This is a genomic window from Protofrankia sp. Cas3 (assembly GCF_963555955.1).
Taxonomy (GTDB): domain Bacteria; phylum Actinomycetota; class Actinomycetes; order Frankiales; family Frankiaceae; genus Protofrankia.
Window position 1 is genome coordinate 1 of the sequence record NZ_CAUVXP010000001.1, and the last position, 57,671, is coordinate 57,671.

Below are 57,671 nucleotides of genomic sequence, written 5' to 3' on the forward strand. Positions count from 1 at the left end.
ACATTCGCCCATGCGGACCTCAAAGCCAGGCGATATGAGGTCCGCACGGAGATCCGACGAGCCTCCGACCACGAACAGGGGAGTCGTCTCCTTCGCGTCGCCGGAGAACCTATGATCTCAAGGAGACAACAGGTGAGTCTCTCCACGCTCGAACGCATTGACCCGCGTGCCCCGTCGACTCGACTGACCCAGTTCTTCGATCCTGATTCATTTGAACCCTTCGCCGCGGCGGACAGCTCCGGGGTGCTGGCTGGAAAGGGCACCGTCGACGATAATCCGGTCGTCGCATTTGCTACGGACGCAACCATTCAGGGCGGGGCGATGGGCCGTGACGGCTGCGCTCGGATCGTCCACGCCATTGAGGCCGCAGTGCGCCTTGACATCCCGGTGGTGGGAATCTGGCATTCCGGCGGTGCTCGGCTCCGGGAGGGCGTTGCCTCCCTCGACGGTGTCGGACGCGTCTTCGCGGCCACCGTCCGGGCATCCGGACGGATTCCGCAGCTGTCCCTGGTGCTGGGTGCCGCCGCAGGTGGCGCGGCATACGGCCCGGCGCTGACCGACATCGTCATCATGGGCCCGGATGCCAAGATCTTTGTTACCGGTCCGGACGTCGTCCGCACGGTGACCGGCGAGGACTGCACCGCCGACAGTCTGGGTGGACCCGATGTGCACGCACGCCGCAGTGGAGTGGTAGCGATCAGTTGCGACTCTGACGAGGCTGCCGTCGACCACACCCGGCGGCTGTGCGCGCTGCTTTGCGACCAGGGCGAAATCGGGCCAGTTCAGGATCGTGACCTCGGCAGCCTCCTGCCGGAGTCGGCCCGTCGCGCCTACGACGTACACCCGCTGGTGGCCGGCGTCCTCGACGACGACGTGCTTGAGCTCCATCCCAAGTGGGCACCGAACATCGTCACCGCGCTCGGTCGCCTCGGCGGCCGTACGGTCGGCGTGGTCGCCAACAACCCGCTGCGTCGCGGCGGCTGCCTCGACGCGACGTCCGCCGAAAAAGCGTCACGTTTCGTGCGCATGTGCGACTCGTTCGGAGTGCCGCTGATCGTCCTCGTCGATGTTCCGGGGTACCTGCCGGGTGTCGGCCAGGAATGGGAAGGCGTGGTCCGGCGCGGCGCGAAGCTGCTCTATGCGTTCTCCGAATGCACCGTGCCCCGCGTCACCGTGGTCACCCGAAAGGCCTACGGCGGCGCCTACATCGCGATGAACGCCCGCTGTCTGGGCGCGAGCGCCGTGTACGCATGGCCTACCGCCGAGGTCGCGGTCATGGGCGCCGAGGCCGCCGTGGGAATCCTGCACCGGCGCACATTGGCGGAGGTTCCGGTTCAGCGTCGTCCGACCGTGCTTGCCGAGCTCACCGCTGAGCACGCACGCGCGGTCGGCGGGATCGACCGGGCCGTGGAGCTGGGAGTGGTGGACGCCGTGGTGGAGCCCGCCGCCACCCGCTCGGTCCTCGCCGAAACCCTCGCCGGGGCCCCGGCCGGCCGTGGCGCCCACGGCAACATCCCCCTGTAGGGAACATCCCCCAGATCGATCGCGCGCCGTCGTCCAGACCTGCCAGCCGGGACGACGGCGCGGAGACCACCGGCTCACCCGACGAGATAGTTAGCTGAGGTGAAATAACTAAACAGGCACAACGGTTGTCCCAGGTGAAGCCCTCACTCGTGACGACCGGAAGGAACGATGACCGCGCTGCCCGACGCCACGACCGTCAACCCGCCCCGACCAGGACCACGACCACGGCCAGAACCGCGGCCAGAACCGCGGCGAGGCGGCGCACTGCTCGCGCTGTCCGTGCCGAACTACCGCCGCTACCTGAGCGGACAGGTCGTGTCGCTGGTCGGGACCTGGATGCAGATGGTCGCGCAGGGTTGGCTGGCGCTTTCGCTCGGGGCGTCCGGGACGGTGCTCGGGCTCGTCACGGCCGCGCAGTTCCTGCCGGTCCTGCTGTTCGGCGCCTACGGCGGGCTGCTGGCCGACCGGGCCGACAAGCGGCGTCTGTTGATCTATACCCAGGTCGCGTCCGGGCTGTTGGCCGCCAGCCTCGCTGTTGCCGACATCACCGGTGTCGTCCAGTTGTGGATGGTGGCACTCATCGCGGCCGGCCTCGGCACCGTGAACGCGGTGGACAACCCGACCCGGCAGAGTTTCGTCCACGAGATGGTCGGCCCGGACGTGGTGGCCAACGCCGTATCCCTTCAGTCGGTGGCGGTGAACGCGGCCAGGGCGGTGGGGCCGGGGATCGCCGGCGTGCTCATCGCCGTCGCCGGCACCGGCGTCTGTTTCATGGTCAACGCCGCGTCCTACCTGGCCGCCATCGTCGCTCTGATCCGGATCGACCCGCGTGCGCTTCGCCGGCGCGACCCGCTTCCCCGGGCCCGCGGCCAGATCCGCGAGGGCCTGGCATACGCGTTACGAACCCCGGCGCTGCGGGTTCCGCTGGTCATGATGGCGGTCATCGGCACCCTCGCCTACGAGTTCGCCGTCGTGCTTCCGCTGTTGGGCCGCGAGGTGTTCCACGGCGGCGCCGGCACCTACGGGCTGCTCACCGCGGCGATGGGCGTCGGCGCGGTGGCGGGCGGCCTGATCGTCGCCAGACGAGGCCGGGCGACGCCACGCGCCCTGGTCGGCGCTGCCGCCGGTTTCGGCATCGTCATCCTGGCGGCCTCGGTCGCGCCGGATGTCCATCTCGCCGCCGTGGCCATGATGCTGGTGGGAGCCGGCAGCGTGGCGTTCCTGTCCATCGGGAACGCCACCTTGCAACTCGCCTCCGCGCCCCACATGCGTGGCCGGATCATGGCCTTGTGGGCCGTGGCCTTCCTGGGCAGCACCCCTGTCGGGGGTCCCACCATCGGATGGATCAGCGAAGAGCTCGGTGCCCGGGCGGGCCTGGCGACCGGCGGGCTGGCCGCCCTCCTCGCGGCCGGGTACGGCGCGCGCCAGCTACTCGGTCCCGCCGGTCAGTCCGGTCAGCCCGGTCAGTCCGGTCAGCCCGGCCCCGCCGAGGACGCCGCCCTGCCGAGATCGGGTAGCCGCAGCTGCTCGCCGGGGTGACCCCGGTGCGCCTGGACGGCACTGAGGTGGTAATCCTCCGCCAGGTCGAGGAAGTCGGGCTCATGGTAGCGGCGGCCGTCCAGGGTGGGGCCGAGCGTGCCCTCCATGATTGCTTCGACGTCCTCGCCGGTGATGGTCTTGTTCGTCTCCAGTGCGTGGGTCACCGCGAGAACCTCCCGGCGGTTGTCCGACAGGATGACCTCGGTCCGCTGATAAAGCTCCTGGAGCTTGGCCTCGACCTCGTCGACGAACCCGCCACCGAGGTACCCCGGGCCGCCGCCGGGGTACGCCGGACTGGCGTCAAGAGCAGCGGCCAGCGCCGGCCGGGACGTCAGGGTGCTGCCCATCGCGTGTCGGCCGATGCTGCGGGCAACCAGCTCGGTGGCGGCGTGCAGGTCTGCGCCCACGCCCTGGGTGTGGTCACCGTCGAAGAACATCCGTTCGCCCACGATGGAGGCCAGGAAGGTCATCACATCGATCTCGACCTCGGACCGCCAGTCGACGAACCTGTCCTCCAACGGCACCGGGGCCACGAACCCGCCGGTGTCCCCACGGCGCTCGATGCTCGCCATGTCGATGACCATGTGCTTCTGCAGTCGGTACATGACCACCGCATGGCACGCCTCGTGCAGGGCGATGCTGTGGCGCTCCCGCTCCACGTACTCGTGGTCGTCGGGCAGGCCGTGTTCCTTGATTGACTTGGCGCGCAGCAGATCCGGCCAGGTGACCACCTCACGACCAGCCTTGATCGCCTGGATGAGCGCCTCGTTGACCATGTCCTTGATGCTCGCCCCGGTGGCGTACGGGCTCATCACGGCGAGCCGTTCGACCTGATCGGCGCTCACCTCGTGGCGGACCCTGTCCAGGTAGCCGTTGAAGGTCCGTACCCGGCCCTGCCTGCTCGGGTAGCCCACCTTGTAGATGCGGTCGATCCGACCGGGACGCAGCAGCGCCTCGTCCAGCGACTGCGGCATGTTCGTCGCCATCATGACCATGATCCGGTACTTCGGCGGCGACTTCGGGCGCATGCCCAGGGCACGCCGCACGACCCGGTTGAAGAAGCCACGCGGCTTCTTCAGACCCGATATCTCGGCGAGCAGTGCCTGCAGCGTTCCGTCGATGCTGGACGGGCCACCACCACCGCCGGGAACCACGAAACGTGCCTGCGCCAGTGCGCGGCGTGCCGAGGTGCTCGCATACGTCATCCCGTTACAGGGGTCACCAGGGTCGATCAGACCGATCCGGTTGCCGGCGGGCTGACCACGGTTACCCAGGGTGTCGGCCTCGTCAAAGAAAACGATCACGCCGCCGTACCGCAGGGAGAGCGTGCGCAGCTTGCGGAACAGAGCCTTGACCTTCATCACGCCGACGCCGAAGAACATGGCCCGAAACGCGCCCGGGTCGACGAAGACATAGGGCTTCCCGGTCTCACCGGCGACCGCCTCCGCGATCAGGGTCTTGCCGGTACCGGGTGGACCCCACAGCAGGATGCCGCCGGGTACGTAGCCGCCCCGATTTTCGATCTCGTGCGGCTTCTCCAGATAGAAGACCGTCTCCCTGACCCTGGACAGGACGTGATCCTGGCCCCAGACGTCGGTGAACCGGGTCTTGATGTCCTCGGGGAAGTACACCTCCACGCCGCCGCGGGACAGGAACCAGAACAGCAGCGCGAACTGCCCGATCGTAATAAACATGATCAATAGAACCTGCACCGCGAACGGGGCTGCGTGCCAGCTGTCGCCGGGGAGCCCGATGATCGCGTGAAAGACGGAGTCGTGCTTGATCCGGGCGTAACCGAACGCGAAGATCGCGACGACTGCCGTCCACGTCAGCGCGCGGCTGATGCGGTAGCGGTTCCAGTCGTCGAGCTGGAGCAGGCCGCGCTCGAGCCGGCCGAAGACCCTGTCGGTCCAGAAGACGTGGTAGTGCGCCGACCGCTCGCCGATCAACATATGGACCTGGCGAACCATCTCGATCCCGATCAGCGCCAACAGCCACCAGCTCGCCGCCGCCTGCTCACGCACGGCGTCGGTCCAGCTCATGATCGGGTTATCCGCCATGGCAGCGGCTACCACGAACACGAACAGTGCACCGAGCAGGACCAGAAACTTCACCCTGTCCCAGCGCGCCAGCGGTTTGCGCACCGGCGGGGATGGCTGCGCCGGCTGGGCCTGATTCATGATCCTTACCTCAGGTGATCGGCTTGATCGTGAACGATGTCTGAACCTTCTGGATCTCGGCGCGATGCCGGTCGTAGCACCAGGACGAACAGGCGAACACAAGCTGGTAGAGCCTGGTCTGATCACGGTCCAGCAGGCTTGTCTGGTCGACGGTCACCAGACCCGTGCCCAGGTGGAGCTGGTACACCAGATGGACGCCGTGGACGCCCCCGCCCTGGTGGACGGGATCGTCCACCAGCAGGAGGAACTCCGGGGCAAGCCGGGCCCGCTGCGGGTCCTGGCGAACCGCCACCTCCTGCGCCTGGATCTCCTGGTCGATGGAGACAAGCTGGTTGCGCAGGTCATTGGTGGACAACGTGGCCGCCTCCTCCGGCAGAAGCTGGCGGACCTGCACGAATCCCTTGGGTTGCGCCGCGTCCGGAAGCAGGAGGTTCTTGTCGTCGAATCTCGACGCGGCATCAATCCCCACGACCCACTCACGACTGGCCAGCGTCCGAGCGGCCTCCGGACTGATGTTGCGGGCGTCGATACCGACGAAGGCCGGTCCGGGCATCGGCTGATGCTGCCACGAACTCGGGATCTTGAGAAAGGTTCCGACGTCCTTGTTGGTCACATACTGGTAACGAGCTGAACCGCAACCGAGGAGAAGAACGAGGGCCGTCAGAAGCGCCGACACCGCCAACGCGACGCATCCCCGCAGCGTACCGGCGGCCGACGAGTGCACGATCATGGGGCTTTTCGCGCGCTCGGAGGCCCCAGACAACCTGGTTCTCCCGGTCACGGCCAACCTCCAGAATCTGGTGAGGCTCTGCTCATGGTGCAGCACAGCCCCCTGGATGGCACCTTCTCCGAGAAAACCAAGCGCATGAACCAGACTCGACGGCCTCGACCGACCGAGATCCAGTAGATCACCCGAAGACGCTCACCGGGCAGGCCCTATGCCGCAAGATCCGCAGGTGGGACGGGATACCCGAGAAAGAAGCCCTGTCCCTCGTCACAGCCGAGGTCACGAAGTAGGCTGCAGACCTCGTCCGACTCGATGCCCTCGGCAACCACCCTGAGATCGAGATTGTGCGCGAGATCAATGATGGACCGCACGATCGAGAAATCCCTGGGGCGACGCGCCACGTTCAGCACGAACGATTTGTCGATCTTGAGATCGTGCACCGGAAGATCGCGCAGGTAGGCGAGCGACGAGTACCCGGTCCCGAAATCATCCACGGAGATCCGGATTCCCGCGCGGCGCAACTGGGTGATGACATTCATCGCGTTGCGGGTGTTCACCATCACGGCACTCTCGGTGAGCTCAAGTTCGAGCGCCTGTGGCGGCATGCCGGTCCTGTCCAGCTCCGCCTGTACCGTCGAGATCAATTCTGCGTCGTGCAACATCCGGGCCGAGACGTTCACCGCCACGGGCAGCAACCGACCCGCGTCCCACCATGATCGCGCCTGGTCCAGGGCGAGCATGAGGACCCGGCGGGTCAACGGCCTGACCAGGTTGCTCTGTTCGGCGAACGGAACGAAACGCCCCGGCTCGACCAGGCCGTGCGACGGGTGCTGCCAGCGGACCAGCGCCTCGACCGCGGTGGTCCGCCCGGTACGCAGGTCGACCTTGGGCTGGTAGTGCAGGACCAGCTCCCCGCCCGCGATCGCCGAGCGAAGGCCGCCGAGCAGTTCAAGGCGCTCGCGGCGGTTCTGGTCGGCATCGGGGGCGTACACCGCGACCCCGACGCAGAGCTGCTTGGCCCGGTACATGGCCACGTCGGCACACCGCACCAGGGTTCCCGGATCGCTCCCGTCACCAGGCCCGATCGCGATCCCGATACTTCCCTCGACGCTCAGCGGAAGCGTGCCGACATCGATACGCTCGGCCAGGGCGGCTCGCACACGGCTCGCGACGGCAAGGGCGTCAGCGACTCCCCGCGGCGCCGACGGCAGCAGGATCGCGAACTCGTCCCCACCGAGGCGGGCGACTGTCGCGGCCGAACCGGTGGCGCGTCGTAACCGTACCGCCACCTCGCGGAGCACATCGTCACCGGCTCCGTGACCCAACGTGTCGTTGATCTCCTTGAACCGGTCGAGGTCCATCAACAGCAGGGCCAGCGCACCGCCGTCGGCCTCGACCGTGCGCAGCGCTCGCGAGATCCGGTCGTGCAGCAGGACCCGGTTCGCCAGCCCGGTCAGCGGGTCGTGCCGGGCCTGGTGGCGGACCTCCCGCTCGGCGGTATCCCGTTCGAGCGCGGCTGCCAGCACGTTGGCGACGGACTGGACGAACGCCGCCTCATCCGGGGCGAACTCCCGCCGGTACGGCGCGTACGCGACCAATACGGCGTGGCTGCGGCCAGCCGCGCCGATACGGGCCGCAACACCGTGGAAAGCAGCCCCGCGGTCGATGATCGTGGGGCCATCCGAGGCCAACGCGACCGGAATGATCGCCGCGATCGGGTGTGCCGGATCGGCCGGGTTGTCCCGGCCGGTCGCCGCCAGCACCTCGCAGCCAGGCAGACCCAGGGTGACGCGGACCACCTGGGCGGCCTCGGCGAGCAGGTCCGGGACGGTCAGCCCACCCAGAGCACGCTGACCGAGCTGGGCAACGGCCGACTGCAGCCGTTCCGCCCGCCGCAGATCGGTGACATCCTGCAGCACAACGGCAACCAGCTCCCGGCGGCCGTCCACCTGCGGGATCACCGAGATCCGTAACGCCCGCGCCGGACCGGGCCCGGCTCGACCGCGCACATCGGGGTCGGGGTCGGGGTCGGCGCCGGCGCGGCCGAGGAGATTGACGTCGCCGTGCTGGGGCCGGCCGGTCCGCGCCGCCGTGGCGGCCAGTCCCCACTCGCCGTCCAGCGCCACGCCCTCGCCACCGGGCCGCAGCATGATCCCCAGCCGGTCCAAGGGATCGCCGACCCGTAACCGCTCACCGAGCAGGCGATCGACAACCTGCGACGTCCGGCGCAGACCGAGCGCGCGGTCGTAGACCAGGACACCGACGGGAAGCTCGGCGCCCGGCACGCCCCCGGAAACGAGCTCCAACAGGGCTGTGTGTTCACCGACCGCCTCAGCGTCATGCTGGTCACGGCTCACATCGACAATCGTCCCCGAGTTGCCCGAGACGGCACCGTCCGGCGCCCGCAGCACGTTGGCACGGATCTCGACGCGCCGGTAGGCACCGTCGCGGGTCCGGTAGCGGGTCACATGCCGGCAATGATCAGAACCACCGGCCACCACCGCCATGAACAGCGCGATCGTGTGGTCGTACTCATCCGGGTGGACGTAGTCGAGGAAGTGACTCCCCAGCGACGCGACGACGTCGAAGCCCGTCACCGTCGTCCAGGCGCGGTTGAGGTACGTCCAGCGTCCCTCGGCGTCGGTCTGGAAGACGACCTCCGTGAGGGTGTCCAGGATGCCCCGACCGGGACCTTCCGGATTGTGACCTTGAAGGGACATAGCGCAGCATTATCACGACTCTCCGCCCGGCTGTAAATGCTTTGAGTAACAGTTGAACTACCATGCAGCCCCATGGGATGGCTACGCATCGCAGTCACCACGCTCCTGACGGCTAGCTCACTGCTGGCCGGGATGCCCGGCCAGGCCACCGCAGAGCCTGCAGGACATCAATTTCCCCCACCGTGCACAACCGGGTCGCCGACATGTGTGCGGGAAACGTTGACGACGATGCGTGACCAACTTCGACCACTGGAGGACCACTGCGACCATCGGGTGATCTTTTCCTTCGCCTATCTGCGCACGACCGAGGCATTCGGCGATGCGGCCGCGGTCGCGGGTTCCTTCGCCGATCCCGGGTGGGTCAACGCCGAGGACGCGCTGTTCGCCCGGTACTACTTCCGGGCCTTCGACCAGTGGGCGGCGGGCCGCCCGACCGACGTGCCGCCAGCCTGGCGGGTGGCGTTCACCGCGGCCGCCACCACAACGCTCTCAGCCGCCGGTGACCTGCTGCTCGGCATGAACGCCCATGTCACCCGCGATCTGCCGTTCGTTCTCGCCGAGCTCGGCCTGGCCGGTCCCGACGGCCACAGTCACAAGGGCGATCACGACCGTGTCAACGCGATCCTGGCGCGGGTGATGGATCCGTTGCTGGCGCAGGAGGCAGCCCGCTTCGACCCGCACCTGGATGACGGGACGCTGCGCTACGGTCTCGGCCGCGACGACCTGATCGAGATGTTGACGGCATGGCGGGAGGACGCCTGGCACGACGCAGAACGCCTGGTCGCAGCCAGGGGCACCGACGAGTACGCCGTCGTCGTGCACACGATCGAGACCAGCGCCGATGTCCGCGCACGGTTGCTGCGGGTACTGCTCGCCGACGAACAGCCGTCGACGACGGCTGTCCCCCGGGACGCCTGGTGCGCGCGCCACCACGCATCCGACGCGGTACCGTGGGCCGCGCCGACGGGTCGAGGGCAGCGGGCGGACGAGATATAGGGCACACTCGATCGGGTGGGATATTACCGACACGGCCGAAAGGTTCCGGCGTTGCCGCCCGCGCAGCGCAACGCGCTCGGAGCGGTCACCATTTTGATCGTCTTCACCATGGTCGCCCTGACCACGTGGCGGCCCGCGCAGTTCGTCGTGCCGGCGCTGGTAGTGATCGCCGGGCTCGCCGGCCTGGACCAGTCGATCGTCACATCCTCCGGTCGCACCCGACCCGGGACACCGGTCGATCCCGCCGCCGGCAGACCGGTAGGCGGCGTCCGTGGCAGGGACGCCACCGATGCCGCGACGAGCACCCTTGCCCTCCCTCGCCTACGGTCGGTCGATCCCCGCGCCGCGGTACCCAGCCGTCACCAGGCGCCGGCCGGAGAGGACGTGTTGTCCTGGTCGACCCTGGACAACGCCGGGCTGGACGACCCGCTCGCGGTCCACACGATGGCGATCGACATGCGGGCCCTGCTGGAGGACGGACCGGCGTGGGTGCGCTGACCGCCTGTTTCAGAACGCGCCGGGGGCGACGACCACCCAGTCATCACGAGCGCTCACGGGCCCATCCTGGCCCAGCCTCGCGCCCGTTCCAGGTCCGCCGGTGCGTCGCAGTCCAGGGTGGTGCGTCCGTCGGCGGGTAGCACCAGTACCCGCGGGCCCGCCAACACCGACCGCATCGACGCTCCGGCCGGCACCGCCGGGAGACGCGCACGCAGCGCGGACGTCCGCCACACCCCGGTCAGGTACTGGTGCCGGCCGGCTGGATCAACCAGGAGCGCACCCCACGGAGGATCATCGTCGGTCGGGCCGGCTCCCGTTGCGTCCCGGCCGCCACCGGCACCGGCACCGCCACCGCCCACGGCCCGCACGAGCGCGGCGACCGTCGCCGCGGTGAGAAACGGAAGATCGGCCGCGAGCACGGCGACCAAGGGTGCGCACACCAGCTCCAGACCGGCGGCGAGCGCGGCGACCGGTCCCCCGCCCGGCGGTCGCTCGCGGGTCCACACCACCGGGCGGGTCACCGCGACCCGGCGCGCCGGTCCGACCACGATCACTTCGCGCGCGCCGTCCACCGCCGCGAGAACACGATCCAGCAGGGTCTGGCCGCCGACAGTCAACGCGGGTTTGTCCACGCCGCCGAGGCGGCGGGCCGCTCCGCCGGCAAGCACCAGCGCGTCCCAGCTCATCCGCCGATCGCCGACATCGGTCGCGCGGGCTGCGCAAAGGCGGGGTCGTCAATACCGTGCCCGGCGCGCTTGCCGCGGACCGCGGCCGCCCACAGCTGCGCAAGGTGCGCGTCGTCGGCCCCGGCCCGCATGGGCGTGCGCAGGTCGGTCTCCTCGCGGGCGAACAGGCACGAGCGAACCTGCCCGTCGGCGGTAAGACGAACCCGGTCGCAGGCGGCGCAGAACGGTGCGGTCACCGAGCCGATCACGCCGACCGTGTCAGGTCCGCCGTCCACGGCGAACAACTCGGCCGGCGCGCTGCCGCGACCGGGCAGTGCCGTCAGGGTGAACTCCGACCGCAGCCGGGCGAGGATCTCCGCGCCGGTGACCATCACCCCGCGATCCCAGCTGTGCTGAGGGTCCAGCGGCATCTGCTCGATGAAGCGCAGGGCGTAGCCCCGCTCCAGGCACCATCGCAGCAGGGCGGCAGCCTCGTCGTCGTTGACGTCCCGCAGCAGCACCGCGTTGACCTTCACCGGTGCCAGCCCGGCCGCGGCCGCGGCCGCCAGACCCGCACACGCGTCCGCGAGCCGGTCCCGATGGGTAATCGCCAGGTAGCGGTCGGCCCGCAGTGTGTCCAGAGAGACGTTCACCCGCTCCAGGCCGGCGGCGCGCAGCGCACCGGCAAGGCGGGCCAGCGATGTGCCGTTGGTGGTCATGGACACCTGGGGACGCGGACGCAACGCCACCAACCGGGCGACAAGGCCGACCAGACCGGGCCGGACCGTAGGCTCACCGCCGGTCAGTCTGACCTCGGTCACTCCAAGGCGGGTGACCGCTATCCGGACGAGACGGAGTACCTCCTCGTCGGTCAGGGTCTCCTCCCCCGGCAACCACGCCAGGCCTTCGACGGGCATGCAGTAGGTGCACCGCAGATTGCAGCGGTCCGTCAACGAAACCCGCAGGTCGGTGGCGACTCGACCGAAGGAATCCCACAATGCCACCAGCTCAGCTTAGAGCGCCGGCGGATCGATCGGCGATCGGCGTCCGCGGCGTGCCACGGGGAGATCGGGCCCGGATACCGGTGTCACACTCAGATGGGCCGGCGAGGCATGCGGATCTATGGTGGAGTGGGCGCGGGTTGACCGGACAGTCCCACGGTGCCGCACGCCGCGGTGGACACTGTGTCCAGGTACGCCCGGTATAGGTCGACGGCAACGGGAGGGCACAGGCGAAATGCAGGTCTTCGGTGTCGACATCGGTGGTACCGGCATCAAGGGTGCGCCCGTCGACATCGACGAAGGGACACTGGCCGCGCCCCGCATCCGGATTCCGACGCCGCAGCCGTCGCTACCGGGCGCCATCGCCAAGACCGTTGCGGACGTGGTGGACCACTTCGGCTGGACGGGTCCGGTCGGAGCCACCTTTCCCGCCGTGCTCAAGGACGGGATCGCCAAGACCGCGGCGAACGTCGACCCGAGCTGGGTGGACACCGACCTGGCGGCCACCCTCGGCGCGGTCCTGCCAGGCGGGGTAACGGTGATCAACGACGCCGACGCCGCCGGAATCGCCGAGATGACCTTCGGTGCCGGTCGCGACGTCGGCGGTGTCGTCCTCATGACGACCTTCGGAACCGGTATCGGCACAGCGCTGTTCCTTCATGGCCAGCTCCTTGCGAACACCGAGTTCGGCCATCTTGAGATCGGTGGAAGCGTGGCGGAGACCTCGGCCTCCGAGGCGGCCCGCGAACGCGAAGATCTTTCCTGGGAGAAGTGGGCGAAGCGGGTCAGCCGCTATCTGAGCGCGCTGGAAGCGCTGCTGTGGCCCGATCTCATCATCATCGGCGGCGGCGCGAGCCGAAAGGCGGATCGATTTCTCGATCGTCTCGAAATCCGCACGAAGGTGGTCCCCGCCCAGTTGCAGAACAACGCCGGAATTGTCGGGGCCGCGCTGTTCGCCGCGGGCGACCAGACCCGTCCCAAGGCGCCGGCACGGGCACCGCGCCGGCGGCCACCGGCCACCCGGCCCCCCGGCGGCCGCCGTCCCTGACCACCCAGGATGGGCGCAGCGTGGTGTCGGCGGGAGGCCGACAGAGCGTGTCGACTCCCGGGGTGAGACACCGCCGGTATGTCGATGGCAAGGTGTGGTGGTAAGCATGAGCGGCCGGTTCGACAATCCGGACACTCACCGTTACCAAATGTGCCACGACGGATTCGGACGACGCCGATGAGGAGGCGCCATGCGTGAGCTGCGAGCGGTCGCGCTCAGCGAGGACGGCGGCTACCTCGTGCTCGCCGATACCGCGGGCGGACCCGACGCGGAAAAATTCCGGGTACCGGTTGACGACCGGCTTCGATCGGCGCTGCGCGGGGCGCGACGCAGCGAGGTACGCCAGGAAAGCGCCCTGACCCCACGGGAAATCCAGGCGCGCCTGCGAGCTGGCGAGACAACTGCCGAGGTTGCGCGGGTAGCGGGCATTCCAGTCGAGCGGGTGGAGCGCTACGAGGGCCCGGTGCTGGCCGAGCGAGCCCGGGTGGTACAGGAGGCGCGGGCGGCGCTGCTACCCAAGGACCCTGGTGGCGCCCCGGGCCGGCCGCTGGGCGAGGTTGTGGACGCCCGGCTGATGGCTGCCCAGGACGATCCCGACGGCGCGCAGTGGGATGCCTGGCGTCGGGTGGACGGAATCTGGCTGGTACAGCTGACCTCGGAGAGCCGGTGCGCGCGCTGGACCTGGGATCCGGTGGTGCGCCGGGTGCGCCCACACGATGATGCCGCCAGGGCGCTGGTGACTCCTGAGGTACCGGTCGAACCCGCCGCACCGCCGCTGCCCACGCCGCTGCCCACGCAGACCGGCACCACCCGGCCGCCCGGTCCCGCGCTGACCCTTGTGCAGGAGCCGGTCCCTGCGCAGGTTGCGCCGGTTGTGCACCCGCCGGTCACGGTGCCGCCGCCCACGCCGGTCCAGCCGGCGGCGGCACGGGGGCGGACCCACGGCGTGTCCCGGCCCGCCGCCCGGGGCGAGGCGCCCGCACGCACCCCAATTCCCCCGGCAACCCCGGCCCCGCCGGCCGCGCTGATTCGATCAGTGCAGCCGCAGCGGCCGGAACCCGCTGCGCCCGTGGCGGAGGTGCCCGAGGCCCGGCCGGTGCCGGTCACCCCGAGCGTGCCGGTTATCCCGGCGACCACGCCTGCCCCCGCAGCCGGTCTGATCGTGACCGATCCCGTCGGACCGCAGCCACGCTCCACCCCGGAGGCGGCAGCGGCGGAGGCAGCTGCCGACATCGACGACGACGCCGGACAGCCATCGCCCGGGACCCGCGGGCGTCAGGGTGCTCCCGGTCGCCCGGCTGACCGAGGCGCCGGCGGTCGCCGCGGCCGCAAGTCCGTGCCGGCATGGGACGACATCGTCTTCGGCGCCCGGCGCCCGTAGCGACGTGTCCCGTCACCACCTGCGGCTTTGTGGGGTGCTGGGAGCAGCCAGGACCGTAACCGCCGACGTCGGTCATTCGCCAAGACGTCCGTGAGGGAACCGTCACACCGACAGCGTGGAACCAAATCCCGACGAAGACTGTTGAAGATGGTGTGACTGGAACCACTACCAAACCGACGCTGACCAACCTCGACCGGTGCGACCGGTGCGGCGCGCAGGCGTATGTGCGGGTCGTGCTTCCCGGTGGCGGCGAGCTGCTGTTCTGCCGACACCACGCCAAGTCCCACGACTCCAAGCTGCGGGCCGTGGCTGCTGAATACCATGACGAAACCGACAAACTGACCATTTCCCCCTGAATCATCGTCTCCCACTGTGCGTCAGCGGCCGGACCTGCCAGATCGGCTTTCACCGATCCGGCAGGAACCCCGATATGGCGCCCCTCGCCAGCAGGTAAAAAGGACCACCTTCCGCCGAGCTTGAGCGTGTCCCCCATTACGGAGTCGTACCGTGGGTCGCGTGCCGACGGCGAACAGAGCGCTACCCGCGGGGCCACCGGTCCAGCCGCCGAAGGCGTTGGCCACCTCACGCGGACCGGTGTCCATGCGTGTTGTCACTCTCGCCCGTCAGACCGTCGCGGGGGCATGGCGCGACCGCGTTCTCGGCCTCGCGGCCGAGGCGGGCTTCTGGCAGTTGCTGTCCCTTCCCCCCCTGCTGTTGGCGGTCCTCGGCACGATCGGGTACATCGGGGACGCACTCGGTGCCGATGCCGTCGACAGTGTTCGCCAGAGCCTGCTAACCACGGCGAACGACCTGCTGACGCCCGTGGTCGTCGACGACGTGGTTCGCCCGACCATCAACGAGATCCTCACGCACGGACGCCCGGACGTGATTTCGATCGGTTTCCTGCTGTCGCTGTGGACCGGATCGTCGGCGATGGCGACCTACGTCAACACGATCACGATCGCCTCCGGACAGCGTGAGCTGCGCTCAGCGGTACGCAGCCGGCTGCTGGCACTGCAGCTCTACCTCGCCCAGGTGGCCAGTGGGGTGATCCTGCTGCCGGCGCTCGTCCTCGGGCCGGGTCTGATCTCCCGGATACTCGACGCGGAACACCACCACGTCGTGGGCTGGCTGCTGAGGATCCTGTTCTGGCCGGTCGTCGCCGTATTCTCACTGGCGATACTCGCATCCCTCTACCACCTGGCTCTGCCGTCCAGGCGACCGTGGCGGCGCGCGCTGCCCGGGGCGCTGCTGGCCATGGTGGTCTGGAATGTCGGCAGCTACCTGCTACGGCTCTACCTGGAGACCGTGTTCGGCCACGAGCTGATCTACGGCTCGGTGGCGGCGCCGGTCGCGGCGCTTCTCTTCTTCTATATCACCGCGCTCGCGGTCCTGCTCGGCGCCGAACTCAACGCCGCCATCGACGGGATGACCAAGATCGTGGTGGCGCCCGGCGAATCCCCGCCGCCGTCGGCAGGGCTCGGCGTCCCCACTGCACGCTCCCACTCCCGGTGGCGGTCCCGGCGCCGGAGCCACGTCCAGCAGGCACCCGACGGTCAGTAGGTACACGAACCGGCCGATGGCGCCACCGCGGGCGTGGCGGGGGCAGGGACCGCCGCAGCCACCAGAACGACGGCGGACGCGGCGGACGGCGGTGGACCGCTCAGACCGGCCACGAACGACGCGAGTTTGCCGGGATCGGTGACAAGCACCGACTGGCCGCCGATCTGGCCGGGCGACGTCGGAACGGTCGTCATCCGCACACCGCCGGTCCCCACACCGCGAAGCCGGACCGCGAGCGGCGCCAGGTCCGCCAGCGACGTGGCGTCGTCAACGCTGACGGCCGAGGTGACCGCGTCCATCAGCGAGCCGAGCCGGACCGGATTGGTCAACGTGCCGGTCGACGTCGCCGCCCGAAAGATCACGCCGATGAACTGCTGCTGGCGGCGGATCCGGTCGAGGTCCGCTTCGGGCAGACCGTAACGCTGCCGGACGAAGGCCAGCGCCTGCTCGCCGTTGAGGGAGTTGTCGCCTACGTGGCCATGCCAACCCGACATCTTGTCGTCGAGGTTGCTCCTGCTCCCGTTGGGCAGCGGCTTCACACACACGGTCACCCCACCCAACGCGTCGGTCATCCGCTGGAAACCGATGAAGTCGATCTGGAGGTAGTGATCGATGCGTATCTTCGTCAGTCCCTCGATGGTGCGTATCAGCAGGGACGGGCCGCCCAGGGCGAAGGCTGCGTTGAGCTTCGACCTCCCCCCGGTGTGGTTGTGTCCCGAGGCATCGGTGTAGGCGGGGATCGTCACCCACAGGTCCCGCGGAAACGAGGCGAGCGTGGTGGAACCGTTCGCGTCCAGGTGCGCCAGGATCGTCGTGTCCGACCGCTGGCCCTCGACCTCGCCGAACTCACCGCCCGTCCCGGCGCGACTGTCCGAACCGACCAGGAGGATGTTCTGGGTGTCCCCACCCGGGTCGGCCGGCCGCCGGTCCGCGGCGGGGAAGCGCAGCGGGACGCGGGTGACCTTACCGTCGTAGTAGCGCAGGGCCAGCCACCCGCCGGCGGAGACGACCAGCAGCAGGAGCGAGACAAGCCCCGCCACGACGGTGACCAGCCGACGCCCGGTGGACATCGCATCGCGGCCGTCAGGCCGCCATCCCATGGTGGCACGTTGGCCCTGGCCGTCCGGAGGCCACGTCATGGTCATGTTCCCCCGCTCACCGCACCATCGTGCCACCTACGCCAATCCTGTGGACGTTCCGCGGCCGAGGAGAAGTTCCCCGGCGCAGCTGTCGCGCCCGCGACAGCTGCGATCATCGGTTACCGTTGAATTCCGCCCGGATGGCCGGGCCGTCCGCGTCGAGTTCGGGAGCAGGCGGCCGTGTCGAGGGATCCGCCCGGCCGGGCATCTTCACCGGATTGCCAGGCAACGGCAGGCCACCGGCTTCCACCACCATGTGCCGAAAACCGGCCTGGTCCGAGGACACCGCTTCGGCGACGTCGTTGATGAGGCCGCATGGTACGCCCGCTTCGTGCAGAATCGCGAGCCATTGCGCGGCTGGCCGGGTACGTAGCGTGCCTTCTACTTCGCATTTGAACGAGTCCCGGCCGGACAGCCGGGCGTCGTTCGTGGCGAAGCGGGGGTCTGCGCCAAGATCTGCACGATCCAGCGCCTGACACAGCCGGACGAAGAGGCCGTCGTTCGCGGCACAGATCACAATACTCCGGTCCGCGCACGCGAACGTGTCGAACGGCGCGATCGAGTAATGTGCGTTACCTATGCGTGGCGGGGTTGTGCCGGTGGCGAGATAGGACAACGCAGCACCTTCGAGCAGCGACAGTGTGGCATCGAACATGGCGATGTCAATATAGGTCCCACGTCCGGTCGTGTTCCGTCCGTGCAACGCGGCTCCGATGGCACCGAAGGCGTACAGCCCGGCAGCGAGGTCCGCGATCGGCACTCCCGGCTTGACAGGTTCGCCGTCGGGCGAACCTGTGATCGACATAATGCCGGCGGCAGCCTGCACGACAGCGTCGTAGGCGGGTCGGTTTCGCCACGGTCCGGTCTGCCCAAAGCCCGAGATGCTCACGTATACCAACCGGGGATTGAGCGCTGACATCGCGGTCCAGCCCAGACCAAGCCGGTCCATCACGCCGGGCCGGAAGTTCTCGACGAGCACATCAGCCCGATCGATGATGGAAAGTAACGTCGCGTGATCGGTCGGATCCCTCAGATCGAGCGCAACCGACTGTTTGCCGCGGTTCACCCGGGCGAAGTACAGCGACCGATCGTTCATGAACGGACCGTAGGATCGGGAGTCATCTCCGTGGTCAGGCCGTTCCACCTTGATGACCCGGGCGCCGAGATCGGCCAGCATCAACGTGGAGAACGGCCCGGCCAATACCCGAGTGAGATCGACGACAAGAAGACCATCCATGGGACCCGGCGGCACAGGCACTCCTGCGACGCTACCCGTATCGGGCGCCGCGGCCTACCGTTGGAACTATGAGTGCGCACTCGGACGGAACCCCGCCTGCCCCCGACAGATCCACCGTGCTTATCGTCGCAGATAGTCCAATCCCGGTCCCGGGCAGTACGGTCGCGGCTGGCAGCACGTCAACCGTCACGTCATCCCCGGCCATGGCCGAAGGAGAAGCCGGCACGGAGGGGCAGGCCAGTCACGATCACCAGCCACCGGCCGCCTTCCGTCGATTCATGGCCGGCGGATGGGCCCCGTTGCCCACGATGACGCCGTCGCGTGATGACGTCGCGCCATACACGGCCAAACGACGTGCCCTGTTGGGCTCGCGTTTCCCGGCCGAAACACTGGTGATACCCAGCGGCGGGCTCCGGGTACGCGCAAACGACACAGATTACCCGTTCCGACCGGGAAGCGACTTTTTCTGGCTGACCGGCTGTCATGAGCCCGACGCAGTGGTGATTCTCCACCCGAGCTCGGCCGGCGACCACGAAGCCGTGCTGTATGTCGCGGACCGGTCGGACCGCTCGTCCTCGGCCTTCTACACCGACCGGCGTTACGGCGAACTATGGGTCGGTCCGCGCCCAGGGGTCCGGGAGAGATCAGCGGCCTTCGAAATCGAGTGCCGGCCGCTGCACGATCTGACCGACGCGCTGGGGCGACTGTCCCCGGCGACGACTCGGGTTGTGCGGGGCCTGGACACCGCAGTGGACCGCCAGATCCTGTGTTACTCCCCCGGCAGGTCAGGCAGGTCAGGCAGGTCCGCGGCGGGCGCGGCCGACCCCGCCGACCGGGATCTGGAACTGGCGCAGGCCCTCTCCGAGCTGCGGCTGGTCAAGGACGACTACGAGACCGCGATGCTGGAGAACGCGGTCGCGGCAACCGTGCTCGGCTTTTCCGAATGTGTACGTGAGTTGGACCACGCTATGACCCTGCCCAACGGCGAACGGTGGCTGGAAGGCACGTTCTGGCGCCGGGCGAGGGTCGACGGCAACGATGTCGGGTACGGATCGATCGTGGCCTGCGGCCACCACGCAACCGTCCTGCACTGGGTCCGTGACGACGGGCCGGTGCAGCGTGGGGACCTCGCGCTGCTGGACATGGGCGTGGAGTCCCGCTCGCTTTACACCGCCGACATCACACGCACCCTTCCCGTGGACGGACATTTCAGCAACGTGCAGCGCCAGGTGTACGACGTGGTCCATGCGGCCCAGCAGGCGGGAATCGCCGCGGTGCGACCGGACGCAAAGTTCGGCGACCCGCACCGGGCGGCAATGCGGGTGATAGCGCAGGCGCTACACGACTGGGGGCTGCTTCCGGTGAGCGTTGACGAGTCGCTGGCAGAAGACCCACAAGCCCCGAACGCCGGCATGCATCGCAGGTATACCCTGCACTCAACGTCACATATGTTGGGACTCGACGTCCACGACTGCGCGCAGGCCCGTGACGAGACCTACCGCGACGGCCCACTCGTGGCCGGGATGGTGCTGACCGTCGAGCCGGGCCTGTACTTCCAGCCCGATGACATTACGGTGCCCCCCGAGCTGCGCGGGATCGGCATCCGGATTGAGGACGACATTTTCGTCACGAACGACGGCCGCCGCAACCTGTCCGAGGCTCTTCCTCGCGCCGCTGCGGCCGTAGAAACGTGGATGGTCGGGCATCGGACCTGAGCCACACATGACCTGGGCGACAGGATGTCGACTTCTCAGCCTGTCGCCCAGGAAACAGCGGTTGCCACATACCCCCATATGGGACGCAAGTGGTACCAACCAGAGGTCCGACCTCCGTAGCCGGCACCACCGCGGCAGAACCCCACCGCTCCATGGGCCGCTGCTCGGTCGCACCGCGTCCCTTGTGGCCTGCGGTCACGCGAAATAGAGCTATGATCGCGCGGCCTTTGGCCAGCTGGACGAATGCGACCGAGAGCCACTCAGTGAGCCTTGTCGTACGCCTCGACGATGTTGGATGCGATACGACCGCGGTCACTGACCGTGTAACCGTTGGAGCGCGCCCACTCGCGAATGTCGGCAGTACGGTCTGTACCCCCGGTACGGCGAGAAGCGCCACGCGGGCCACGCCGGGCGGCAGTTGCCCGACCACCGGACCGACGCGCCGCTCCAACGAACGGAGCCAACGACTCACGCAGCTTGGTGGCGTTCTTCTCGGACAGATCGATCTCGTACGAAGCGCCGTCCAGTCCGAACCGAACAGTCTCATCAGCCTCGTGTCCATCGAGATCGTCAATCAACGACACGATGGTCTTCTGCGCCATGCCACTCTCCTTCAGGTCAGCGAACCGAGGAACTCTCGGGACTAGTATTACCACGTCATCAGGAAGAACTGTAACGGCTGGTTCGGACACGCGCGACTGGCATCGCCCACGGACATGCTCTGCACGGCGTCATGGACGCCACACAAGAGTCCTCGGGTTGACGTGAGTCACGTCAACCCAAAGGGGTGGAGGCCACCGTCGGGATAAATTTTGATCATGTGTTGTCACCGAATCGCGACTTCCGATCCGAAACGCCGGTGGTCGGCACAGACAAGGATGTCACGGTCCGGAAGGCAGAGTGAGCGCCACGCAACGCCATCAAGGATCCGCTCCGGCGAATGTCTTACACCACGAACGGGCCGCGGCCGGGGTCATCCGATTCACGGTCTGGTAGAGCGTGGAGAGCGGGGCGCACGATGGATGAGCGGACATGGATCGTCGATGCCGCAAATGTGATAGGAGCACGCCCGGACGGATGGTGGCGCGACCGCGCGGGTGCCGCGTTACGCCTGCACCAAAGGCTGTCTGAACTCTGGCTGCCCGAGCACCGGCGCTCCGAGCTCCACCCACGCGCGTCCGAGTCCGACCCGGATACGAGCCACCAGGGGGCGCATCACCGGGCTCCAGCCGCCCAGCTGGTCGTGGTACTCGAAGGCGTGGCCCGAGCCGGGGTTCCCGCGGGGCCGGATCCCACCATCGCCCGGCTTGTGGTTGTCCACGCGGTCGGCTCGGGCGACGATGCCGTGGTCGACCAGATCCACCGACAGGTCGGTCCGGTTCTCGTCGTCACCGCCGACCGCGAGCTTCGCCGTAGGGTCGCTGCCACGGGCGCGGCCAGCGTCGGGCCAGGGTGGCTGTGGGCCCTGCTGGACGACGCCCGTTCCCGATAAGATTCAGGGGGACCGCGGCCTCCGGGCCGGGCGGATCAGACTCGGGCGCCCCGCGCCCGGGCCGGAGCCGAACTGCGGGCCGGGCCGGCGATGGCGGGCGCCAGCCGGGCGGTAAACCGACCATCGCCGGCCACGACCTCGAGGGGAATACCAAAGCAGGCCGAGAGCCCCGGCCCGGTCAGGACCGCCTCGACGTCCCCGGCCGCCACCACCTTGCCGGCACGCAGCAGCAGTGCGTGCGTGATGCCCGGCGGAATCTCCTCGACGTGATGGCTGACTATGACCGTCACCGGCGAACCAGGATCGGCGACCAACCGGGTGAGGCGCCGCAGCAGGGCCTCACGGGCGCCCAGATCGAGCCCAGCCGCCGGTTCGTCCAGCAGGAGTAGCTCGGGGTCCGTCATCAGCGCACGCGCGATCTGGACGCGTTTGCGCTCCCCTTCGGACAAAGTGCCGTATCGCCGCTCGGTGAGATTCCTGCACCCGACCTGGACGAGTAGCTCTCGCGCCCGGCCCAGGTCGTCGTCGCCGTACTTTTCTCCGGCGCGTCCGACCACGTTCCAGGCCGCGGTCATGACCACGTCAACAACACGTTCGCCCGCGGGCAGGACGTCAGCCACGGCGGAGCTCGTCAGACCCACGCGGCTGCGGACGTCGAAGACATCACGCTCGCCAAGCCGGCTGCCGAGTAGGTCCACCGTTCCCCGAGTGGGGAAAACCCGGCTCGCCGCCACCTGAAGCAGGGTTGTCTTCCCGGCGCCGTTCGGCCCGAGAATAACCCAGCGCTCACCGTCCGCGACAGTCCAGTGGATGTCGGAAAGCAGCGACGCACCATCCCGTACAACGGTTACCGCGTCCAGGCGCAACACCACATCCGCCACGGACCTCACGTTACGCGACCTGTCACGGCGCAGGGCCGACCGGGCCGCCGCGCCCACCGCGATGGTGACCCACTTCTCGGTGAATCCGCGGGCCGGTAGCGTCGGCAACCGGTCACGGCACCAGCGGCGCGGCAATCTCCGCCCACACGACCTTGCCTGCGCCGGCCAAACGGGTCCCCCATCTGGAGGCGATCAGGGACACCAGCTCAAGACCACGACCGCCCTCGTCCTCGACGTCGGCGTGCCGCCGTCGAGGCATCCTCGGATCACCGTCCGTGACCTCCACGATCACTCTCGATCCGGTCCGGCGCAGTCGCGCGGACAACGGGGAGCGGCCGTGCACCAGGGCGTTGGTGACGAGCTCCGACATCAGCAGCACCACCGAATCGATGATGTCGGCCTCGACCAACCAGTCCGTCAGCAGCTCGCGGGCACGCCCACGGGCCTCGCCGAGCCCGGCCGGCCCCGCGGGCACGGCGATCTCGGCGAAGCGGGTCGCCCCGCTGGAATCGGTGTCGGGCAGTCCGACCAGCAGCAGCGCCACATCATCGTCGTGGCCCTCGTCCCGCCCCAGCGCTGCCAGCGCATGGTCCGCCCGCCTGCTCAGCGATCCGTTCTGGCGGGCGAGCACCGCGGCCAGATCGGACACCCCGGCGTCGATGTCGCGCTCACGGCTCTCCACCAGTCCGTCGGTGAACAGCACCAGCAACGCGCCCCGCTGCAGCCGGACGGTGTACTCCTTGACGTCACCGCGACCAAGGCCCAGCGGAGTGCCGACCTCCATGTAGAGCCGCGACACCAGCCCGTCCGGGGCCACCACCAGCGGTGGCGGATGGCCTGCGTTGGCAAGTGTCAGCAGGCCGGTGTGTGGCTCGACGACCCCGTAGATGCAGGTCGCGATCTGGCCCTCGTCGATCTCGCAGACCACGCTGTCCAGGAGCGTCAGCACCTCGTACGGCGACAGCTCCAGGCGTGCGCAGGTACGCACCGCGGTACGCAGCTGGCCCATGATCGCCGCCGCCCGGACCCCGCGGCCCATGACATCGCCGATGACCAGCCCCACCCGACCCGCACCGAGGTCGATGACGTCGAACCAGTCACCACCCACCTCCGTGTCGGCGACGCCCGGCACGTAGCGGGCTGCGATCTCCAGTCCTTCGGGCTCGACCACGCCCAGCGGCAGAAGACTGCGTTGCAGCGTCAGCGCGGTGTCCCGGCTCCGGCGGTAGAGCTCGGCGTGTTCGACCGCAACCGCGGCGCGCGCGGCGAGTTCCTCCAGGAACGCGACATCCGCCCCGGTGAACGGCGCGCGGTCCCCGGCGGCCATGAGGCTGACCACACCGGCCACCTGACCGCGCAGGATCAATGGCACGGCGGCGAGGGTGTGCGCCCCCACGTGTCGCATCCAGCGGGCCATCTCCATGGATGACAACCACGCTGCACCGTCCAGCGGTTCAATGTGACTGCGCCCGGTGACTGCGGCGAGGTTGACCGGGCTGCCCTGCGGCCACGGGCCGATACGCGCCCGGGGCATCGGCAGCTGGGTGAGGCCGGGGCGAACCGAGGCGGCGGCCCGTCGCAGGACCGGCGCATCGGGCGCCGTGGCGGTTCCGCCGGATTCGACCAGATAGACCGCGCAGGAGTCGGCGAGTTCGCCGACGACGACTTCGGTGAGCGCCCGCAGTGCCCGTTCAGGCTCCAGCGCGCTCGCGACCGCACCGGTCGCGCGGGCCAGGAGCTCCAGGCGGCGGCCGGCCTCACGCGCGACGCCCTCGGCGGTCCGCGCCATCTCCTCCGCCCGGCGGCTCGACGCCGCCTCGGCGAGAACACGCTCGAACAGCGTGGCGCGCTCCAACGCCTGGGCGCACTGGTCGGCGAGTGCGGTCAGGTAGGTGCGATCCTGCGGGGAGAATTCGTGCGGCGCGTGGAAACCGAAGAGCAGCGCGCCGAACGGGGCGTCGACGGTGGCCAGTGGAAGTACCGCCCATGCCTGCTCATCGGCGTCGGCCATGCTCGCGACCAGCTCCGGCACGGGCCAGCGTCCGGCCAGTTCCGCCCGGCCGGACAGGAACAGCGCTCGACCGCCCCGAATGGCCTCCGGCACCGGGTGAACCGCACCCAGGTTGATGTCGGACCAACTGCTGACGAACCGTTGCGGATATCCGAGCAGGGACCGGAAACGCAGGCGGTCGCTGTTCTGGTCGACCAGCGCCACCCCCCGCCCGGATGCGCCCAGTGCCTGGCGCCCGGCGTCGAGCACGACGGCAGCCACCTCGTCGACGGTAACCGCGCGCGAGAGCGCAGCGGTGACGAGCCGGAGGCGCTCGGTCCATTCGGCCGCGCTCTGCGCGCGCGCTGCCAGCTCGCTGTGGACCGCCTCGGCCGCGCGTGCCTGCGTGACGTCACGCCCCGTACCGATCCATTCGACCGGGCGATCATCTCCGGTGAGGGGCAGGAGTCGCAGGACGAGGACGCGATCCGCGCCGTCCGCGCCGTCCGCGCCGTCCGCGCCGTCCGCGCCGACGAGGCGGAACTCCGCGTCGAAGGCGCTGCGCCCCTCGACCGCCTGCCGCCAGGCCCGCGCGACCCGATCACGGTCCTGTGCATGCACCGCGTCGAGCCAGCCGAAGCCGGTGATCTCCGAACGTCGCTGGCCCGTGATCGCGCGCCAGCGCGGCAGGTCGACGTCCAGGCCGCCCTGAGCATCCGTGTGGAAGGCGTCCGCGTCCGCGGCCTCGGCCAGCGCCCGGCACCGGGCCTCACCTCGGGCCAGCTCACTGCGGGCATCACGCAGCGTAGTGACATCCGTAGCGACCAGGACCACGCCGAGCAGCCCGCCTCGGGCGTCGGTCGCCGGATACCAGCTGACCGTCCAGGTCTGGCGCGGTTGCCGGCCGCCGGTCGCGACGCTGACCTCCAGATCAACCACGGGCTCACCGGTGGCGACCACACGCTGCAGCAGTTGGTGCATCTCGTGGCCGAAGTCACCCAGGAGCTCAGCCATGGTGCGACCGATGTGGTCCGCGGCGGGACGGCCGTTCAGCCTGGCCAGGACGTCGTTGACCTGAAGATGGCGCCCCGCGGTGTCATAGAGGGCAAGACCGATCGGCGCCTGGGCGACAAGCGCCGTCAGTAGATCGACGGTCGCACCCGCGCCGGTAGCCACCGCATCGAGTCCGCGGATCCCCGCAGCATCGTCGTCCGTTGTGTCACTGCCATCGGTGCCGTCGGTGCCGTCGGTGCCATCGGTGCCATCGGTGCCATCGGTGCCATCGTCCGTGCCGTCGTCCGTGCCGTCGTCCGTGCCGTCGGTGCCGTCGTTGCCATCGCCGTTGCCGCCGGTCAACTCGACCGACGGAGGTCCGGGCGGCTCCTGCGGCAACGGCGTCGTCATGGGAAAAGATTGTGGACGGTGGGGCAACGTTGTGCTCAATGCCCTACCCCTGACATTTCCGGCCATCCTCCGGTTGCCACTCGTTCACGGTCTCACGCCGCGCCGGGAGCCGATCCCAGGCCCGAAGCGTCCCCACCGTCACGTGAGGAGCCGGTCACGTGCGATACATGATCACTAACGGGTCCGCGAATCTGGTCCGGCCCGTGCGTGGGCACGGGTGCCCACAGTTTGCGCGGCCCGGCGTCCGCGCGGGGCAGGCCGCGGCCCACGACGACCTCTGCCGAGAGCACGGTGAGCGACGACTTCGAGACGATCACCGGGTTCAGCGTGAGCGATGCCACCTCCGGCAGGTCATCCGCGAGCCGCGCGACCCGCATGAGCAGGAGCTCGAGAGCTGCCACGTCGACCGTCTCCGCGCCCCGGTAACCGAACAGCAGCGGGGCGGCCCGCACCGACCGCACCAACCGCGCCGCATCGGAGTCGGTGAGCGGTAGGACGTGGTGGGCACGGTCGCCGAGCAGATCCGTGGCCGGTCCCGCCAATCCGAAGGACACCAACGGCCCGTACCGCGGATGCTCCAGGGAACCGATCACCACCGCAACACCCGCCGGGGCCATCCGTTGCACCACGAAGGAGCCGCTGGTGGCGAGCTGCCCGGCATCGAGTTGGGTGAGCATCGCCGACCAGGCCGCCCGCAACGCCGCCGGACCGAACAGGTCGAGCCGCTGCCCACCGAGCTCGGGGCGGTGCCGATACGGACGGGCGCGCGCTTTGAGGGCCACCGGCCATCCGAGCCGCTCCGCGGCCAGCACCGCCTCATCGCCGGAGGTGACGGTGATGAACGGCTGGACGTCGATGCCGTAGCAGTCGAGCAGATCGGCTGCCCGGGCCTCGTCGATCGGACCTGAACAGCCGGCGAGCAGCGTCCGGGCCTCCTTGGCCCGCCGGGTGAGCTCGGGCACCGAACCGGTCGGTTCCGCGCGCCACTCGGCGTATGACACGGCCCGCACCAGCGCCGCCACAGCGCCCTCCGGTGACGGATAGCCCGGCACACCCGCGAGGTCCGGTGGTACCTCGGTGCCCAGAACCGTCGCGAGGACGGGCACGTCGACGAGCCTGGCGGCCGCCGCGACGGCCCTCGCGACCGGACCGGGTTGCGCCGGCGGCAGGCGGACCACCGTCGCGATCAGAGCGTCCGCGCGACCCGCGGCGTCGATGAGAACCTCGGTGAACGCCTCGGGCGGGGTGCCGCCCGGCAGGAGGATCCGCTCCACCGCGAGGCCGGAGGCCTCCGCCGCCTGGCAGGTCAGCCAGACCAACGCCCGGGAGTCACCGACGACCGCGACCCGCCGGCCGGCCGGCAGTGGCTGGGAGGTCAGCAGCTGCGCGACGTCGAAACCCTGGGAGATCCGGTCAACCCTGATCACACCGGTCTGGCGCAGTAACGCGTCATCCAGGGTCGAGCGGCCGCTGGTCACCACGACCACCGGCGTGCGCCGGCCGACCCGGCGGGCCAGCCGGGCGAACTTGCGTGGGTTCCCGAAGGTTTCGACATGCATGAAGACCACGTCGGTGGCCGGATCCTCCTCCCAGAACTGGAGAAGATCATTGCCGCTGACGTCGACCCGGTCGCCGGCCGAGACGAAACTCGACAGACCGACCCCGCGGGCGGCGGCTGCCTCCAGCAGTGCCGCGCCGAGCGGTCCGGACTGTGAGTAGCAGCCGACCCGCCCGGGCGCGGGCATCCGGCCCGCCAACGACGCGTTCAGCCCGGTGGCGAGATTCTGGATACCCAGGCTCGCCGGGCCCACCACGCGCATACCGAACGCACGGGCCGCGGCCGTGACCTCGATCTCCGCCTGGTAATCGCCGAGATCGGTGAGCATCACCAGGCCGCGAACGCCCTTGCGACCGCACTGGTCGATGACCTCGGGCACGGTGCGCGGTGGCACGCACACCACGGCCAGGTCCACCGGGCCGTCGATGTCGGTCACCGAGGCAACCGCCCGCACGGACGCGACCGCGCCCGGAACGTCGGCCGCTGCGGGGTTGACGGGGTAGACCGGGCCGGCGAAGCCACCGGCCAGCAGGTGACGGAAGACCATCTGGCCGACCGTGTTGCGATCCCGGGAAGCCCCGATCACCGCCACCGAGCGGGGGTGCATCAGCCGGACGATCGACGCGGCCTCCGCGTGGTGTTCGCGGGCACGCATGACGTCCACCGAGGTCTGCGTCGGCGCGATCTCGAACGACATCCGGACCGCACCGCTGTCCCACGTTCGCGACACGGTGTAGCCGGCATCCAGGAAAACTCCGATCATCTGGCGGTTCTCGCCAAGCACGTCGGCGTCGAAACGGCGGATCCCGCGTTCGGCAGCCGCGGCCGCCAGATGTTCCAGCAGGACCGATCCCAGGCCGCGTCCCTGGTGCGCGTCCTCCACGAGAAAGGCGACCTCCGCCGCCGGCGCCGGACGCGCCAGCTCCGATGGTGGCCCGTCCGGGTCTACGTGGTCACGCTCAGCATCGGAGGCCACCACCTGCGTGCCCTCCCAGTGGGCGATGGCCACGATCTCGTCCCCGATGAGCGTGACCAACGCGCCGCGCACCCGCTGGTCGAGCACGGTCATCCGCCGGATGTCGGTATCGGTGAGCGGCCCGCGCGCGCTGAAGTAGCGGAAGTAGATGGTGCGCGTCGACAGCCGGCCCCAGAAGGCGCGCAAACGGTCACCGTCACCGGGCACGACCGGACGCAGCCGGGCGGTACCCCCGTCAGCGAGGATGACGTCCGCCTCCCACCTCGCCGGGTAGTTCGCCGCCGCATCAGCCTGCGTGGACTCGTAATGTCTCGAATGCGCCGTGTCACTCATCGGTCAACGAGGGGGTCGAGACCGTGCAACGGAAGGATCTCTCGTCGGGTGGCCGCCACCGCCCGGTCCAAGGGGTCATCCGGATCGCCCTCCCCGGCGTCCCAGGGATGAAAGGCGATGTCGACGCCGTCCCCGAAGCGTTCGGGCACGGGACCGCCGGTGAGTGCCGCACCGGTCGCCGCACGAACCCGGGCGTCAGCGGTGTGGCGCCAGTCGTCGGGCACCGGTCGCGAACAGTCGAGCGGCACATGACCGGCGATGGCCAACAGGTGCGTCCATGCACGCGGCACCACCGACGCGAGCGCATAGCCGCCGCCACCACAGGCAACCCATCGTCCCCCGCACACTTCATGTGCCAGATCGTGCAGGGTCTGGTAGGACGCACGCTGTCCTTCGACCGACAGTGTCAGATCCCCGAGCGGATCGAGGAAATGAGTGTCACATCCGTGCTGGGTGACCAGGATCTCAGGGGCGAACGCACGCAGCAGCACAGGTACCACGCCGCTGAACGCCCGCAGCCAGCCGGCGTCACCGGTGCGGGGCGGCAACGCCACGTTGACCGACATGCCGCAGGCCTCCCCCACCCCGGATTCGTCCGGGAAACCGGTTCCGGGGAACAGGGTCCGGCCGGACTGGTGCAGCGAGATCGTCAGCACCCGCGGATCATCGTAGAACGCGGCCTGGACACCATCGCCGTGGTGGACGTCCACATCGACATAGGCCACCCGGGCGGCGCCGTTATGCAGCAACCAGGCGATTGCCACCGCCGGGTCGTTGTAGATGCAGAAGCCGCTGGCAGCGACCCGCATCGCGTGGTGCAGCCCGCCGGCGGGAGCCACCGCATGGCCGTGCCGTCCCGTCCACACGCCCGCGGCCGCGGCCAGGGTCGCCCCGGTGATGCGGGCGGCAGCGGTGTGCATGGACTCGAAGACGGGATTGTCGGGCGTTCCCAGGCCGAACATGGCCGCCAGGCCGCGCGCGGCGTATTGCGGCGCCCGGCGCACCGCCTGGATGTAGGCGGGGTCGTGGACAAGCTCGATCAGCTCATCCGTTGCCAGCCTGCCCGGCTGGACCGCCACATTGGGGCCGGCCAGCACCCCGGTACGCGCGGCCAGGTCCATGGTCAGCTCGAGGCGGACGGAGTTCAGCGGGTGGGTGCGCCCGAAGCCGTAGGCGGCCAGGTCGGAGTCCCACACGACCAACGTCGGCCCGGACCCATCGCCGTCAGCGGAACCGTCCGGCCGCGAAGAACCGCCCATGATTCGACCTTAGGCCAAAGGCTGCGCGAGCATGTCCCTTGCGCGCAGCCGGCGGCCCCACCCGGCCAGCCCGGCCAGCCCGGCCATCTCGACGCCTCGAATTCGTTAGGGTCTGACTCCGTGGCTGTTGGACACGGTGATGAACCCGAGGTTGCGCCGGATGCCGGACCCTGGACGGATACCTCGGGACGGCAGCTGTGGGCGCCATCCCCGCAACGGGTCCGTGCCGCCGGGGTCACCGCCTATCTGCACTGGCTGGCTACTGAACGCGGCCGAACGCTGGCGGACGCCGGCGCCCTGTGGCAGTGGTCGGTGGACGACCTTGATGGGTTCTGGGACTCGATCTGGGACTTCTGTGCGGTCGAGGGCGACCGCGGGGACGGCCCGGCCCTTGCCGACGCTCGGATGCCGGGCGCCCGGTGGTTCCCGACAGCCAGGGTGAACTATGCCGAGAACGCCCTGACCCGCCATGGCTCCGCGCCCGCGGTGATCGCTGTCCGTGAGGACGCGACCACCGCCGTGGTCTCCTGGGACGAGCTCCGCCGCGAGGTCGCGGCGGCGGCGGGCGGGCTGCGACGCCTGGGTGTCAGCCCTGGCGACCGAGTGTGCGCTGTGCTGCCGAACTGCGTCCATGCGGTGGTGGCGATGCTTGCCACCGCCGCCATCGGTGCGGTCTGGTCGTCCTGTTCCCCGGACTTCGGGTCCACCGCCCTTGCCGACCGCTTCGCTCAGATCACCCCGACGGTGCTCATCGGAGTGGACGGCTACACCTACGGCGGCAACTCCTTCGACACGCTCGGTGTGCTCGGCGCGGCAGCTGAACGCCTACCTGATCTACGCGCGACGGTCGTCATTCCCTATCTGGCCGCGGACGCCGTCGAGCGGGCCCACCAGGCCGCTCTGCCGGCTGTCATCTCCTGGGAGGATCTCCTGGCGGGGTCTGAGGATGAGCTTCCCGTCTTCCATCGGGTCCCCTTCGACGCGCCGCTGTGGATCCTGTACTCCTCGGGTTCGACCGGCCGGCCCAAACCAATCGTGCAGGGCCATGGCGGAATCCTCCTGGAGCACCTCAAGTCGTTGGTACTCCATCTCGATCTGGGCCCCGACGACCGCTTTCTGTGGGTGACGAACACCGGCTGGATGATGTGGAACATGCTCGTGTCCGGCCTGCTGGCCGGAGCGACCGTGGTTCTGTTCGACGGCAGCCCGAAATTTCCCGACCTGGGCGCCCTGTGGCGGCTCGCCGAAGCTGTCCGCGTCACCTGCTTGGGAACGAGCCCAGGTTTTCTGACCGCGTGTGAACGCTCGGGCATCGTCCCCCGGGAAATCGCCGACCTCGCCGCGATACGCACCATCGGCTCCACCGGTGCGCCGCTGTCCCCGGACGGTTACGCCTGGGTCTACGACGCGGTCGGCTCCGACCTCATGCTCGCATCGATCAGCGGCGGCACGGACATGTGCACGGCGGTCGCGATGGGCCTGCCCACCGTGGCGGTGCACGCAGGGGAGATCGCCATGCGCGGGCTCGGTTGCGCGGTGAGCATCTTCGACGACGACGGCAAGGAGCTCCTCAACGAGATCGGCGAACTGGTGATCACTGCTCCCATGCCCTCGATGCCGCTTTTCCTATGGGGCGACGAGGACGGCTCCCTACTCCGTACGTCCTACTTCTCGACCTACAACGGGGTGTGGCGCCACGGCGACTGGGCCCGGATCACCCCCGACGGATCGGTGATCATATATGGCCGCTCGGACGCGACGCTGAACCGTGGTGGTGTCCGGATCGGTACCGCCGAGCTGTACCAGGTGGTGGAGAACATCCCCGGCGTCGCGGACAGCCTTGTGATTGACACCTCGACCACCGAGCGACCCGGCGAACTCGTGCTGTACGTCGCGTTGGACGACGGCACCACGCTCGACGGCGCCTTCATGAACACCCTGTTGACCACAATCCGGCATGATCTCAGCCCGCGTCATGTGCCCGACCGGGTCGAGCAGGTCGCCGCGATCCCGCGCACCCACAGCGGCAAGAAGCTGGAGGTACCGGTCCGGCGGCTGCTGCTGGGCGCACCCCTGGAGCAGGCCGTCAGCCTCGGCGCGGTCGCCAACCCCGAGGCGTTGCTGCCGTTCATCTCACCCGCGGCCCACTGACCGCCAGGTTCACCGGCGCATCCGCTGGCAGCACATCCGCCAGCAGCACATCCGCTGGCAAAGCGAGATCCCCTGCCCGGTGACCGGACAGGGGATCTCCACCACGACAACGCACTACATCACCGGACGTGCCACTTCCCCAGCTGGGTCAGTCGAGAAACTCGCGCAGTCTGCCCGCGACCGCCGGCTTGCGCAGTTCACGAAGGGTGTCGCGCTCGATCTGGCGAATCCGCTCGCGGGTAAGCCCGAGACGGTTGCCGACCTCGGCAAGCGTGTGCTGCTTGCCGTCGGCAAGACCGAACCGCAGCCGCATGACCTCACGTTCACGTGGTGTGAGCCCGCTCAACACACCCTCGATCTCGTCCTGCATGGCGCCGTAGGAGGCGGCGTCCGCAGGCGAGGTGGCGTCCGCGTCCTCGATGAAGTCACCGAGAACGGAGTCGCCGTCGTCGCCGACCGTGGTCTCCAGGCTGACCGTGTCCTGGGCGTACCGACGGAGTTCGACGACCTGTTCGATCGGCATGTCGAGCTCCAGCGCAAGCTCCTCGTCGGTCGGCTCCCGGCCGAGCGTGGAGACGAGCTGGCGCTGCAGTCGCGTAATCTTGTTGATCTGCTCGACGACATGGACCGGGATGCGGATGGTCCTGGCCTGGTCCGCCAGCGCCCGACCGATCGCCTGCCTGATCCACCAGGTGGCGTAGGTCGAGAACTTGTAGCCCTTGGCGTAGTCGAACTTCTCGACCGCGCGGATCAGACCGAGGTTGCCCTCCTGGACCAGGTCGAGCAGGGTCATGCCGCGACCGCTGTACTTCTTGGCGACCGAGACCACAAGACGCAGGTTCGCCGAGACCAGCTGCTGTTTCGCCGCATGCCCGTCCCGGACCAGGGTCTGGAGGTCACGCCGCAGAGCCGGCTCCAGGTCGGAGTCGGTCTCCAGCTTGTACTCGGCAAACAGGCCAGCCTCGACCCGCTTGGACAGTTCGACCTCCTGCGCGGCGTTGAGCAGGGGTACCTTGCCGATCTCGCGCAGGTACATACGCACGAGGTCGGCGGTTCCGGCATGCTCCGAGGTTGCGCGGGCAGCCGGCGCTCCAGTTGTTGGCTCCTCCTCGTCGAGAACCTCGACGCCGAGAGTGGTCAACCGGGCAATCAGGACGGGAAGTAGTTCAAGACCGAGGTCAGCGGTCTCGAGTGCTTCGCGAAGTTCGGCGTGACTCAGTTCGCCGGATTCGCGTCCACGCGCGACAAGCTCGGCGACCTGAGTAACGTCGAGTTCGTCGGTATCATCGGGCACGGCGGCCAGGCCACGGCCAGGCGTCGTGCGTGCAGGAGTGGCCGCCCGGCGGGTACGTCGCGTGCTCGTGGCACGCGTACGCGGCTCGTCGGGGCGCTCGTGAAGTTCCAGGGCAGGCAGCGTCATCAGTAGCAGATCCGAAGGTCGGTGCGGGTGGCGGGTCTTGGTGCTTGCACGTATGGGCAACGCCTTGCGACGTCTCTCCCATTCCGCGTTCAGACACAACCGGACGTAAGCGATCGCCGGGTCTACGAAGCAGTGTAGACCCTCGCCCTCGGGACGCTGCACCCGCTGTCGCGAAGACTACCCCGCAGATCGGCCGGTGTGTCGTGAATAACTAACTATCTCTTGAGCTCTCCACATCCACGAGTCGATACCGAGCTCAGACACAACAGACAACCCATACAGAAACAACCCCCGCCGGATCTCAGAATGATCGCGACAGGGAACGATCGCGACGGCACGGCGCCGGGCTCACCGGCCGGGATGTCACGCCGCCGCACCTCGTCCCGCACGATGTCGAGGAGGTAGGCCTGCAGTGACTGACCGCGTTCCAGCGCAATCGCTGCAGGTCGGGCGCGGACGGCCCGCGCGGCTATTCAGCGGCACCCTAGCTGCAGCCGCTGGTGGAGCCGCACTGCTCACAGACGTAACAGCTACCCGCCGGGCGCATGGTCACCCCACAGGTGAAGCACAGCGGCGCGTCGACCACGTTCTGCGCCGACAGCGACTCCCCCGATGGGATCTCCGCCGATGGGATCTCCGCGGCCTCGACGATGCCGGACCCGCCATGCTGTCCGGTGAGCTGCTGTGTCCGTTCCTGGGCGCTCAACACGCCGAGCTCCACCCGGGTCTCCTCGGGTAGGTAGTCCAGCGCCAGGCGGCGGAAAAGGTAGTCCATCACAGACTGGGCTATTCGGACATCAGGGTCATCGGTCATACCAGCCGGCTCGAAACGCATGTTGATGAATTTGCGGACGTAGGTCTCCAGCGGGACGCCGTACTGGAGCGCGATCGAAATCGCGATGGAAAACGCGTCCATCACGCCGGACAGGGTCGAGCCCTGCTTCGACATCTTGATGAAGACCTCACCAAGACCGTCATCGGGGTAGGACCCGGCGGTCATGTAGCCTTCTGCGCCGCCGACCGAGAAGGACACGGTCTGCGACGGCCGGATCTTCGGCAGGCGACGGCGGACGGGCCGGTACTCTTCCTGCGCTGTGCCGGCTGTGCCCGCGGCCGCGGAGTCGAGGCCCGCGGCGGCACCCGCGGACCTCCGCGCGCCACGCAGGTCGGACAGCGGCTGGCCGACCTTGCAGTTGTCGCGGTAGATGGCCAGCGCCTTCAGCCCGAGCCGCCAACCCTCCAGATAGATCCCCTTGACATCCTCGACGGTCGCAGCCGCCGGCATGTTGACGGTCTTCGAAATGGCTCCGGACAGGAATGGCTGGACTGCCGCCATCATCCGGATGTGTCCCATCGGGCTGATCGCCCGTTCGCCGATCGCGCAGTCGAAGACCTCGTAATGCTCATGACGCAGGCCCGGCGCGTCGAGGACATGGCCGTGCTCGGCTACGTACTCGACGATCGCCTCAACCGTCTCGTCGGTGTAGCCAAGCGCCCGCAGTGCGGCGGGAACCGTCTGGTTGACGATCCGCATGCTGGATCCGCCCACCATCTTCTTCATCTTCACCAGTGCGAGGTCGGGTTCGATGCCGGTGGTGTCGCAGTCCATCGCCAACCCGATCGTGCCGGTCGGGGCGAGCAGACTGACCTGCGCATTGCGCCACCCGTGCTTCTCGCCCACGGCGTGCCCGCGGGCCCATTCGCTGGCGGCCAGGGCGAGTATCCGGGCATCGTCCGCTCCGACCGTGCGGACCGTGTCGGCCGCGGCCGCGTGCTTACGGATCACCCGGCGATGGGCGTGGGCGTTGGCCGCGAAACCGTCGTAGGCCCCGACCGTGCCGGCGAGCTGCGCGGAGCGTCGGTAGGCCACGGCCGTCATCAGCGCGGTGATCGCGGCCGCCATCGCCCGGCCTCCCTCGGAGTCGTACGCGCGTCCCGTCGCCATGAGAAGCGCGCCGAGGTTGGCGTAGCCGATCCCGAGCTGGCGGAACGTCCGGGTCACCCGGGTGATCTCCGGGGTCGGGAAGTCAGCGAAACAGATCGAGATGTCCATCGCGGTGATGACCAGCTCGATGGCGGCGATGAACGCCTCACCGTCGAAGGTCAAATCGTCGCGCAGGAACCGCATCAGGTTCAGCGAGGCCAGGTTGCAACTGGAGTTGTCCAGGTGCACGTACTCACTGCACGGGTTGCTGGCACTGATCCGGCCGGAGTCCGGGCAGGTGTGCCAGTCATTGATCGTGTCGTCGTACTGGATCCCCGGATCCGCGCAGTCCCACGCGGCGTGCGCGATCGTATGGAACAGCGACCGCGCCGGGACGGTCTCGATGATCCGTCCGTCGATCCGGGCCCGCAGGTGGAAGTCGGTGTCGTCGACGACCGCCCGCATGAACTCGTCCGTCACCCGGACCGAGTTGTTGGCGTTCTGGTACTGCACCGAGACGATGTCGCGGCCGCCGAGATCCATGTCGAAGCCGGCATCCCGCAATGCCCGGATCTTGCTTTCCTCACGTGCCTTGCTCTCGACGAAGTCGACGATGTCTGGATGGTCGACGTCGAGCACAACCATCTTCGCGGCCCGTCGGGTCGCACCACCCGACTTGATCGTCCCAGCCGAGGCGTCGGCTCCGCGCATGAAACTCACCGGTCCGGACGCGGTGCCGCCCGAGGACAACAGTTCCTTGGACGAGCGGATGCGCGACAGGTTCAGCCCGGCACCCGACCCGCCCTTGAAAATCAGACCCTCTTCCCGGTACCAGTTGAGAATCGACTCCATCGTGTCGTCGACCGCGAGGATGAAACAGGCTGAGACCTGTTGCGGCGCCGCGGTGCCCACGTTGAACCACACGGGACTGTTGAAGCTGAAGACCTGGTGCAGCAGCATCCACGCCAGTTCATGCTCGAAGACCTCGGCGTCGGCCTCCGAGGCGAAGTACCCGTTCTCCAACCCGGCCGCCGCGTAGGTGCGCACGACCCGGTCGATGAGCTGGCGCAGGGACCATTCGCGGGTGGCGCTGCCCAACGCACCACGGAAGTACTTGCTCGTGACGATGTTCGTGGCGTTCACCGACCAGAAGTCGGGGAACTCCACCCCGCGCTGCTCGAAGTTGACCGAACCGTCCCGCCAGTTGGTCATGACGACGTCCCGCAGCTCCCAGGTGACCTCGTCGTAGGGATGCACGCCGGGCGACGTGTGGACACGTCCGACCGTCAGGCCGCTGGTCTTACCAGCGGGCCGGCTCGACTTCGTGCCACGGGTCTCGGTCATGGCGCTCCTCGTCTGGCGGGTACGGCGTCTGGCGGGTACGGCATGGACGACAACTCGCCGACCCGTGAACTATCTGGCCTGCGCCCGAAGGCCCGCGATCGCGGTCTCGAAGTCCGCCAGGGACTCGAAGGCCAGATACACCGAGGCGAACCTCAGGTAAGCGACCTCGTCAAGAACTTGCAGTGGGCCGAGAATCGCCCGGCCGATCTCGTCCGAGGGAATCTCGGCCGCTCCCGACGCACGCAACCTGTCCTCGACCAGCTGAGCGAGCTGGGCCAGCGCATCGGCCTCGACCGGTCGGCCCTGACATGCCCGGCGCACACCCGCGACCACCTTCGCGCGGCTGAACGGCTCGGCCACGCCGCTGCGTTTAATCACCCTCAGCGATGCCTCCTCGATCGTCGTGAACCGACGGCCGCAGGACGAACATGATCGCCTACGGCGGATCGCGGCACCTTCCTCAGCCTCGCGGCTGTCGACAACCCTGCTGTCCGGGTGTCGACAGAACGGGCATCGCACGGACGATCCCCCAAGATCTTGATGACTTACAACTCCACAACTACCACATGTTGTGGTCAACCATAGGGCTCACCACCATGAACTGGCAAACCGTCGGCGCGTCCGACGGTCACGGCAGGCGAAGCGCCTGCCCGGGAACAAGATCGGTGGTGGCAAGCTGATTCATACCGGCCAGCCGCGCCACGATCACCCGAGTGTCACCCTCAGGAGCCAGCGCACGCGCTATGCCCCATAAGGTCTCACCGGACCGGACCACGTGAACACGACTGGAACCCGCACCGCCGCGCGGTTCGGCCAACGATGCGACCCGCGCGAGGGACAAGATCAGACAGAAGGCAATCGCGACGAGAGCAACCAGGACCATCCGGCCTCGCCGGGTCAATCTCAGTGGAGGCAGCGCCGGCCGCTCCACCACGCACCCCTTCAACACACCCCTTCACCCCTTGAGATCACGAACTACGAACAGTCGTTCGATCGAACGTCTGATCGAGTTTGTACCTCATGACTCCGACAGAATCGCCATGACACGCTCGAACAGACGTTTGAAAAATCCGGTCGCTGCGGTTACGGTCGTACCGATGAGATGTCGGTCGTGGCCACCGGCTCCGGTTCCTGGCGAAAACACCAGGTCTACCGGGAGCGGAGTCTGTCACGACCGCAAAACGAAGGAGAACGGCAGGTATGACCACCGACCCCAACCGCACCCGACGTGGCCGGCCACCGCGCGGTACCGTGCGCGACCTGCCGGATGGGCCGGCGGACGCGTCGGGCCTGACCCCCCGCCAACGCAAGGTGTTGGAGGTGATCCGCAATGCCGTCGAACGCCGCGGATATCCGCCCAGTGTCCGCGAGATCGGCGAAGCGGTCGGGCTCACCAGCACGAGCAGCGTCGCGCATCAGCTCAAGATGCTGGAGGAGAAGGGCTTCCTGCGCCGTGACCCCCACCGTCCGCGGGCCATGGAAGTGCTCTCAGCGGACGCGCCGGTACGGCCGACGGCACGCGACAGCCTTCACCTCGGGCCGCCACTGGCCCTGACGGCCGGCACCGGGGAGTCCACCGCCGCGCCGGAAGCCCGCCGTGAAGCGGCCTACGTGCCCGTCCTCGGTCGTATCGCGGCGGGTGGGCCGATCCTTGCCGAGCAGGCGGTGGAGGACATCTTCCCCCTTCCCCGTGAGATCGTCGGCGAGGGCACGCTGTTCATGCTGAGAGTTGTCGGAGACTCCATGGTCAATGCCGCGATCTGCGACGGGGACTGGGTGGTCGTCCGCCAGCAGCCGGTCGCGGACAACGGCGAGATAGTCGCCGCGATGATCGACGGCGAGGCAACGGTCAAGACGTTGCGTCACCGTGACGGCCACGCATGGCTCCAGCCGCAGAACCCGGCCTATGCCGAAATTCCGGGCGACGAAGCGTCGATCCTCGGTCGGATCGTCGCGGTACTACGCCGGGTCTGAACATGGATGGTTGTGCCGACCGGGACAGGGCCGACCGCAAGCAGGCCGGGCGAGTGGTGGCGGTCGTCGGTCCGACCGCGGCCGGCAAGAGCGAGCTCGCGATCGATCTCGCCGCCACCCTCGGCGGTGAGATCGTCAATGCCGACTCCATGCAGCTCTACCGCGGCATGGACATCGGCACAGCCAAAGTGCCGCCACGGGATCGCAAGGGCATCCCGCACCATCTGCTTGACGTCTGGGACGTCACCCACACCGCCGACGTGGCGTCGTACCAGGCAAGGGCACGAACAGTCATCGACAATCTTCTGCTTGCCGGTCGGACCCCGGTACTCGTCGGCGGCTCCGGGCTCTATATCAGGGCTGTCATCGACGACCTCAGGTTTCCCGGCACCGACCCGGCGGTGCGAGCACGCCTTGAACGGGAGCTGTCCGAACGTGGGGCTGCCGCGTTACACGCCGACCTGACCGCACGCGCGCCGCAGGCAGCTGCGGCCATACTGGTCGGCAACGGTCGTCGCATCGTGCGCGCGCTGGAAGTGGTGGAGCTCACCGGCGGCTTCACCGCCTCCCTACCGGAGCACCGCGCGGTCTATGACGTTGTTCAGATCGGTCTCGATCATCCCCAGCTCGACGCCCGGGTCGCCGACCGCGTGGCGGAGATGTGGGCTGCCGGCATGGTCGAGGAGGTCCGGACGCTCGCCGACATGGGGCTCCGGAGCGGATGCACCGCTTCGCGGGCGCTGGGTTACGCCCAGGTTCTGGCCTGGCTGGATGGCACGATCGAATCAGACGAATCCGCCCGACTTGCAACAATTGCCGCGACGCGCCGATTCGTCCGCCGACAACGGTCGTGGTTTCGCCGCGATCCCCGCATAATTTGGCTGGACCGTCCTGACGTCGAGCAGGTGGCGGGCATGGTCCGCTCAGCCTGACGGGCGATGGGTACCGGCGACCCGTTCATCCCGGCGTCTGGAGACATCTGTGACCGCGCTCGAGCTGAACCTCGTCCCGGCCCTGTGTGCCGCGTTTGACGACGGGTCGTTGCAGCTGCATTACCAGCCCGAGGTGGACCTGCGCAACGGGTCGGTTCCGGCGATGGAGGCGTTTCTGCGCTGGCAGCATCCCGACCGTGGCCTGCTGAGCCCGGCGCAGTTCATGCCGGTCGCCGAAGCCGCAGGCCTGTCCGAACAGGTCGGCCGCTGGGTGCTTCGAACTGCCGTTGCGGAGGCGCGGACGTGGCACGAGATGGCATCGGGGACCACCATCCGCCCGCCCCGGCTGTGGGTGAACGTCACCGCCGACCAGCTGACCCGGCCGGACTTCGCGGTCGAGGTGGCAGGCCTCGTGTCTGGCCGCGGGCTGCCACCGGGAGCCCTCGGGTTGGAGTTCACCGAACAGACTCTTGGGCTCGCGCACATCGGGGTACCCCGTCTGTTGAGCCACCTACGTTCGTTCGGACCAGCGATCGGCGTCGATGGCTTCGGCACCTGGTATGCTTCAATGTCGACTCTTGACGTCCTGCCGCTGGACATGGTGAAGATCGACGGTCGCTTCCTCCACGCAATGCAGCGGGATCTGGAAGGTGAAGCCGTACTGGCCTCGATCATCACGCTGGCTCACCGACGTCGGCTGGTGGTGACAGCAGAGGGCGTTGACAGCATGGTCATCGCGTCCAGGTTGGCCGCGATGAGCTGTGACCGCGGCGCCGGCCGGTTGTTCTGCCCGCCTGTTCCCACTGACGACGCCCGGATGATCGCGCTCGGCCGTGGCCGACCGGACCGCCGGCATGCGCGCTCGGGTCCCGCCTCCCACGCCACCTCCCACCCCCCCGCCACCGTACCGATACGCACCCCGGCCGGCGCCGGCTGATCAGGGATCGACCGCCGGCATCCAACCGCGTCAGAGAAGGGCGATATGACGCTTCCCGCCATTGAGGACTCCATCCGCGACCACGTCCGCAACCACTTCTTCGACGCCACCGGTGAGGGACACGATCTCGCCGACCGGGCGGCCCTGCGCCGGGTACCGGGTCTGGCGACCGAACTGGATGACGTCACCGAGGTCGAGTACCGCCAGCTCAGGCTGGAACGGGTCGTCCTCATCGGCGTGTGGACCGCCGGGACCGCAACGGACGTCGCGACCTCCATGACCGAGCTCGCGGCCCTTGCGAACACGGCCGGCTCGGTCATCCTGGACGCACTCGTCCAGCGACGCGACACCCCCGACGCGGCCACGTACGTCGGTTCCGGCAAGGCACGGGAACTGTGCGAGGTCGTTGCCGCCGTCGGCGCCGACACCGTTGTCTGCGACGGTGAACTGACTCCCGGCCAGCTGCGCCAGCTGGAGGACGTCGTCAAGGTCAAGGTCATCGACCGGACCGCGCTGATCCTGGACATTTTCGCCCAACACGCGACATCCCGGGAAGGGAAGGCGCAGGTCGAGCTTGCCCAGCTGCAGTACATGCTGCCGCGGCTGCGTGGCTGGGGTGAGTCGATGTCGCGGTCCGGCGGTGGGATCGGGACCCGGGGCCCTGGCGAAACGAAGATCGAAACTGACCGGCGACGGCTGCGCGCGCGCATGGCCAGGCTCCGCCGCGAGCTCGCCGACATGAAGACGATCCGGGCGACGAAACGGTCGTCGCGCCAACGCAGCGGGGTCCCCGCGGTCACGATCGCCGGCTACACCAACGCCGGCAAGTCCTCGCTGCTCAACCGCCTGACGGGCGCGGGCGTACTCGTCGAGGATGCGCTGTTCGCCACGCTGGACCCGACGGTGCGACGGGCCACGCTCCCCGACGGTCGGACCTTCACCCTCGCTGACACCGTCGGTTTCGTCCGCCACCTGCCGCACCAGATCGTCGAGGCGTTCCGCTCGACGCTGGAGGAGGTCGCGGACGCCGATCTCCTCCTGCACGTGGTCGACGGTTCGCATCCCGATCCGCTGTCGCAGATTTCGGCTGTCCGCATGGTGGTCAACGACGTCGACGCCTGGGACGTCCCCGAGCTGGTCGTGGTCAACAAGATCGATACCGCCGACCCGGAGGTCCTGGCCGGGCTGCGCCGAAGCATCCCGAACGCGGTATTCGTGTCCGCACGCACGGGCGAGGGCCTGTCCACCCTGGTGGAGGCGCTGACCGAACGTGTGCCCCACCCGGCGGTGGAGGTATGCGTGCTCGTACCGTTCGCCCGCGGGGATCTGGTGTCACGGGTCTACGCCGACGGCGAGGTCCTCGATCTGCGGCACACCGCGGACGGCACCGAGGTGCGGGCCCGGGTACCGGTCGGCCTCGCCGCTGCGCTCGCCGTGTTTCAGCCAGAAATCGATCAACACAGCCTCGGTGGCCCGGGGACTCTCGGCCGCAGGTGAGTGCGCGGCCCCGGGGATCACTTCGTAGCGGGCACCGAGGCGCGCCGCCATGTCCGCCTGCAAATGCGGCGGCCAGGCGTCATCGGCGATGCCGTGTGCGACCAGAACAGGCGTGTCGACCGCGCCGGTCGCGGCGGCGAGATCGTCGACCCGGTCAGGCTCGTCGAGGAGCTGCTCGCCCATGACCCGTAGCCCGACATCGCTGCTGGCGAAGAAGCGATGCTCGAGGAACTCCCGGCCGCCGGGCGGGTAGACGGCGGTGTCCGCAGCGCGCACCGCGGCCCACACCGCGTCGCGGCCGCTGCGGTCGTAGACGACCCGCATGGCTCGCAGCGCGATCCGGCGGGCGCCGACGATGCCGGCGGGGCCGGAGCAGAGCAGCACCAGGCTCGCCGCGGACGAGGGCCGGCTGATGACCGCGGCGCGGGCGACGAGACCGCCGAAGGAATGGCCCAGCAGATGCACCGGCTGGCCGATGTCGTCAACCACCCGTCCGACATCCTCGGCAAGAGCCGTGACCGTGCAGTCCCGTTCCGGATCGTCGGCAGACGACTCGTACTGGCCGCGCTGATCGACCGCGATGACGTTGAACCCGGCCTGCGCCAGCCCTGTCATGATCATCAGATAGTCCTCTTTGCTCCCGGTGTAGCCGGGCAGCAGGACGACCGGTGGGTCCGCCGGGGAACCGGCTCGCAGCGCCGCGAGACCCCCACAGGTCAGGCGCCGCACCCCTGGCGGCAGTTCCGTCGGCGTCGAGAGCATGGCTAGCGACTCCCCCATTCCCAGAAGGCGACCACGTACCCCACACCGTAGGGTGCATCAACGTACTCAGCGCGAGACACACATGACCGTACGTGCGTGTCGCTCGATCCGGCAACCAGGCTCGCGCCGGCCAGCACCTGCCACGACGCACGCCCCGCCGCCATCAGCTCACGGGAGAGGTCGGGCTCGAGCCGCAGCAGCGCGGACGCGTCGGCGGCGGCCAACGCCGCCGCCACCGTTGCGTCATGGGCCGCGGCGCGCTCGTCGAATCCCCCGGGTGCAGCGGCCGTCCGCCTGGCGCTGCCGTCCGCCATCACCAACAACGCGACCCGGGCCGCCCAGCGGGCCAACGCGACGCCGATCTGCACGGCATCCCGCACGGCGGTCATCGCGCTCACACCGAAGCCGACGACGTCTCCCCGCCACGACGTCTGTTCGAGCAGCCAGGCTCCGACCGTCAACGACAACGACAACGACGATGTCGGCTGGCCACCGCATTGCCGACCATGGTGGGTCGCCCGCCCCAGCGTAACCGATCGTGGCACCCCGAAACCGGCCAGCGATCCCGACTGACCGGCCGCGTAGGCTGCGGTCCGTGGGGCGTCGCCGACAACGACGAGGACGTCCGGGTTCCACCCGACCAGCCGGTGGATGGCCCGGATCGCCGCCTCTCGCACCGCCACGGGTTCGCCTCGCGCAACCTCGGGGATGAGCAACGGTGGATGCGGGCAGACCGCCGCCGCGACCAGCGTCACCGGAGGCGCGTAGGCATGCCGAGGTCGGTCGACCGGCGAGTCATCCCGGCGTCGCCGTCGTGACTCGGTGAGCGCTGTGCGGCCTGCCAGACGTCACCCGCCCTGGTCCGCCGGTGGGTCAGCGGCGGCCCGTCCGCCACCAGATGGTGCGGCGCGGCTTTGGTGATCACAGTCTCCACCACGTCGCCGGGTCGTATCCCGGGATCGGAGCTGCCGGACGTCGCTGGTGGCCGGAGATGGACAAGGCGACCGTCGCGGGCCCGGCCGGATCGTCGCCCGGTGGCGGCGTCCTTGCGTCCCTCGCCCTCGACAACCAGAACCTCCGCCCGCTCACCGACGATCATACGGTTGGCCTCCCAGGAGATCTCCTCCTGAACAGCCACCAGCCGGTCATAGCGCTCCGCCACGACCGCCGGTTCGACCTGCCCGTCCATGGTCGCCGCCGGGGTGCCCGCTCGCCTGGAATACTGGAACGTGAAAGCACTGGCGAACCGCGCCTCGCGGACCACATGCAGGGTGTCGGCAAAATCTGCCTCGGTCTCCCCGGGGAAGCCGACGATGATGTCGGTGGTGATCGCGGCGTGGGGCATCGCCGCTCGTACCCGCTCGACGATCCCGAGGAAACGCTCCTGGCGGTAGGAACGGCGCATCCGCCGCAGCACCGCGTCCGATCCCGACTGCAACGGCATGTGCAGCTGCGGACACACGGCCTCCGTCACCGCCATCGCCTCGATCACGTCATCGGTGAAGTCGCGCGGATGCGGCGAGGTGAACCGGACCCGCTCCAGGCCGTCGATCGTCCCGCAGGCGCGCAGCAAGGTCGCGAACGCCCCCGGGTCGCCCAGCGACCGGCCATAGGAGTTCACGTTCTGGCCGAGCAGAGTGATCTCCAGAACGCCTTCGGCGACCAGCGCCTCGACCTCGGCGAGAATGTCCCCGGGGCGACGGTCGGTCTCCGTGCCGCGCAGGCTCGGCACGATGCAGAAGGTGCAGGTGTTGTCGCAGCCGACGCTGATACTCACCCAGGCCGAATGGTGCGCTACCCGCTTGGCGGGAAGCGCACTGGGGAAGACCTCCAACACCTCGGCGATCTCGACCTCGGCCACCGCATTGTGCCGAGCCCGCTCCAGCAGGACGGGCAGCCTGTGTAGATTGTTGGTACCGAACACGACGTCCACCCAGGGGGCACGTTCGGTGATCAGCGAGCGGTCCTTCTGTGCGAGGCAGCCACCGACTGCGATCTGCATGCCCGGGTGGCGCTGCTTGGCCGGGTACATCTGGCCGAGATTGCCGTAGAGGCGGTTGTCAGCGTTCTCCCGGACCGCGCATGTGTTGAAGACCACCAGATCGGGCGTGACCTCGGCTCCGGTCTCGACCGGTACGTAGCCGGCAGCTTCAAGCATGCCGGCGATGCGTTCGGAGTCGTGGACGTTCATCTGACAGCCGAACGTCCGGACCTGATAGCTGCGGGGACTCACCCAACCAGCCTACGGTGCCGCAAGCCGGACGCTCCCAGCCCGCTAACGGGCGACTTCAACGGCGCGGGTCTCCCGGACGACGGTGACCCGGATCTGACCGGGGTAGGTCAGTTCGTCCTCAATCTGCTTGGCGACGTCCCGAGCCAGCATATGGGTGGCAATATCATCGACCTGATCCGATACGACCATCACCCGGACCTCGCGGCCGGCCTGCATCGCGAACACCTTCTCGACACCCGGACGCTCGCCGGCGATCTGCTCGATGCGCTCGAGCCGCTTGACGTAGGACTCCAGGCTCTCCCGGCGAGCGCCCGGTCGCCCACCGGAGATCTGGTCGGCGGCCTGGGTCAGCACGGCCTCGATCGACCGTGGCTCAACCTCGTTGTGATGCGCTTCGACAGCATGAACGACCTCCTCGTCCTCACCGTAGCGCCGGGCGATCTCGGCACCGATGAGGGCGTGGCTGCCCTCCACCTCGTGGGTCAGGGCCTTTCCAAGATCATGCAGCAATGTTCCCCTCTTGGCCAGGGCTGGGGGCAGCCGCAGCTCAGCCGCCATGATCCCCGCCAGATGGGCACACTCGACCAGGTGCGCGAGAACGTTCTGCCCATAGCTGGTCCGATAGCGCAGGCGTCCGAGCAGGGCGATCAGCTCGGGGTGCATCTCCGCGATCCCAGTCTGCATGAGCGCGTCCTCACCGGCTCGGATACAGCGTGCCTCGACCTCACGCCGGGCTCTGTCGTACTCCTCCTCGATCCGGTGTGGGTGGATGCGCCCGTCTGAGACCAGCGCCTCCAAGGTGATCTTTCCAACCTCGCGTCGCACCGGGTCGAAGCAGCTGAGCAGGACCGCCTCCGGCGTGTCGTCGATGATGACATTCACCCCGGTGACCGCCTCGAACGAGCGGATGTTGCGCCCCTCGCGGCCGATGATGCGGCCCTTCATCTCGTCGTTGGGCAGGTGCAGCACGGAAACAACCGACTCGGTGGTCGCCTCCGATGCGACGCGCTGAATAGCCAACGTCACGATCTTCCGAGCCCTGTCCTCGCCCTGCTCCCGTGCTTGTGCCTCGATGTCACGGATAAGCACGGCGGCATCTCGGCGGGCATCGGCCTCGACCACCTTGACAAGCTCGGCACGCGCCTGGGCAGCGGTGAGCCGGGCGACGGTCTCCAGCGTCTGGCGCCGTTCCTCCTCCAGGTCGACAAGTTCGGCCCGACGCCTGGCAACCTCGACCTCCCGAGCCGCGAGATCATGGTCTCGGGTCTCAAGCTGGCGTGCCTGTTCGTCAATCGCGGCCGTGCGAACCTCCAAGCGCTGTTCACGCTGGACGAGCCGGGCGTCCTGTGCGTGGAGCTCAGATCGCAGTTGCCGCACCTCCACCTCGGCCTGCACCCGGAATGTCTCGGCCGACTTACGACCCAGTTCATGCGCCTGGGCCTCCGCAAGGGACGCTCGCAGCGCGGATTCGGACTCTGCCCTTTCCTGCACCGCCCGGGCGGTTTCCTCGGCTCGGCGGATAAGTTCGGTGGCCTCCAGTTCCGCCTGCTCGCGACGTTCAGCGGCCTGTTGGGTGTCGACAGGCTCGGTCGGCTGCTCGTCATCCGTGCCAGGCCGGGGCGCCGCCAACGCACCCGCGCCCAGCACACGCAGGAGCAGCACGGCTATGACCACCAAACCCATGAGCAGACAGGCCCCAAGCACAGCAAGGAGAACACCCATCGGTCCTCCTCCCGCTACCGGCCTTGGCCCGCAAGTAGCGGGCCGGAGCGGCGAAGGACCCACGAAACGGGCCGTTCCGGAACGTCAACCCGTGTCGCTACCGACAGGCGGGTTGAGCCCAAGCGGGCACGACAGCGCCCGCAGGCGCCACGATCCGGGTCAACCACTCTCATGTGAACGTGTTTCACGCTATCGGAACCGCGTCACCGCGGGAGCCCTCTCACCTTCGGTGAGCGTAGGTCTGCGCCTGTCGAACGGTCAAGAAATGCTAGTCCGCCGCACCACCCTCCAGTTCCTCCGTGACCACTCGCATCACAAGATCAGAAGGATAGCCGCGACGATCGAGCAACGCGGCCAGACGTCGGGCACGCACCTGCGCCGGCACATCGTCCATCGTGGCCAGCCTGCGTCGTACCAACGTTCGTGCGGTGGCCTCCTCGTCCTGGCCGTCCACGGCCTGCAGAGCCACCGAGGAGATCTCCGGGTCCACCCCCCGGCGCCGCAGTTCGTGGGCAAGACCGCGTCGACCGAGACCACGGTTCACGCGGGCGGAGGACACCAACGCGGCGGCGAACGCCTTGTCGTCCACCAGACCCACCGCGACCAGACGGTTCAGCACAATCTCCGCCGTTTCTGGATCAACTCCGCGGCGATCCAGCGTGGCGGCCAGTTCCGCGCGGCTTCGTGGGCGGGCTTCAAGCTGGCGCAGGCATATCTCCCGTGCCCGCTCCACCGAGTCCGTGCCCTCTTCTCGGCTACGATCCGACACCGGCATCACCGATCAACGCCTTCCGCCAGTCAGAGATCAACCGCTGGTGGGGATGGCTGATCGGCGTCGATCGACGGCACCAGGCCGAGAGTTTCCTTGATCCTCTTCTCGATCTCGTTGGCGATGTCAGGGTTGTCACGCATGAAGGATCGAGCGTTCTCCTTACCCTGACCCAACTGATCGCCGTCGTAGGTGTACCAGGCTCCGGACTTGCGGATGATCCCGTGCTCGACCCCCATGTCGATCAGGGAACCCTCACGGCTTATGCCAGCGCCATAAACGATGTCGAACTCCGCCGTCCGGAACGGAGGCGCCATCTTGTTCTTCACGACTTTCACCCGAGTGCGGTTACCCACGGCATCCGCACCGTCCTTCAGAGTCTCGATACGACGGACATCCAGCCGTACTGAGGCATAGAATTTCAGCGCCTTACCACCCGTGGTCGTCTCGGGCGAACCGAACATGACGCCGACCTTCTCGCGGAGCTGGTTGATGAAGACGGCGGTGGTGCCCGTGTTCGAAAGAGCACCGGTCAGCTTGCGCAGCGCCTGGGACATCAGCCTGGCCTGGAGGCCGACATGACTGTCGCCCATCTCACCTTCGATCTCGGCCCTGGGCACGAGAGCGGCCACCGAGTCGATGACGATGATGTCGATCGCCCCGGATCGGATGAGCATGTCCGCAATCTCCAGCGCCTGCTCACCGGTGTCGGGCTGGGAGACCAGCAGCGCATCGGTGTCGACCCCGAGCTTGCCCGCGTAGTCAGGGTCGAGTGCGTGCTCGGCGTCGATGAAGGCGGCGATCCCGCCGGCCGCCTGGGCGTTGGCGACCGCGTGGAGGGCAACCGTCGTCTTACCGGACGATTCCGGGCCGTAGATCTCCACTACCCGCCCTCGTGGCAGCCCGCCGATGCCGAGTGCCACATCCAACGCGATGGAACCGGTCGGGATGACCTGGACCGGTGGGCGGGTTTCGTCACCGAGCCGCATAACCGAGCCCTTGCCGAACTGCTTGTCGATCTGTGCGAGGGCGTTCTCCAACGCCTTCTCACGGTCGAGTCCTGCCATGGGAGTCACTCCAGGCTGAGGTCGTCGAGTCTTGGCCACGTTGGTGACGGTAGGGGGCAGGTCCGACAGTTTCGAGCGCCGGGCCGGACCTGTGGACAACCGACCAGTCGAGGATGAAACGATCATGTCCCTCCTCCCGTCACCGGCGACCGCAGCAGACCTGGGCGCTCGCCATCCACAGTAGACGAACATTCGTTCGACCACCCGGGCGACACGCCGCAAATCCGGTCAACGGTCGCGCGCGGGTACCTCGAAGTCGTCACACACAGCCCGCCAGACATCCTTGACATCGTCGCCGCGGGCCAGGGCGTCGGACACCGTCACCCCGCCGAGCCGGGCCACCACATGGTCACGGGCGACCGATTCCGCGTACCCGGAACCGAACTGCTTGTTCATCCGCGCCCAGAACTCGGTCAGTCGCACGCTCCCCAGTGTGTCGGACCGGCGAGGCAGACTCGGAACATGTCCACCCGATCCCCCCTCGCGCGGTTCTGCGCACCCACCCGGGCCTGGTTCGCCGCCGTGTTCCCGGCGCCCACGCCCGCGCAGGTGGGTGCCTGGCAGGCGATCGGTGACGCAGCCAACGTCCTGGTCGTCGCGCCGACCGGGTCGGGCAAGACGCTCGCGGCGTTTCTGTGGTCGTTGGACCGGCTCGTCCGCGCCGGTCCGAGCACCGGTCCGAGCGCCGAACCGTCCCGACGGTGCCGCGTGCTGTACGTGAGCCCGCTCAAGGCGCTGGCCGTGGACATCGAGCGCAATCTGCGCGCCCCGCTCGCCGGCATCCGGGCGGCCGCGGCACGCCTGGGCCTGCCCGAGCCCGACATACGGGTCGGTATCCGGTCAGGCGACACGCCGGCCGGCGAGCGGCGGGCCCTTGGCCGGCTACCACCGGATGTGCTCATCACCACGCCCGAGTCGTTGTTTCTGATCCTGACCAGCCAGGCCCGCGAGTCGCTGCGCGCGGTGGAAACAGTGATCGTGGACGAGGTGCACGCCGTGGCCGGCACCAAACGCGGCGCGCACCTCGCGCTCAGCCTGGAACGCCTCGACGCGCTGTTGGAACGCCCCGCCCAGCGGGTGGGCCTGTCGGCGACCGTTCGCCCGATCGAGGAGGTCGCGCGCCTGCTCGGCGGGGCTGGCCAGGTCACGGTCGTATGCCCACCGGCCGACAAGACGCTGCAGATCGACGTGGTCGTACCGGTGGCGGACATGACCAGCCTTGCGGACAGTCCCGCCGCCGTGGAGGAACGCATCCTCGATCTTGTACTCGCGCACCGCTCGACGATCGTCTTCGCCAATTCGCGGCGCCTAGCCGAACGACTGTGCGCCCACCTGAACGAGGCGTACACCGCGCGCACGCACACCGATCAGCCGCTGGCCCGGGCCCATCACGGCAGCGTCAGCCGGGAACAACGGGCGCTCATCGAGGACGATCTGAAGGCCGGCCGGCTGGCCGCGGTGGTGGCCACCTCCAGTCTGGAGCTCGGCATCGACATGGGAGCGGTGGACCTCGTCATCCAGGTCGACTCGCCACCCAGTGTCGCCGCGGGCATGCAGCGGGTTGGGCGCGGCGGGCACCAGGTCGGAGCCGTCAGCCGCGGGGTGATTGTGCCCCGGCACCGTGGCGACCTCCCGGAGTGCGCCGTCGTGGCCGAACGGATGCGCGACGGTGCGATCGAGGAGCTGCGCTACCGACGCAACCCGCTCGACGTCCTGGCCCAGCAGATCGTGGCGATGGTCGCCATGGAACCATGGTCGGTCGACGACCTGGCCGCGCTGGTCCGGCGCGCCGCGCCGTTCGCGACCCTGTCACCGGCGATGTTGGATGCCGTCCTGGACATGCTCGCCGGTCGATACCCCTCCGACGACTTCGCCGAACTGCGCCCGCGGGTCGTCTGGGACCGCGCCACCGGCACGCTCACCGGCCGGCCCGGTTCCGGTCGTCTCGCGGTCACCAGCGGAGGCACCATCCCCGACCGGGGTCTGTTCGGTGTCTTCCTCGTCGGCGAGAAGGCAAGCCGGGTGGGCGAGCTGGACGAGGAGATGGTCTACGAGTCGCGGGTCGGTGACGTCGTCCTGCTCGGCTCGTCCAGTTGGCGCATCGAGGAGATCACCCCTGATCGGGTGCTGGTGACCCCGGCGCCGGGACAGCCGGGGCGGCTGCCGTTCTGGCACGGCGACACACCCGGGCGGCCGGCCGAGCTGGGCCGCGCGCTCGGCGCGTTCACCCGGGAACTCGCCCGTCTCGGGCCCGCAGGTGCGCGCCAACGCATCCAGGCAGCGGGTCTCGACGAGTGGGCCACCGACAACCTGCTCGCCTACCTCGTCGAGCAGCAGGAGGCAACCGGTCACCTGCCGGACGACCGGACGATCGTCGTCGAACGCTTCCGCGACGAGCTAGGTGACTGGCGGCTGGCGGTTCACGCTCCGTTCGGCGCCCTGGTGAACGCGCCGTGGGCGCTGGCCATCGGGGCACGCCTACGCGACCGTTACGGCATCGAAGTACAGATCATGCACTCCGACGACGGCATCGTGGCGCGGGTACCCGACGCCGACATCGCTCCCACCGCCGACGTCGTCGTGTTCGACCCGGACGAGATCGACGCGGTGGTCCGCACGGAGGTCAGCACGAGCGCGCTGTTCGCGAGTCGGTTCCGCGAGTGTGCCGCCCGGGCGCTGCTGCTGCCCCGACGTACCCCGGGCCGGCGAACGCCACTGTGGCAGCAGCGCCAGCGCAGCGCCCATCTGCTGGCGGTGACGGCACGCTTCGACAACTTCCCGATCGTGCTGGAGACCATGCGGGAATGCCTGCAGGACGTCTTCGACGTCCCCGCGCTGACGGGGCTGATGCGTGACGTGGCGTCACGAACCATGCGTGTGGTGGAGGTCGAGACCGCCACGCCGTCGCCCTTCGCCCGTTCGATGCTGTTTGGCTATGTCGCCGCGTTCATGTACGCCGGTGACACGCCACTGGCCGAACGCCGGGCCCAGGTACTGGCGTTGGACAGTTCCCTGCTCGCGCAGCTGCTCGGTCAGGCGGATCTGCGCGAACTGATCGACACGGCTGTGCTGGCGCAGCTCGAGGCCGAGCTCCAACAGCTGGCGCCCGACCGCCGCGCGCACGACGTCGAGGGCACGGCCGATCTGCTGCGGGTGGTCGGCGACCTCACCACCGCCGAGGCACTGGCTCGGGGAGCGACCACGGCCTGGCTCACCGAACTTGCCGACACACACCGCGCGCTGCGGGTGCGCATCGCTGGTACGCAACGCTGGGTGGCGATCGAGGACGCCGGGCGACTGCGCGACGCCCTCGGCGTACCGGTTCCCCTCGGTGTTCCCGGGACCTTCACCGCGACCGTCGTCGATCCCCTGGGGGACCTGCTGTCGCGATATGCCCGCACGCACGGGCCGTTCGACACCGAAGCGGTGGCGCACCGGTTCGGTCTGGGCGTCGGGGTGGTCAGCGCCGGTCTGGAACGGATGGTCGGCACCGGCCGGCTCGTGCGCGGCGAGCTCCGCCCGGGCGGCACCGGCGAACAGTGGTGTGACGAAGGCGTCCTACGGGCGCTTCGCCGGCGCAGCCTCGCGGCGTCGCGGCGTGCTGTCGAGCCGGTACCCGTCCAGGTGTTCGCCCGGTTTCTGCCAGGCTGGCAGGGGGTCTCTCCCGGGGGCGGCGGTACGGGCTCGCACGGCATCGACGCGGTGGCCCGGACCGTCGAACAACTTCAGGGTGCGCTTGTCCCGGCCAGCGCCTGGGAACAGTTCGTCCTGCCGAGTCGGGTGTCGGGCTACAGCCCGGCACTCCTTGATGAGCTGTGCGTGTCTGGCGAGGTACTGTGGGCAGGGGCCGGCGGCCTGCCCGGCAACGACGGCTGGGTGACCCTGGTGCCAGCGGACGCCGCGGCCCTGCTGCTGCCCCCGGCGGTACCGGACGCCGCCAGCACCCCGCTGCACGGCGCGGTGCTGGCGGCCCTCGACGGACAGGCTGCGCTGTTCTTCCGGACCTTGTCCGACCGGGTCACCAGTCTCGACGACACCGCGCTCGCAAGCGCCCTGTGGGACCTGGTGTGGGCGGGCCTGGTCACCAACGACACCTTCGCCCCATTGCGAGCCGCGCTGAGCGGTGGGCGCGGTACCCACCGGAGCAACCAGCGCATCCCGCGTCCGGCCATGCCGCGCCGCGGCGGCCCACCGACGGTCGCCGGCCGCTGGTCCCTGCTGCCCGAACGTGATCCGGATCCGACGCTGCGAGCCCACGCACAGGCCGAAGCGATGCTCGAACGGTATGGGATCGTCACCCGCGGTGCGGTCGCAGCCGAACGGATCCCAGGCGGCTTCGCCGGGATGTACCGCGTCCTGTCGGCATTCGAAGATTCCGGCCGATGCCGGCGCGGCTACTTCGTGGAGTCCCTCGGGGCGGCTCAGTTCGCCGTCACCGGCGCGGTCGACCGGCTGCGGGCCACCACGCCACCGTCGGGTGCGGTCGTACTGGCCGCGGCCGATCCCGCCAACCCCTACGGCGCGGCATTGCCATGGCCCGCACCGGCCGGCGGTGGGCACCGACCAGGGCGCACGCCCGGCGCGCTGGTCGTCCTGGTCGACGGCGAGTTAATCATGTATGTCGAACGCGGTGGCAGGACCGTGTTGACCTGGACGGACGAGTCCACGGTCCTGGCGCCGGCGGCGGACGCCCTCGTGGACACCGTCCGCAGGGCCGGCGGCCAGCTGCGGCTTGCTCATGACCTGCTCGGCAGCGAACTCGGTCGTGCGCTGGAACGCGCGGGCTTCCAGCACACTCCGAGCGGCCTGCGGCTGCGCGCCTGAGGTCAGCCCCTGAGGTCAGCGCCTGAGGTCACGCAAGCCCTCGGCAAAGGCCCGCAGGGTGGCCGTCTGGCGGTCAAGACCGTCGAGCTGCCCCGGCGTCAACGGTGTTGAGACGGTCGAGACCGTTGAGGCGAGCAGGTCGGTGGCGGCGGCCAGCATGGCGTCCAACGCCTGCACCGCGGCGTTCATCGCGCTCACCAGGTCCGAGACCGTCGAAATGATCTCGGCACGGCGGCCGGCGTCGGCAACCGCCCGAGCCGCCGACTCGCAGGCCAGGACGTGCTGGGCCCGATTCCGCAGGCTGTCCACCACCTCCGCGGCCGATGCCATCGCCGCGCGGACCGCCTCGGCGGCCGGTCCCGGCGGCGACGCCCGCATGATCGCCGCAAGCGCGGCAATTGCCGCCTCACCGCGCTGCAACGGGTCCGCCGCGGCCGACCCGTACAGGCGTACCCGCGACGGTAAGGGTGCGCTCGGCAGCGGCAGGACCACGGGCGACAACGACGCGGCGCCCTGTGCCTGGTGCCAGGCCAGGCCTGCCCGGGCCAACGCGCCGGCCGCCACGACCAGCCACCCCCAGCTGCCCTCCACCGCCGCGATCGCCGGGGCGACGACGGCCACCCCGATCCACAGCCGGGTGGACCGCTCGGCCCGCCGCCGGCGGCGAGCGTGCCCCCGGACGAGCCGCCGCTCACCGCGTGCCAGGCTCCGGCGTTCCACGTCGGCGCGCAGCCACTCCGGTAGGTAATTCACCAGCATCGGGTCAGGATTCCAACTGGTCCGGGGAGCGCTTGTCGGCGGACAGCGCTGTGCGGATCTCGGTCAGCCGATTGGACGCCTTCGCGTCCATGGTCGCCCTGCGGATCTCCAACATCCGGGCCTCCACGCCCTGGGAGGCAAGTTCATGGCGTCCCAGGGATACCGCGTAGCGCTGCTCGACCTTGTCGCGGACCTCCGCCAGCGTGGGGGTGTCACCCGGCGGAGTCAGCTGGGACATTCCATCAAGGGCCTTGCTCAGCTGCTCCTGCATGGCGGCATGCTCGATCTGGGTCAGCAGGCGCGCGCGCTCGGCAAGCTGCCCCTGCAACCGCGCGGTGTTGTCCTCGACGGCACGACGGGCCTGCTCTGCCGAGGAGGTGGCCTGTTGGTGCAGGGCCTTGAGCTCCTCCAGAGAACTCTCCACGGCCACGAGCTGGCCGGCGAAAGCCCGTGCGGTCTGCTCGTACCGTTCGCCGCCGGTCGCATCGCCGTTCGCGTTGGCCGCATCGGCGAGTATGACGGCCTGGCGCGCGGATGCGGCCAGGCTTTCCGCCTCGTCGATCTGACGTGCCATCCGCATCTCCAGCTGCCGCTGGTTACCCACCACGGCGGCGGCCTGCCCGACGAGTGCCTGATGCTGACGCTGGGCCTCAGTAATCGCCTGGTCGATCTGGACCCGCGGATCGGCCCGGTCGTCCAGCTTCCGGTTCGCCGATGCAGACAGGTAGCGGTAGAACTTGCGGACGACGTTCGCCATGCACCGATCGTCCCACGCCGGCGCTACGCCGCGAAGCTAAGCTGCGCGCTCCACCACGGCGGTGGATGTGCCGCCCCCGCGTGCCGCCATGGCCGCCATACCCGCCATCGGGCCGCCAACCCGCGCCGACCCACCGGCGGCGAACTCGGCGAGCTCCAGGTCGTCGCTCACCTCACGGAGCAGATCGGCCAGCCGGACACCGAGCGCCGCACAGATCGCGGCGAGCAGCTCCGAACTCGCCTCCTTCTGCCCACGTTCGATCTCGGAGAGGTATCCGAGCGATACCCTCGCGGCGGAGGACACCTCACGGAGGGTTCGATGTTGATCTTGACGGCGGCGGCGCAATGCCTCGCCGAGCATGCGTCGGAGCAGGACCATCGTGCCTCCTCCTTCGTCCTCGGGCTGGGCCTTACCGTATACCTGCCGTCCACCGGGATGGCCGACCGTTGATGCGAATGTAACTATGTAAGCAACCCGCGTCCGCGATTCATCCCGGCTGGCACGTATGAACTGCCAGGGTACGCCGAAGGGCGTCCAATGCCTGGACAACTGCGTAGGTACGGTTCTGCGGCCGGTCTCCGGGCAGGCGGGCAGACCTGGTCTCCACGCCGAACGGCCCCGCGATACCGATGTACAACGTCCCGACCGGCTTGCCCTCCAGCTCGTCGGGACCGGCCACGCCGGTCACCGCGAGCCCGTGGGTCGCCCCGAGCAGGTCCCGGACGCCGGTGGCCATCGCCGCGGCCGCCTCGGTCGACACCGCGCCGCTGGTGGCCAGCAGCCCCGCGTCGATGCCCAGCACCGACACCTTGGCGTCGGTTGCGTAGGTGACCACGCCGCCGTGGAACACCGCGCTCGCGCCCGGGACGTCGGTGAGGCGCCCCGCGAGTAGACCGCCTGTCAACGACTCGGCGACCGCGAGGGTCTCGCCCCGGTCTGCGAGCAGGCCCAGGACGGTTCCCTCCAACGTGTCGTCGTCGACGCCGTAGAGCGCACTGCCCAGGGCTGCCCGCGCCGCCGCCTCGACCGGCTCGATGAGCGTGTAGGCCTGCGCCCGGTCACCGGCCCGGGCGCTGATCCGGACCCGGGTCTGACCGCCGCTGGCGAGAAAGGCGATCGTCGGGTTGCCGATCGGGGCGAGCCGGTCGATCTCCTCGGCGAGGGCATGGGCGACCACCGACTCCCAGACCCCGGCGGTCCGCAGCACCCGGTGCACCACGACCGCGGGCTCGCCCGCCCGGCGGAGCAGATCCGGCAGGACCGACCCGGTGAACATCGGGTACATCTCGTGCGGCACCCCGGGCATCGCATACACCACCCCGCCCGCCATCTCCAGCTGGATGCCGGGTGCCGTACCGACCTCGTTGGGTAACGGCTCGCCACCCTCGGGTATGTCCGCCTGGCGGTAGTTCATCTCCGGCGCCACGACGCCGCCGGCGGCCGGGCCCTCCCGCCCGAGCGCACGAAAACGCCTACGCAGCATCGCCTCCAGGAAGGCGTCCCGGCGCAGCCCCACCCCGGCGGCCCGGGCGATCCCCTCGCGGGTCACATCGTCCTGGGTCGGCCCCAGCCCACCGGTCATGATGACGGCGTCCGCCCGACCGAGGCCCTCGGCAATCCTGGCCGCGATCATCTCGACGTCGTCACCCACCACCGTGGAGGTCTTCAGCACGACACCCACATCCGCGAGCTGCCGCCCGAGCCATGCGGCGTTGCCGTTGACAATGTCTCCGAAAAGCAGTTCGTCTCCCACGGCCAGCAGTTCAACTCGCATCGCTGTCCTCCAGCGCTCTTTGGGTAACCTGCGTCGCCGCCCGCCGCAAGGCCAGTGCCCGCCCCACATAATCCAGACCCGTGACGACCGCGACCAGCACACCGGCAGCCAGAATGACCGCCCTGGCTGACGCGCCCACCCCGTCCAGCGGTAGAACATAGAGACCGAGCGCACAGTTGAGCAACAGGGTCTTGAGCTTGCCACCGCGGCTGGCCGCCATGACCCCGCGCCGGATCACCCACAACCGCAGCAGCGTCACACCGACCTCCCGGACCGCGACGACGACGGTCACCGGCCACGGCAGGTCGCCCAGGAGGGAGAGGGACACCAGCGCGGCGCCGGTCAGTGCCTTGTCCGCGATCGGGTCGAGGATGATCCCGAAATCGGTGACGAGGCTCCGGCTGCGGGCAACATACCCGTCAACCTGATCGGTCAGCGCCGCGACCGCGTACGCGACACATGCGGCCACCCGCCAGCCCGCGACGTGACCACCGGCTGCGAACATCAACGCCACGAACACCGGCACGAGCGCGAGCCGCAGGACGGTGAGTGCGTTGGCCAGGTTCATCCGGCTGACGGCAGTACCCGGCCCGGGTGCACTCACCTCGACACGGAATCAACGACATTGACGAACTCGACGAACTCGGCGATCAGATCAACACCCTCGGTCGCAACCACCGTGGCGCTCACCAGATCCCCCACCCGGACCTCCGCAACCGATCCGGCCGGCAACGCAACGGTGCATGCGCCGTCAACCTCGGGCTGCTGATGGGCCGCCCGCCCATGCGCCAGCCCGCCGACGACCTCTTCCACGAGAACCTCGACGACCGAGGAGATCCGCCGCTGTGCCCGCTCGGCGGTCAGCTGCTCCACCAGGTCGGTGACCCGTTGCTGACGCCGGCGCACGGTTGCCGGGGTGACCTTGTCGGGCAGGCTGGCCGCCTCGGTGCCATCCTCGTCGGAATAGCCAAAGACCCCGACGGCATCAAGATCGGCGTC

44 protein-coding genes and 1 pseudogene (1 of these 45 running past the window's edge) are annotated in these 57,671 nt (G+C 68.9%); 16 read left to right on the plus strand and 29 right to left on the minus strand.

The window, feature by feature from the left end; translation table 11 throughout:
• Positions 1-132: 132 nt before the first annotated feature.
• Both U9983_RS00005 and U9983_RS00010 read left to right on the plus strand, forming a co-directional pair.
• Entirely contained in the window at positions 133-1,524 is a 1,392-nt protein-coding gene (locus U9983_RS00005) for an acyl-CoA carboxylase subunit beta (protein ID WP_322750609.1), read from the plus strand.
• Positions 1,525-1,692: 168 nt separating this feature from the next.
• A complete protein-coding gene (locus tag U9983_RS00010; RefSeq protein ID WP_322752044.1) occupies positions 1,693-3,063 on the plus strand; it encodes an MFS transporter in 1,371 nt (456 codons plus the stop codon).
• Here the strand turns inward: U9983_RS00010 and U9983_RS00015 are convergent.
• From U9983_RS00015 to U9983_RS00025, 3 genes are all read right to left on the minus strand, one after another.
• On the minus strand, positions 2,997-5,243 hold the full coding sequence (locus tag U9983_RS00015) for an AAA family ATPase (protein ID WP_322752045.1): 2,247 nt from the start codon (positions 5,241-5,243) through the stop codon (positions 2,997-2,999). The genes U9983_RS00010 and U9983_RS00015 overlap by 67 nt on opposite strands.
• A gap of 10 nt (positions 5,244-5,253) precedes the next feature.
• Positions 5,254-5,973, minus strand: coding sequence for a hypothetical protein (locus tag U9983_RS00020; RefSeq protein ID WP_322752046.1), 720 nt, complete (start codon positions 5,971-5,973; stop codon positions 5,254-5,256).
• 206 nt (positions 5,974-6,179) lie between these two features.
• Positions 6,180-8,690, minus strand: a complete 2,511-nt coding sequence (locus U9983_RS00025; RefSeq protein ID WP_322752047.1) for an EAL and GGDEF domain-containing protein — start codon at positions 8,688-8,690, stop codon at positions 6,180-6,182.
• 132 nt (positions 8,691-8,822) lie between these two features.
• Here U9983_RS00025 and U9983_RS00030 point away from each other — a divergent pair, with 132 nt between their 5' ends.
• Positions 8,823-9,686, plus strand: a complete 864-nt coding sequence (locus U9983_RS00030) for a DUF5995 family protein (RefSeq protein WP_322752126.1) — start codon at positions 8,823-8,825, stop codon at positions 9,684-9,686.
• 51 nt (positions 9,687-9,737) lie between these two features.
• Positions 9,738-10,184 carry a hypothetical protein gene (locus U9983_RS00035; protein WP_322752048.1) on the plus strand — a complete coding sequence of 149 codons (447 nt, stop codon included), beginning with the start codon at positions 9,738-9,740 and terminating at the stop codon, positions 10,182-10,184.
• Positions 10,185-10,237: 53 nt separating this feature from the next.
• On the opposite strand, the gene mobA is transcribed toward U9983_RS00035, so the two are convergent.
• Positions 10,238-10,870, minus strand: a complete 633-nt coding sequence (mobA, locus tag U9983_RS00040; RefSeq protein ID WP_322752049.1) for a molybdenum cofactor guanylyltransferase — start codon at positions 10,868-10,870, stop codon at positions 10,238-10,240.
• Positions 10,867-11,853, minus strand: coding sequence for a GTP 3',8-cyclase MoaA (gene moaA / locus U9983_RS00045; RefSeq protein ID WP_322752050.1), 987 nt, complete (start codon positions 11,851-11,853; stop codon positions 10,867-10,869). The genes mobA and moaA overlap by 4 nt, the downstream gene beginning before the upstream one ends.
• 232 nt (positions 11,854-12,085) lie before the next feature.
• Between moaA and ppgK the strand changes: the two genes are divergently transcribed.
• From ppgK to U9983_RS00065, 4 genes are all read left to right on the plus strand, one after another.
• Positions 12,086-12,898 (plus strand): polyphosphate--glucose phosphotransferase, encoded by an 813-nt coding sequence (ppgK, locus tag U9983_RS00050; RefSeq protein ID WP_322752051.1) that lies wholly within the window; start codon positions 12,086-12,088, stop codon positions 12,896-12,898.
• A 190-nt stretch (positions 12,899-13,088) separates the two neighbouring features.
• Positions 13,089-14,279: a septation protein SepH gene (gene sepH / locus U9983_RS00055; protein WP_322752052.1), complete on the plus strand. Its 1,191-nt coding sequence runs from the start codon at positions 13,089-13,091 to the stop codon at positions 14,277-14,279.
• Between the two features lie 152 nt (positions 14,280-14,431).
• Positions 14,432-14,635 (plus strand): hypothetical protein, encoded by a 204-nt coding sequence (locus tag U9983_RS00060; RefSeq protein WP_131768226.1) that lies wholly within the window; start codon positions 14,432-14,434, stop codon positions 14,633-14,635.
• A 151-nt stretch (positions 14,636-14,786) separates the two neighbouring features.
• The gene (locus U9983_RS00065; RefSeq protein WP_322752053.1) at positions 14,787-15,842 is read left to right on the plus strand and encodes a YihY/virulence factor BrkB family protein; all 1,056 of its coding nucleotides are present in this window, start codon (positions 14,787-14,789) and stop codon (positions 15,840-15,842) included.
• Here U9983_RS00065 and U9983_RS00070 read toward each other — a convergent pair.
• Together U9983_RS00070 and U9983_RS00075 are read right to left on the minus strand one after the other, a co-directional pair.
• Entirely contained in the window at positions 15,836-16,981 is a 1,146-nt protein-coding gene (locus tag U9983_RS00070; RefSeq protein WP_322752054.1) for an LCP family protein, read from the minus strand. The two genes, U9983_RS00065 and U9983_RS00070, sit on opposite strands and share 7 nt — an antisense overlap.
• Before the next feature lie 112 nt (positions 16,982-17,093).
• A complete protein-coding gene (locus tag U9983_RS00075) occupies positions 17,094-18,218 on the minus strand; it encodes a CaiB/BaiF CoA transferase family protein (protein WP_416211228.1) in 1,125 nt (374 codons plus the stop codon).
• Positions 18,219-18,421: 203 nt separating this feature from the next.
• Here U9983_RS00075 and U9983_RS00080 point away from each other — a divergent pair, with 203 nt between their 5' ends.
• On the plus strand, positions 18,422-19,933 hold the full coding sequence (locus U9983_RS00080; protein WP_322752056.1) for an aminopeptidase P family protein: 1,512 nt from the start codon (positions 18,422-18,424) through the stop codon (positions 19,931-19,933).
• Between the two features lie 260 nt (positions 19,934-20,193).
• On the opposite strand, the gene U9983_RS00085 is transcribed toward U9983_RS00080, so the two are convergent.
• Complete coding sequence (locus U9983_RS00085) at positions 20,194-20,535, minus strand: Lsr2 family protein (protein WP_322750006.1); 342 nt, start codon at positions 20,533-20,535, stop codon at positions 20,194-20,196.
• Between the two features lie 416 nt (positions 20,536-20,951).
• Here U9983_RS00085 and U9983_RS00090 point away from each other — a divergent pair, with 416 nt between their 5' ends.
• Positions 20,952-21,425: a hypothetical protein gene (locus U9983_RS00090; RefSeq protein ID WP_322752057.1), complete on the plus strand. Its 474-nt coding sequence runs from the start codon at positions 20,952-20,954 to the stop codon at positions 21,423-21,425.
• Positions 21,426-21,460: 35 nt separating this feature from the next.
• Here the strand turns inward: U9983_RS00090 and U9983_RS00095 are convergent, their stop codons facing one another.
• The 4 genes from U9983_RS00095 to U9983_RS00110 form a co-directional block, all read right to left on the minus strand.
• A complete protein-coding gene (locus U9983_RS00095) occupies positions 21,461-22,306 on the minus strand; it encodes an ABC transporter ATP-binding protein (RefSeq protein ID WP_322750011.1) in 846 nt (281 codons plus the stop codon).
• Between the two features lie 112 nt (positions 22,307-22,418).
• On the minus strand, positions 22,419-25,700 hold the full coding sequence (locus tag U9983_RS00100) for a SpoIIE family protein phosphatase (RefSeq protein ID WP_322752058.1): 3,282 nt from the start codon (positions 25,698-25,700) through the stop codon (positions 22,419-22,421).
• A gap of 92 nt (positions 25,701-25,792) precedes the next feature.
• Positions 25,793-28,567 (minus strand): GNAT family N-acetyltransferase, encoded by a 2,775-nt coding sequence (locus U9983_RS00105; RefSeq protein ID WP_322752059.1) that lies wholly within the window; start codon positions 28,565-28,567, stop codon positions 25,793-25,795.
• A complete protein-coding gene (locus tag U9983_RS00110) occupies positions 28,564-29,826 on the minus strand; it encodes an acetoin utilization protein AcuC (RefSeq protein WP_322752060.1) in 1,263 nt (420 codons plus the stop codon). Before U9983_RS00110 ends, U9983_RS00105 begins: the two co-directional genes overlap by 4 nt.
• A gap of 120 nt (positions 29,827-29,946) precedes the next feature.
• Between U9983_RS00110 and U9983_RS00115 the strand changes: the two genes are divergently transcribed.
• Positions 29,947-31,977 (plus strand): acetoacetate--CoA ligase, encoded by a 2,031-nt coding sequence (locus U9983_RS00115; protein ID WP_322752061.1) that lies wholly within the window; start codon positions 29,947-29,949, stop codon positions 31,975-31,977.
• A 148-nt stretch (positions 31,978-32,125) separates the two neighbouring features.
• Here U9983_RS00115 and U9983_RS00120 read toward each other — a convergent pair whose 3' ends face one another.
• The 4 genes from U9983_RS00120 to U9983_RS00135 form a co-directional block, all read right to left on the minus strand.
• Positions 32,126-33,397, minus strand: a complete 1,272-nt coding sequence (locus U9983_RS00120) for an RNA polymerase sigma factor (protein ID WP_322752062.1) — start codon at positions 33,395-33,397, stop codon at positions 32,126-32,128.
• 484 nt (positions 33,398-33,881) lie between these two features.
• Positions 33,882-36,665, minus strand: a complete 2,784-nt coding sequence (locus U9983_RS00125) for a vitamin B12-dependent ribonucleotide reductase (protein WP_322752063.1) — start codon at positions 36,663-36,665, stop codon at positions 33,882-33,884.
• A gap of 69 nt (positions 36,666-36,734) precedes the next feature.
• Positions 36,735-37,184 carry a transcriptional regulator NrdR gene (nrdR, locus tag U9983_RS00130; RefSeq protein ID WP_322752064.1) on the minus strand — a complete coding sequence of 150 codons (450 nt, stop codon included), beginning with the start codon at positions 37,182-37,184 and terminating at the stop codon, positions 36,735-36,737.
• A 109-nt stretch (positions 37,185-37,293) separates the two neighbouring features.
• Positions 37,294-37,548, minus strand: a complete 255-nt coding sequence (locus U9983_RS00135; RefSeq protein WP_322752065.1) for a LysM peptidoglycan-binding domain-containing protein — start codon at positions 37,546-37,548, stop codon at positions 37,294-37,296.
• A 317-nt stretch (positions 37,549-37,865) separates the two neighbouring features.
• Here U9983_RS00135 and lexA point away from each other — a divergent pair, with 317 nt between their 5' ends.
• From lexA to hflX, 4 genes are read left to right on the plus strand one after another with little or no spacing between them, the layout of a single operon-like run.
• Positions 37,866-38,639 carry a transcriptional repressor LexA gene (gene lexA, locus U9983_RS00140; RefSeq protein ID WP_322747874.1) on the plus strand — a complete coding sequence of 258 codons (774 nt, stop codon included), beginning with the start codon at positions 37,866-37,868 and terminating at the stop codon, positions 38,637-38,639.
• 2 nt (positions 38,640-38,641) lie between these two features.
• A complete protein-coding gene (gene miaA, locus U9983_RS00145; protein WP_322752066.1) occupies positions 38,642-39,571 on the plus strand; it encodes a tRNA (adenosine(37)-N6)-dimethylallyltransferase MiaA in 930 nt (309 codons plus the stop codon).
• Between the two features lie 49 nt (positions 39,572-39,620).
• Positions 39,621-40,508, plus strand: a complete 888-nt coding sequence (locus tag U9983_RS00150) for an EAL domain-containing protein (RefSeq protein WP_322752067.1) — start codon at positions 39,621-39,623, stop codon at positions 40,506-40,508.
• Between the two features lie 45 nt (positions 40,509-40,553).
• Positions 40,554-42,005, plus strand: a complete 1,452-nt coding sequence (gene hflX, locus U9983_RS00155; protein ID WP_322752068.1) for a GTPase HflX — start codon at positions 40,554-40,556, stop codon at positions 42,003-42,005.
• Positions 42,006-42,032: 27 nt separating this feature from the next.
• Here the strand turns inward: hflX and U9983_RS00160 are convergent.
• The 7 genes and pseudogenes from U9983_RS00160 to U9983_RS00190 form a co-directional block, all read right to left on the minus strand.
• Positions 42,033-42,785: pseudogene (locus tag U9983_RS00160) on the minus strand (alpha/beta fold hydrolase); the annotation flags it as partial.
• The gene (locus U9983_RS00165) at positions 42,770-43,522 is read right to left on the minus strand and encodes a hypothetical protein (protein ID WP_322752069.1); all 753 of its coding nucleotides are present in this window, start codon (positions 43,520-43,522) and stop codon (positions 42,770-42,772) included. The gene U9983_RS00165 and the pseudogene U9983_RS00160, both read right to left, overlap by 16 nt.
• A complete protein-coding gene (gene miaB / locus U9983_RS00170) occupies positions 43,519-44,958 on the minus strand; it encodes a tRNA (N6-isopentenyl adenosine(37)-C2)-methylthiotransferase MiaB (protein ID WP_416211229.1) in 1,440 nt (479 codons plus the stop codon). The genes U9983_RS00165 and miaB overlap by 4 nt, the downstream gene beginning before the upstream one ends.
• Before the next feature lie 84 nt (positions 44,959-45,042).
• Positions 45,043-46,722: a ribonuclease Y gene (gene rny, locus U9983_RS00175; protein ID WP_322752071.1), complete on the minus strand. Its 1,680-nt coding sequence runs from the start codon at positions 46,720-46,722 to the stop codon at positions 45,043-45,045.
• 268 nt (positions 46,723-46,990) lie between these two features.
• Entirely contained in the window at positions 46,991-47,497 is a 507-nt protein-coding gene (locus U9983_RS00180; RefSeq protein WP_416211226.1) for a regulatory protein RecX, read from the minus strand.
• 23 nt (positions 47,498-47,520) lie between these two features.
• Positions 47,521-48,558, minus strand: a complete 1,038-nt coding sequence (gene recA / locus U9983_RS00185; RefSeq protein ID WP_322752073.1) for a recombinase RecA — start codon at positions 48,556-48,558, stop codon at positions 47,521-47,523.
• A gap of 228 nt (positions 48,559-48,786) precedes the next feature.
• Positions 48,787-48,981 carry a DUF3046 domain-containing protein gene (locus U9983_RS00190; protein ID WP_322747865.1) on the minus strand — a complete coding sequence of 65 codons (195 nt, stop codon included), beginning with the start codon at positions 48,979-48,981 and terminating at the stop codon, positions 48,787-48,789.
• Between the two features lie 39 nt (positions 48,982-49,020).
• Between U9983_RS00190 and U9983_RS00195 the strand changes: the two genes are divergently transcribed.
• Positions 49,021-53,382: a DEAD/DEAH box helicase gene (locus U9983_RS00195; protein WP_322752074.1), complete on the plus strand. Its 4,362-nt coding sequence runs from the start codon at positions 49,021-49,023 to the stop codon at positions 53,380-53,382.
• Between the two features lie 15 nt (positions 53,383-53,397).
• Here U9983_RS00195 and pspM read toward each other — a convergent pair whose 3' ends face one another.
• From pspM to U9983_RS00225, 6 genes are all read right to left on the minus strand, one after another.
• Positions 53,398-54,141: a phage shock envelope stress response protein PspM gene (gene pspM / locus U9983_RS00200; protein ID WP_322752075.1), complete on the minus strand. Its 744-nt coding sequence runs from the start codon at positions 54,139-54,141 to the stop codon at positions 53,398-53,400.
• A gap of 4 nt (positions 54,142-54,145) precedes the next feature.
• A complete protein-coding gene (locus U9983_RS00205; RefSeq protein ID WP_322752076.1) occupies positions 54,146-54,898 on the minus strand; it encodes a PspA/IM30 family protein in 753 nt (250 codons plus the stop codon).
• A gap of 36 nt (positions 54,899-54,934) precedes the next feature.
• On the minus strand, positions 54,935-55,276 hold the full coding sequence (locus tag U9983_RS00210) for a helix-turn-helix transcriptional regulator (RefSeq protein WP_322752077.1): 342 nt from the start codon (positions 55,274-55,276) through the stop codon (positions 54,935-54,937).
• Positions 55,277-55,385: 109 nt separating this feature from the next.
• Complete coding sequence (locus tag U9983_RS00215) at positions 55,386-56,672, minus strand: competence/damage-inducible protein A (RefSeq protein ID WP_322752078.1); 1,287 nt, start codon at positions 56,670-56,672, stop codon at positions 55,386-55,388.
• On the minus strand, positions 56,662-57,240 hold the full coding sequence (locus tag U9983_RS00220; RefSeq protein ID WP_322752079.1) for a CDP-alcohol phosphatidyltransferase family protein: 579 nt from the start codon (positions 57,238-57,240) through the stop codon (positions 56,662-56,664). Before U9983_RS00220 ends, U9983_RS00215 begins: the two co-directional genes overlap by 11 nt.
• A 32-nt stretch (positions 57,241-57,272) precedes the next feature.
• Positions 57,273-57,671, minus strand: partial view of a MiaB/RimO family radical SAM methylthiotransferase gene (locus U9983_RS00225; protein ID WP_322752080.1) — the end only. 1,029 nt of this gene lie beyond the right edge of the window; only the last 399 of its 1,428 coding nucleotides appear in the window; the start codon falls outside the window, past its right edge; its stop codon occupies positions 57,273-57,275.

Bases quoted from the DNA above. Each gene is read 5' to 3' on its own strand.
- U9983_RS00010 (WP_322752044.1), top strand. From the start codon at position 1,693: ATGACCGCGCTGCCCGACGCCACGACCGTCAACCCGCCCCGACCAGGA.
- U9983_RS00015 (WP_322752045.1), bottom strand. From the start codon at position 5,243: ATGAATCAGGCCCAGCCGGCGCAGCCATCCCCGCCGGTGCGCAAACCG.
- U9983_RS00020 (WP_322752046.1), bottom strand. From the start codon at position 5,973: ATGATCGTGCACTCGTCGGCCGCCGGTACGCTGCGGGGATGCGTCGCG.
- U9983_RS00025 (WP_322752047.1), bottom strand. From the start codon at position 8,690: ATGTCCCTTCAAGGTCACAATCCGGAAGGTCCCGGTCGGGGCATCCTG.
- U9983_RS00030 (WP_322752126.1), top strand. From the start codon at position 8,823: ATGCCCGGCCAGGCCACCGCAGAGCCTGCAGGACATCAATTTCCCCCA.
- mobA (WP_322752049.1), bottom strand. From the start codon at position 10,870: ATGAGCTGGGACGCGCTGGTGCTTGCCGGCGGAGCGGCCCGCCGCCTC.
- ppgK (WP_322752051.1), top strand. From the start codon at position 12,086: ATGCAGGTCTTCGGTGTCGACATCGGTGGTACCGGCATCAAGGGTGCG.
- sepH (WP_322752052.1), top strand. From the start codon at position 13,089: ATGCGTGAGCTGCGAGCGGTCGCGCTCAGCGAGGACGGCGGCTACCTC.
- U9983_RS00070 (WP_322752054.1), bottom strand. From the start codon at position 16,981: ATGACGTGGCCTCCGGACGGCCAGGGCCAACGTGCCACCATGGGATGG.
- U9983_RS00075 (WP_416211228.1), bottom strand. From the start codon at position 18,218: ATGGATGGTCTTCTTGTCGTCGATCTCACTCGGGTATTGGCCGGGCCG.
- U9983_RS00080 (WP_322752056.1), top strand. From the start codon at position 18,422: ATGGCCGAAGGAGAAGCCGGCACGGAGGGGCAGGCCAGTCACGATCAC.
- U9983_RS00085 (WP_322750006.1), bottom strand. From the start codon at position 20,535: ATGGCGCAGAAGACCATCGTGTCGTTGATTGACGATCTCGATGGACAC.
- U9983_RS00090 (WP_322752057.1), top strand. From the start codon at position 20,952: ATGGATGAGCGGACATGGATCGTCGATGCCGCAAATGTGATAGGAGCA.
- U9983_RS00100 (WP_322752058.1), bottom strand. From the start codon at position 25,700: ATGACGACGCCGTTGCCGCAGGAGCCGCCCGGACCTCCGTCGGTCGAG.
- U9983_RS00105 (WP_322752059.1), bottom strand. From the start codon at position 28,567: ATGAGTGACACGGCGCATTCGAGACATTACGAGTCCACGCAGGCTGAT.
- U9983_RS00110 (WP_322752060.1), bottom strand. From the start codon at position 29,826: ATGGGCGGTTCTTCGCGGCCGGACGGTTCCGCTGACGGCGATGGGTCC.
- U9983_RS00120 (WP_322752062.1), bottom strand. From the start codon at position 33,397: ATGACGCTGCCTGCCCTGGAACTTCACGAGCGCCCCGACGAGCCGCGT.
- U9983_RS00125 (WP_322752063.1), bottom strand. From the start codon at position 36,665: ATGACCGAGACCCGTGGCACGAAGTCGAGCCGGCCCGCTGGTAAGACC.
- U9983_RS00135 (WP_322752065.1), bottom strand. From the start codon at position 37,548: ATGGTCCTGGTTGCTCTCGTCGCGATTGCCTTCTGTCTGATCTTGTCC.
- lexA (WP_322747874.1), top strand. From the start codon at position 37,866: ATGACCACCGACCCCAACCGCACCCGACGTGGCCGGCCACCGCGCGGT.
- miaA (WP_322752066.1), top strand. From the start codon at position 38,642: ATGGATGGTTGTGCCGACCGGGACAGGGCCGACCGCAAGCAGGCCGGG.
- hflX (WP_322752068.1), top strand. From the start codon at position 40,554: ATGACGCTTCCCGCCATTGAGGACTCCATCCGCGACCACGTCCGCAAC.
- miaB (WP_416211229.1), bottom strand. From the start codon at position 44,958: ATGAACGTCCACGACTCCGAACGCATCGCCGGCATGCTTGAAGCTGCC.
- rny (WP_322752071.1), bottom strand. From the start codon at position 46,722: ATGGGTGTTCTCCTTGCTGTGCTTGGGGCCTGTCTGCTCATGGGTTTG.
- U9983_RS00180 (WP_416211226.1), bottom strand. From the start codon at position 47,497: ATGCCGGTGTCGGATCGTAGCCGAGAAGAGGGCACGGACTCGGTGGAG.
- recA (WP_322752073.1), bottom strand. From the start codon at position 48,558: ATGGCAGGACTCGACCGTGAGAAGGCGTTGGAGAACGCCCTCGCACAG.
- U9983_RS00195 (WP_322752074.1), top strand. From the start codon at position 49,021: ATGTCCACCCGATCCCCCCTCGCGCGGTTCTGCGCACCCACCCGGGCC.
- pspM (WP_322752075.1), bottom strand. From the start codon at position 54,141: ATGCTGGTGAATTACCTACCGGAGTGGCTGCGCGCCGACGTGGAACGC.
- U9983_RS00205 (WP_322752076.1), bottom strand. From the start codon at position 54,898: ATGGCGAACGTCGTCCGCAAGTTCTACCGCTACCTGTCTGCATCGGCG.
- U9983_RS00210 (WP_322752077.1), bottom strand. From the start codon at position 55,276: ATGGTCCTGCTCCGACGCATGCTCGGCGAGGCATTGCGCCGCCGCCGT.
- U9983_RS00215 (WP_322752078.1), bottom strand. From the start codon at position 56,672: ATGCGAGTTGAACTGCTGGCCGTGGGAGACGAACTGCTTTTCGGAGAC.
- U9983_RS00220 (WP_322752079.1), bottom strand. From the start codon at position 57,240: ATGAACCTGGCCAACGCACTCACCGTCCTGCGGCTCGCGCTCGTGCCG.